The organism is Streptomyces sp. NPDC054783 (genome assembly GCF_053611725.1).
Genome location: NZ_JBSHAY010000015.1, coordinates 1 through 57,245, shown reverse-complemented (window position 1 = coordinate 57,245; position 57,245 = coordinate 1). Strand labels below are relative to the sequence as shown.

Here is a 57,245-nt window from a genome sequence, read left to right as displayed (position 1 = left end):
GGAGGCGGCGAGGGAGCCGTAGATCGTGGCGCCCTCGATGGTGTGCACGAGGTAGATCCGCAGCAGGAAGCTGCCGAGGACCCACATGGCCAGGGCCACGAGGGCGCCGGGGACGTCCTCGATCCACGGGGAGCGGACCGGCACGGACACGTGGTACAGGGTCGTCAGGAAGACGATGGACAGGACCATGACGACCGGCCAGTACAGGACCTGGACCACCGTCGCCGACCAGGGCACCACCCGCACCACCGCGTCGGGGCCCGCCACCATCAGCGGCAGGGCCACCGAGCCGATCAGCAGCGCCACGATGAACAGCAGGAACGACATCATCCGGGTCTTGACGATGCCCCGCACGCCGTCGAGGCCGTACATCACGGTGATGGTGTCGATGAAGACGTTCACCGCGCGCGATCCCGACCACAGGGCGAAGACGAAGCCGATGGAGATGACGTCGGGCCGGCCCCTCATCACGTCGTGCAGGATCGGTTGGGTGATCTCCTTCACGCCCTTGTCGGACAGGACCGTCCGGGAGGCCTCGAGGATGTTGGTCTCCAGGCTGCTGATGGTGTGGGCGCCGGTCCAGGTGTCGACGTAGGCGAGCAGCCCGATGAGGCAGAGCAGCAGCGGCGGCACGGACAGCAGCGTGAAGAACGCCGCCTCGGCCGCCAGGCCCAGGATGCGGTACTCCATGCAGGAGTTGACGGTGTCCTTGAGCAGCAGCCAGGCGGTCCTGCGCTTGGATACGTTCCGGTACAGGGCTCTGGCCCGGTGGAGGCGACCCGTGGTCCGCTCGGGGGGTTCACTTGCTGGCTGCACGACCCAAAGGTATCCGCAGCACCGGACCCGCCTCACCTTCCGGGGCAGGTGAGCACATCCTGCGCGCCCGGCGGGGGCACCTGTGCCACTCTGGAGGCCATCACCGCCGCTGTCCCGGGTAGGTTCGCAATCATGGCAGGCACCTCCACCCACACCGTGACGAACCAGCCGCCTCCCCTGGCCGGCTACGACGTCTTCGCCGCCGACCGGGCCCTCGTGGCGGCCGTCGAGCGGCACACCGGTCCGGACGTGCTCGACGAGGTGTGCTCGGAGCTGTCCGCGCTGGGCCGCGCCGCGGGCTCGGCGCAGCTGCAGGAGTGGGCGGTGCAGGCGAACGAGCACCCGCCCCGGCTGCGCACCCACGACCGCTACGGCCACCGGATCGACGAGGTCGACTTCCACCCGGCCTGGCACCGGCTGCTCGGCAAGGGTGTCTCGGCGGGGCTGACCGGCGCCTGGACCCGCCCGTCCGGTCACGTCCGCCGGGCCGCCGGCTTCCTGGTCTGGACCCAGGTCGAGGCGGGCAACTGCTGTCCGCTGTCGATGAGCCACGCTGCGGTGCCGGCGCTGCGCACCGACCCCGAGCTCGCCGCCGAGTGGGAGCCGCGGCTGACGTCCACGGTGTACGACCGTGAGCTGAGGCCCGCCGCGCACAAGCCCGGCGTACTCTTCGGCATGGGCATGACCGAGAAGCAGGGCGGCAGCGACGTCCGCGCGAACACCACCGAGGCCCGGCCGCTCGCGGAGGCGGGCGCCTACGAGCTGACCGGGCACAAGTGGTTCTGCTCCGCGCCGATGTCGGACGCCTTCCTGGTGCTGGCGCAGGCCCCGGAAGGCCTCACCTGTTTCCTGGTGCCGCGTGTCCTGCCCGACGGCAGCCGCAACGTCTTCCTCATCCAGCGCCTGAAGGACAAGCTCGGCAACCGGTCCAACGCCTCGGCCGAGGTGGAGTTCGCCGGCACCTGGGCGCGCCGGGTGGGCGAGGAGGGGCGCGGAGTGCGGACGATCATCGGGATGGTCGCGGCGACCCGGCTGGACTGCGCGCTGGGCTCGGCGGGCCTGATGCGGCAGGCGGTGGCACAGGCCGTGCACCACTGCGCCCACCGGGAGGCGTTCGGCGGGAAGCTGATCGACAAGCCGCTGATGCGCAACGTCCTCGCCGACCTCGCGCTGGAGTCGGAGGCGGCGACCGCGCTCACGCTCAGGCTGGCGGCCGCCTGCGACGACGGCGGCGAACAGGAGCGCGCCTTTCTGCGGCTGGCGGTGCCGGCCGCCAAGTACTGGATCACCAAGCGCTGTGCGCCCGTTGCGGTCGAGGCCGCGGAGTGCCTGGGCGGAAACGGTTACGTCGAGGAGTCGGGCCTGCCCCGGCTGGTACGGGAGTCACCGCTGAACTCCGTCTGGGAGGGCGCCGGAAACGTTCAGGCACTGGACGTGCTCCGGGCGCTGCAACGCGAGCCGGGGGCACTCGACGCCTGCCTGACCGAGATCGGCCGGACCCACGGCGCCGACAACCGCCTCGACCGCGCCGTGAAGGACCTCTTCACCGAACTCGCCGACCTGGACTCCGTCGAGGGCCGCGCACGACGGCTCGTGGAGCGCCTCGCACTGGTGCTCCAGGGTTCCATTCTGGTCCGGCATGCCCCACCGGAAGTGGCAGACGCCTTCTGCGCGTCCCGACTGGGCGGAGACCACGGAGCGTCGTTCGGCACGCTGCCAACGGGCCTGGACCTGGCGTCGATTGTGGAACGAGCCCGTCCGGCACTCTGAAGCGCCGGCCGCACCGAGCGCAGTCGGCCAGACCCCCGGTGGGGGTGGTGCTGCGCCGACACGGCACCACCCCCACCTCATGGGCCCGTTAAGCCCGCGGACGCGACACCGCGTCGGGTCAAGTCTCGGCCACCCTCCGACCGTCCACCAGGGTTGCAGGGGGTTGCAACTTATCGGTGCACATGCGCGGAGTGTGTGCCTCCGGCCTGCCCGGAGCGGCAGTATGAGAGGCACAGCCGGGCCGGAAACCGCCGCCCGGATTGCTTGACAAGTATGTTCGACGCCCTTTCCGGGAGGACCCCCGTGGTGAACCCGCCGATGAACGTGGCGCGCCTGGCCGTCATGGACGCGACCCTGGCGGCGCGGCTGCTGAACGAGGTACGCGACGCCACCCTCGCCGGTCAGCGGGCGAGGATCGCGCCCCGGCCGGTGATCGAGGAGTCCTGGGGACGGATGCTGCGCAGCGGTGTCGATCCCGACCACGACTTCAGATCCGGACTGCTGTCCTCCGACGAAGTGCGGCGCCGGCGCGAGGAGTCACCGCTCAGGCACGTCCTGCCGGTGCTGCGCCAGGGTCTGCTTTCGGTCGCCGACGTCGCCCAGCACATCATGGTCGTCGCCGACGCCGACGGGCGGGTGCTGTGGCGGGAGGGGTCCCCGCCGGTGCTGCGCAAGGCGGACGGGCTGGGCTTCGAACTCGGCGCGGACTGGCGGGAAGACGTCGTCGGCACCAATGGGGTGGGCACCCCGGCGGTCGTGCGGCGGCCCGTGCAGGTCTTCGCCGCCGAGCACTTCGTCCGCTCGCACGCCGCCTGGACCTGTACCGGCGCGCCGATCACCGACCCCAGGGACGGCCGGCTGATCGGTGTGGTGGACGTCAGCGGCCCGCTGGAGACCATGCATCCGGCAACCCTCGCCTGGGTGGACTCGGTGGCCAAGCTGGCCGAGGCGCGGCTGCGGGAGATGCACCTGGACTCGCTGGAGCGGCTGCGGTCGGTGGCGGCGCCGGTGCTCGCCCGGCTGGACGGGCGGGCGCTGGCGGTGGACCGGGACGGCTGGTCGGCGGCGGTGTCCGGGATGCCGTACGTACGGCGCGTCGCGCTGCCCAAGGCGCTGGCGCCGGGCCGCCGGTGGCTGCCGTCGCTGGGTTCGTGCGCGGTGGAGCCGCTGGCCGGGGGCTGGCTGCTGCGGGCGGCCGAGGAACCGGTCGGCACGGCCACGCGGATCGTGCTGGATCTGGGCAGGCCGGGCCGCAACACGCTGACGGTGTCCGGATCGGCGGGTTCCTGGTCGCGTGAACTCAGCCCCCGACACGCCGAGTTGCTGTATCTGCTCGCCGCGCATCGCGCGGGCCGGGGGGCGGCGGCCCTCGCCGAGGATCTGTTCGGGGATCCCTCGCGCACGGTGACGGTACGGGCTGAGATGTCCCGGATACGACGGTACTGCGGGGAACTTCTGCAGCATCGGCCGTATCGTTTCCGCGAAGACACGGAGATCGAGGTACTTCTCCCCGACAACCCCGGTGACCTGCTGCTCTCCTCGACGGCTCCGGCGATCACGCGGAGGCGGACGGCCGCGCAGTGCGGCGGACCCGCCGACCGGTGAGCGTGTCTTCAGCATATTTGCGGGGTCTTCGCCCTGCGCGGGCCGTTGCTGCCGTAGCATCCCATGAGGGTCTTCCCAGCCGCTTCACGCGTCAACGTACGGGCCGTCGGGCGCAGTTGGTCCGCCACCGGCCGGCGCGCCCCGGCGGCGAAGGAGCCCTGGAGAAGGGGACGAGATGAAGCATCGCGGCAGACACCGCCGGCGCAGGAGGGGCGCTGCACTGCGCGCGGTCCTGACCGGGACCGCGCTGGCGCTCACCGCGGCCGCCACCCTGATCAGCGCCTCCCAGGCGGACGTCACCGACAGCCCCGGCGCGCTCAAGCCGCTCTCCTCCCCCGCGGACACCGGCCGGCTGCGGCTCCAGGAGCAGCTGGTCCCCGCCCGCACACTGGACCGGCTCTCCGCCGCGATGGGCCACCCGGTCGGCGTGGACTCCGTCCTGGCGAGCGCCGACCGCGCGATGCGCACCTCCTCCGACTGTTCCTCCGCCGACCGCGCGTCCCTGCCCGTCACCCCGTCCGCCACCCGCGGCTACTGCTGGGACCCGGCCGACTCCGACGCCACCGGCTGGCGGCCGGCATCGGTGACGACGTCCGGGGACGCCGACGACGACGGCGTCTGGGGCACCCACCGGGTCCTGCTCGCCGGCTGGACCCACAGCACCTCCACCGGCCGGGCGGCCGAGCGGGGGCTGGCCAGGGTGGCCTTCGTGAACGCCGACGACCCGGCCCGCCTCTCCTACCGTTGGGTGCTGCTGGTGGTGCCGGTCGACGGCGGCCGCGACTACCGGGCGCTGGCCTCCGAGATCTCCGGGATGGTCTGGTACCAGGACAAGTTGCTGGTCACCGCGAGGACCGGCGGCGCCGACGCGCTGTATGTCTACGACCTCGACCGGATCCAGCGCGTGGGCGTCGACGGGCCCGCGATCGGCCGGGTGCCCGGCGGCTGGTCCGCCGACGGCTACCGCTATGTGATGCCCGCGATCGGCTCCTACCGCTTCACCGGGGGGCGCTGCGACCGCTCCGGCCCGCCCTGTCCCGGCGCGCTCGCCGTCGACCGGGGCACGGTGCCGGACAGTCTGGTCGCCGCGGAGTGGACCGCGCCGGACGGCGAGCGGAACGCCCGGCTGTGGCGGTACGCGTTGAGCACGGATCCGGCGCGTGGGGGGCTGCTCGCCACGGACGCCGCGGGGCGGGTCACGGCGGCGGAGGCGTACCGGACCCGGGCGGCGGGAATCCGGGGCGTGCTGTCGTACTGGCAGCCCGGCGCGGAGGACGCGTCCTGGTATGTGGGACGTCTGCCCGGCTCATGGGACGGACACGGCACGCTGTGGCGACAGGACGCCGGCGGGGCGAAGGCTGCGCGCTGCGGCGCGGACGGCTCCCACCGCTGCTGGGCCGAGGCGGCGGGTGCCCTGTCCTACTGGCAGGAGACGGGCGAGGTGTGGTCGCTGACGGACCGCATGCTCTTCGCCATGCCCCTGGCCGAGCTGGACCGCTCCCTGCACTGACCACACCGTTCGACCCACGCCCTGGGACGAAGATCCACTGAAGCGACCCTGGGTGACTCGCCCGCGGGACCGGCTCGTGCTGCCCACTCGCCCCCCTGGGCCGGGCTCCCCCGCCGGACCATCCGCTGAGGTAACCCACTCCCCGGAGCAGCCTCGGCACTGGCTTGCTCACCGCCCCCGGCCCCGAATGACCCACCCCCGCCGGCCCAACCCCCGAGCCAGGCCCGCAATCAGAGGGCCCCTGAGGCCACCCACTCCCCCGCCCAATCCCTGACCCGCCCCCGCCACCGGACCAGCCGCTGAAGCGACCCACCCCCCGGACCGGCCCCAGGACCGCCCCACTCACCGATCCAGCTGTGGGTGGCCCACCCGCCGAGCCAACCCCTGGGCCAGGCCCGGCACCAGACCGACCCCTGAGGCCACCCGCTCCCCCGACCAACCCCTGACCGGCCCGAACGGCCCGAACGGCCCGAACGGCCCCTGGCCTGACCTGCCTGCCTGCCTGCCTGCCTGCCGCCGGAACAACCCCCTGAGCCGACCCTGCCACCGGAACAGCCGCTGAAGCGACCCGATCCCCCGTCCAGCCCCTGAGCCGGTCCTGCCGCGGAGCCGGACCCGAGATACCCCCGCCCCGTCACTTGACCAGGTCGATCGACAGACCGGGGGACGGAATGATTCCCTGGCCCGCATGAGCAGCGTCCCCGTCACCACCTGGTCCCTGGAGCAGACCTCGCCGGCCGACCTTCTGCCCGCCGCCGCGCCCGAGGGCGATGTCCGGATCGTCCGCGCCGAGGTTCCCTCCCCCGAGTTCAGCCGCTTCCTGTACGCCTCGGTCGGCGGCGACATCCGCTGGACCGACCGGCTGGGCTGGGCGTACGCCCGGTGGCAGGAGCACCTGGACCGGCCCGGGGTGGAGACCTGGGTGGCCTACGACCGGGGCACCCCGGCCGGCTATGTGGAGCTGGAGTCGCAGGACGAGGGCGTGGTCGAGATCGTCTACTTCGGGCTGATCCCCGCCTTCCGCGGACGGCGCATCGGCGGCCATCTGCTGTCGCACGGTACGGCGCGTGCCTGGGACCTGGCCGAGCGGTGGCCGCAGCTGACGCCGACGAAGCGGGTGTGGCTGCACACCTGCAGCAAGGACGGCGAGTTCGCCATGGACAACTACCAGCGGCGCGGCTTCACACTGTTCGACACCAAGGTCGAGCTGGAGCCGGATGCGCCGGCGCCCGGGCCCTGGCCCGGCGCACACCCGGCCTGATACCCCGTCCGACCTGCCGGGACAAGCTTTCCCGCAGGTCATGTGAGCGACGACACCCTTGTCCCATATTCCGGGACAAGGGTGTCCGCATGATGGATAAAGCTGGACTGTGTCCAGATCACCATGACACGCTTCCGTCATGTCTGGAACTGGAATTGCCTTGGTGAGTCGGCGGCACGTCGACCTCGGCCGCATGTCCAGCGCCATCTGTCCGGCGAGCTGAGCGCCCCAGCACCGCCGCGAACCCTCTGCCTGATTTTTCCCTGCGCAACGACGCGCACGCCTGCCCGCGTGCGCGCGCATGTGCAGGTGAGAGCCGCTTCCCACCGGTCCCGAAGGACGTAGAACCATGGCCGCCACTCCGTCGAACCCCGCCGCCTCCGCGCCCCGCCGCAGGGTGAGCCGTCACCGTGGTGAGGGTCAGTGGGCGGTGGGTCACTTCACCCCGCTCAACGGCAACGAGCAGGTCAAGAAGGATGACGACGGTCTCAATGTGCGGACACGCATTGAGACGATCTACTCCAAGCGCGGTTTCGACTCGATCGACCCCAGCGACCTGCGCGGCCGGATGCGCTGGTGGGGGCTGTACACCCAGCGCAAGCCCGGTATCGACGGCGGCAAGACGGCGGTGCTGGAGCCGGAGGAGCTGGACGACCGCTACTTCATGATGCGGGTGCGCATCGACGGCGGCGCGCTGACCACCCAGCAGCTGCGGGTCATCGGTGAGATCTCCCAGGAGTTCGCGCGCGGCACCGCGGACATCACCGACCGGCAGAACGTGCAGTACCACTGGATCCGGATCGAGGACGTGCCCGAGATCTGGGAGCGGCTGGAGGGCGTGGGCCTGTCCACCGTCACCGCCTGCGGTGACACCCCGCGTGTGATGATCGGCTCGCCGGTCGCCGGTATCGCCGAGGACGAGATCATCGACGCCACCCCCGCGCTGGAGGAGATGAAGCGCCGCGTCCTGAACAACAAGGCGTACTCGAACCTCCCCCGGAAGTTCAAGACGGCCATCTCGGGTTCGCCGCTGCTGGACGTCGTGCACGAGATCAACGACGTGGCCTTCGTCGGCGTACGGCACCCCGAGCACGGCCCGGGCTTCGACGTCTGGGTGGGCGGCGGTCTGTCCACCAACCCCAAGCTGGGCGTGCGGCTCGGCGCCTGGGTGCCGCTGGAGGAGGTCGCGGACGTCTACGAGGGCGTCATCTCGATCTTCCGTGACTACGGCTACCGCCGGCTGCGCAACCGGGCCCGGCTGAAGTTCCTCGTCGCCGACTGGGGCGCGGAGAAGTTCCGTCAGGTGCTGGAGGACGAGTACCTGGGAGGGCGCAGGCTGACCGACGGGCCCGCGCCCGAGCAGCCCGTGCAGCAGTGGCGCGACCACATCGGTGTGCACCGGCAGAAGGACGGCCGGTTCTACGTCGGTTTCGCCCCGCGGGTCGGCCGCGTCGACGGCGCCACGCTGACGAAGATCGCCGATCTCGCGGAGGCACACGGCTCGGGCCGGGTGCGCACCACCGTCGAGCAGAAGATGATCGTCCTCGATGTCGAGCAGGACAAGGTCGACTCGCTGGTCGAGGGCCTGGAGGCGCTGGACCTCACCGCCCGGCCGTCCTCCTTCCGGCGCGGCACCATGGCCTGCACCGGCATCGAGTTCTGCAAGCTCGCCATCGTCGAGACCAAGCAGCGCGGCTCGACGCTGATCGACGAACTGGAGCGCCGCCTGCCGGACTTCGACGAGCCGATCACCATCAACCTCAACGGCTGCCCGAACGCCTGCGCCCGTATCCAGGTCGCGGACATCGGCCTCAAGGGCCAGCTCATGCTCAACGACAAGGGCGAGCAGGTCGAGGGCTACCAGGTGCACCTCGGCGGCGCCCTCGGCCTGGAGCCGGGCTTCGGCCGCAAGGTGCGCGGGCTGAAGGTCACCGCGGATGAGCTGCCCGACTACGTCGAGCGGGTGCTGAAGCGGTTCCAGGCCGAGCGCGAGGACGGCGAGCGGTTCGCCGCCTGGGCCGCGCGGGCCGGCGAGGAGGCTCTGTCGTGACGGAGCGCGCCGCGCCCTTCTACTGCCCCTACTGCGGCGACGAGGACCTGCGTCCGGGCGAGCAGGGCCACGGCGCCTGGGAATGCGGGGCGTGCAACCGCGCATTCCAGCTGAAGTTCCTCGGGCTGCTGGCCCGGGGCCTTCAGCAAGCCGACAACGGAGGGGACCCACAGACATGACGACGGCTCAGGAAGACCGTACGAGCGAGGAGTTGAAGGCGCTCGCCGAGCAGGCGGGCCGCGACCTGGAGAACGCCTCCGCCCTGGAGATCCTGCAGTGGGCGGTCGACACCTTCGGCACGAAGTTCTGCGTCACCTCGTCCATGGAGGACGCCGTCGTCGCCCATCTCGCCTCCCGGGTGTCGAAGGGCGAGGCCCCCGTGGATGTGGTCTTCCTCGACACCGGTTACCACTTCCCGGAGACCATCGGCACCCGCGACGCCGTCGAGGCCGTGATGGACGTCAACGTCATCACCCTGACGCCGAAGCAGACGGTCGCCGAGCAGGACGCGGAGTACGGTCCGAGGCTGCACGACCGCGACCCCGACCTGTGCTGCAAGCTGCGCAAGGTGCAGCCGCTGGAGGAGGGGCTGAAGGGCTACCAGGCGTGGGCGACCGGCCTGCGCCGCGACGAGTCCCCGACCCGGGCGAACACCCCGGTCGTCGGCTGGGACGAGAAGCGGCAGAAGGTCAAGGTCTCCCCGATCGCCCGCTGGACCCAGGACGACGTGGACGCCTACGTCACCGAGCACGGCGTGCTCACCAACCCGTTGCTGATGGACGGCTACGCCTCCATCGGCTGCGCCCCCTGCACCCGCCGGGTCCTGGAAGGCGAGGACGCGCGCGCCGGCCGCTGGGCGGGCCGCGCCAAGACCGAGTGCGGGCTGCACGGATGACGAACCATCACACTCTTCAGGAGAACGACGTGACCACCGGAGCCACCGTCTGGCTCACGGGTCTGCCGAGCGCCGGCAAGACCACCATCGCCCACGAGCTGGCCGGCCGGCTGCGTGCCGACGGCCACCGCGTCGAGGTGCTCGACGGCGACGAGATCCGCGAGTTCATCTCGGCGGGCCTCGGCTTTTCCCGCGAGGACCGGCACACCAACGTCCAGCGCATCGGTTTCCTCGCCGAACTGCTCGCCCGCAACGGCGTCAAGGCTCTGGTGCCGGTGATCGCGCCGTACGCCGACAGCCGGGAGGCGGTACGGGGGCGGCACGCGGAGAACGGGACGCCGTACCTGGAGATCCATGTGGCCACCCCCGTCGAGGTGTGCAGCGTGCGCGATGTGAAGGGGCTGTACGCCAAGCAGGCCGCGGGCGAGCTGTCCGGGCTGACGGGTGTCGACGACCCCTACGAGGAACCGAAGGCGCCGGATCTGCGGATCGAGTCGCAGTACCAGACCGTGCAGGAGTCCGCGGCGTCCGTGTACGCCCTGCTGAGCGAGAGGGGACTGGCATGACGACCGTGGCCAAGGTCGAGGACGGTACGGACAGCCCGTACGCCCTGTCGCACCTGGACGCGCTGGAGTCCGAGGGGGTGCACATCTTCCGCGAGGTGGCGGGCGAGTTCGAGAACCCGGTGATTCTCTTCTCCGGTGGCAAGGACTCGATCGTCATGCTGCACCTGGCGCTGAAGGCGTTCGCCCCGGCGGCGGTGCCGTTCTCGCTGCTGCATGTGGACACGGGACACAACTTCCCCGAGGTCCTTGAGTACCGGGACCGTGTGGTGGCCGCACATGGGCTGCGTCTCCATGTGGCCTCCGTACAGGACTACATCGACCGGGGTGTACTCAAGGAGCGTCCCGACGGCACCCGCAACCCGCTGCAGACGCTTCCGCTGACGGAGAAGATCCAGAGCGAGAAGTTCGACGCGGTGTTCGGCGGCGGACGCCGCGACGAGGAGAAGGCGCGCGCCAAGGAGCGGGTGTTCTCGCTGCGCGACGAGTTCTCCCAGTGGGACCCGCGCCGCCAGCGGCCGGAGCTGTGGAACCTGTACAACGGCCGGCACGCCCCCGGCGAGCACGTGCGGGTGTTCCCGCTGTCCAACTGGACCGAGCTGGACGTGTGGCAGTACATCGAACGTGAGGGCATCGAGCTGCCGCAGATCTACTTCGCGCACGAGCGCGAGGTGTTCCAGCGGGGCGGCATGTGGCTGACGGCCGGCGAGTGGGGCGGCCCGAAGGACGGCGAGACCGTGGAGAAGCGGCAGGTGCGCTACCGCACCGTCGGTGACATGTCCTGCACCGGCGCCGTGGACTCCGACGCCACCACGCTGGACGCCGTGATCGCCGAGATCGCCGCGTCCCGGCTCACCGAGCGGGGCGCGACCCGCGCCGACGACAAGCTGTCCGAGGCCGCGATGGAAGACCGCAAGCGCGAGGGGTACTTCTAGCCATGAGCACGATCACGACCGAGGCGCTCTCGGCCACCACGCTGCTGCGGTTCGCCACCGCGGGTTCCGTCGACGACGGCAAGTCCACGCTCGTCGGACGGCTGCTGCACGACTCCAAGTCGGTTCTCACCGACCAGCTGGAGGCCGTGGAGCGGGCCTCCGCGAGCCGTGGCCAGGACGGCCCGGACCTCGCGCTGCTCACCGACGGCCTGCGCGCCGAGCGGGAGCAGGGCATCACCATCGACGTCGCCTACCGCTACTTCGCCACCCCGCGCCGCCGGTTCATCCTGGCCGACACGCCCGGGCACGTGCAGTACACCCGCAACATGGTCACCGGTGCCTCCACCGCCGAGCTGACCGTGATCCTCGTCGACGCCCGCAACGGCGTGGTCGAGCAGACCCGCCGGCACGCGGCGATCGCGGCTCTGCTGCGCGTGCCGCACGTCGTCCTCGCGGTCAACAAGATGGACCTCGTCGCGTACCAGGAGTCCGTGTTCGCCGCGATCGCCGAGGAGTTCACGGCGTACGCGACCGAGCTGGGCGTGCCGGAGGTAACCGCGATCCCGATCTCGGCGCTGGCCGGTGACAACGTGGTGGAGCCGTCCGCGAACATGGACTGGTACGGCGGCCCGACCGTCCTGGAACACCTCGAAACCGTTCCCGTGAGCCACGATCTGGCGCACTGCCACGCCCGGCTGCCCGTGCAGTACGTGATCCGGCCGCAGACCGCCGAGCACCCGGACTACCGGGGCTACGCGGGGCAGATCGCGGCGGGCACCTTCCGCGTCGGCGAGGAGGTCACCGTCCTGCCGTCGGGGCGGACGACGAGGATCTCCGGGATCGACCTGCTGGGCGAGCCGGTGGACGTGGCGTGGACGACGCAGTCGGTGACGATCCTGCTCCAGGACGACATCGACGTCTCGCGCGGCGACCTGATCGTGCCCACGAAGGACGCGCCGGCCACCACCCAGGACGTGGAGGCGACCGTCTGCCACGTGGCCGACGCCCCGCTGACCGTCGGCCACCGCGTGCTGCTCAAGCACGGCACCCGCACGGTCAAGGCGATCGTGAAGGACATCCCGTCCCGGCTCACGCTCGACGACCTGTCCCTGCATCCGCACCCGGGACAGCTCGTCGCCAACGACATCGGCCGGGTGAAGATCCGTACCGCCGAGCCGCTGCCGCTCGACTCCTACGCCGACTCCCGCCGCACGGGCTCCTTCATCCTGATCGACCCCGGCGACGGCACCACGCTCACCGCGGGCATGGTCGGCGAGTCGTTCGCCACCCCCGAGCCGGTCAAGGACAAGTCCGAAGACGACGGCTGGGACTTCTGACCATGACGACGACCGACGTCTACTCGACGTTCGCGAAGGAGGGCGGCCGCGTCGGCAGCGGCGCCCTCGGCAGCGGGCAGGGCGGGGTAGCGCGATGTGTGCTGTGACGTACGCGCACCGCTTGCGCGCCCTCACCCCCCACCGCCGTAGACGAAGACCTGCCGACTTCCCGGCCACGACCTGAGAGACGTGACCGCCGGGCCAACGAGAGGAACCCCTCCCGTGCCTGCCAACCGCTCGAAGCTGTTCCGTCGCAGCATATCCGCGCTCGCCGCGCTCCCCCTCCTCACTCTGGCCGCCTGCGGATACGGCTCCCAGGCCAAGAACGACGACACCGCCAAGGTCGCCGCCGGGGCCAAGAAGATCGACGGCCTCGACTCCGTCAAGATCGGGTACTTCGGAAACCTGACCCACGCGACCGCGCTGGTCGGCGTGCAGAAGGGCTTCTTCCAGAAGGAACTGGGCGCCACCAAGGCCGACTACGCCACCTTCAACGCCGGGCCGTCCGAGATCGAGGCCCTCAACTCCGGCTCCATCGACATCGGCTGGATCGGCCCGTCCCCGGCGATCAACGGCTACACCAAGTCCGACGGCAAGAACCTGAAGATCATCGGCGGTTCGGCCTCCGGCGGCGTCAAGCTGGTCGTGAACCCCAAGAGGATCACGTCCCTCAAGGACGTCAAGGGCAAGAAGATCGCGACCCCGCAGCTCGGCAACACGCAGGACGTGGCATTCCTCAACTGGGCCGCCGAGCAGGGCTGGAAGGTCGACGCGCAGAGCGGCAAGGGTGACGTCACGGTCGTCCGCACCGACAACAAGATCACCCCGGACGCCTACAGGTCCGGTTCCGTCGACGGCGCCTGGGTCCCGGAGCCGACCGCGTCGAAGCTGGTCGCCGAGGGCGGCAAGGTGCTGCTGGACGAGTCGTCGCTGTGGCCGGACAAGAAGTTCGTGATCACGAACATCATCGTGCGGCAGGCCTTCCTCAAGGAGCACCCGAAGGCCGTCGAGGCGGTGCTGAAGGCCTCGGTCGCGGCCAACAAGTGGATCAACGCCAACCCGGACCAGGCGAAGGCGGCCGCGAACGAGCAGCTGGCGGCGGACTCCGGCAAGGCGCTCCCGGCCAACGTGCTCGACCCGGCCTGGAAGTCCATCCGGTTCACCGACGACCCGCTGGCCTCCACCCTCGGCACCGAGGCGGCGCACGCGGTCAAGGCCGGCCTGCTGGACAAGCCGAACCTCAAGGGGATCTACGACCTGACGATCCTCAACAAGGTCCTCAGGGCCTCAGGCGAGAGCACGGTCGGCGACGCCGGTCTCGGCAGCAGCTGACGCAAGAGCCCGACGAGTTCCCAGGAGGTGACGACCATGGCCACAACCCTTGCCAAGGCCGCTGAGTCGGTCGATTACGCCGCACGCCTCGAGCATGTCTCGAAGTCCTTCGCGACGCCCGGCGGGCAACAGCTCGTCCTGGACGACATCACCCTCGATGTCGCGCCCGGCGAGTTCGTCACCCTCCTGGGGGCCTCGGGCTGCGGCAAGTCCACGCTGCTGAACCTGGTGGCGGGCCTGGACCGGCCCACCGCCGGGTCCATCACGACCGACGGCCGCCCGGCCCTGATGTTCCAGGAACACGCCCTGTTCCCGTGGCTGACCGCGGGCAAGAACATCGAACTCGCCCTGAAACTGCGGGGCGTGGCGAAGTCCGAGCGGCGCGGCAGGGCCGAGGAACTGCTCGAACTCGTCCGGCTGAAGGGCGCGTACGGCAAGCGCGTGCACGAGCTGTCCGGCGGTATGCGCCAGCGGGTGGCGTTGGCCCGCGCGCTCGCGCAGGAAAGCAACCTGCTGCTGATGGACGAGCCGTTCGCGGCGCTGGACGCCATCACCCGGGACGTGCTGCACGACGAGCTGACCCGCATCTGGTCGGAGACCGGGCTGTCCGTGCTGTTCGTGACGCACAACGTGCGCGAGGCGGTGCGGCTCGCGCAGCGTGTCGTGCTGCTGTCCTCCCGTCCGGGCCGGGTGGCCCGGGAGTGGGAGGTCGACATTCGGCAGCCGCGCCGCATCGAGGACGCGCCCGTGGCGGAACTGTCGCTGGAGATCACCGAAGTCCTGCGTGGGGAGATCCGCCGCCATGGCCAGCACTGAGACGACGACCTCCCCGGAGTCGGGGAGCGTGGAGGCGGGCCTCGACGCGCTGGAGACCGCGCAGCCGGGCCGTACGCCGCTGAGCAGGACCTTCGTCGACAAGGTCGTACCGCCGGTCACCGCGATCGTCGTGGTCCTGGTGGTCTGGCAGGGCCTGATCACGCTGAAGATCGTCGCCGATCCGACCAAGCTGCCCACGCCGGGCGCGGTCTGGCACGCCTTCCGCAACGACTGGCTGCAGGGCAAGCTGCTCGGCTACATCTGGACCAGCGTCTCGCGCGGTCTGCTCGGCTTCTGCCTCGCGCTGCTGATCGGCACCCCGCTGGGCCTGCTGGTGGCGCGGGTGAGGTTCGTGCGTGCGGCCATCGGCCCGATCCTGTCCGGTCTGCAGTCGCTGCCGTCGGTGGCATGGGTGCCGCCCGCGGTGATCTGGCTGGGCCTGAACAACTCGATGATGTACGCGGTGATCCTGCTCGGCGCCGTGCCGTCCATCGCCAACGGTCTGGTGTCCGGCGTGGACCAGGTGCCGCCGCTGTTCCTGCGCGCGGGCCGCACGATGGGCGCCACGGGTCTGAAGGGCACCTGGCACGTCACTCTGCCGGCCGCCCTGCCGGGGTATGTGGCGGGCATGAAGCAGGGCTGGGCCTTCTCCTGGCGCTCCCTGATGGCCGCGGAGATCATCGCCAACTTCCCCGACCTGGGCACGGGCCTCGGCCAGCTGCTGGAGAACGCCCGCACCGCCAGCGACATGGCCATGGTGTTCGAGGCCATCCTGCTCATCCTGTTCGTCGGCATCGCCATCGACCTGCTGGTCTTCAGCCCGCTGGAGCGGTGGGTGCTGCGCAGCCGCGGCCTGCTGGTGAAGGGCTGAGGCACGGCATGCGCGAACCGGTCCTTCTCGTCATCGCCCACGGCAGCCGCGATCCACGGCACGCCGCGACCGTGCACGCCCTCGTGGAGCGGGTGCGGTCGCAGCGGCCGGGGCTGCGCGTGGAGACCGGTTTCCTGGACTTCAACGTGCCGTCCGTGCACGGGGTGCTGGAGTCCCTGGCCGCGGACGGCGTCCAGGACGTCGTCGCCCTGCCCCTGCTGCTGACCCGCGCGTTCCACGCCAAGGCCGACATCCCCGCCGTGCTGCGGGAGGCGCCGACGCGGCTGCGGATCCGGCAGGCGGACGTGCTGGGTCCGTCGCCGCTCCTGTTGTCGGCACTGGAACGACGGCTGTACGAGGCGGGGTTGACGCCCGCCGACAAGTCCTCGACCGGGGTCGTGCTGGCCTCGGCGGGGTCCACCGACCCGGAGGCGATCGCAGTGATCGCAGAAATCGCGCGGGAGTGGCGGCACACCGGCTGGTGCGCCGTGCGACCTGCGTTCGCCTCCGCATCCCTTCCGCGCACCGAGGACGCGGTGGCCGAACTGCGCGCCCTCGGCTGCGAGCGGGTCGCCGTCGCACCGTACGTCCTGGCCCCCGGCTTTCTGCCGGACCGCATCGCGCGGGGCGCGGCCGGGGCGGACGTACTGGCGGACGTGCTGGGTCCCGCGCCGGAGGTGGCGCGGGTGCTGCTGGAACGCTACGACGCGGCCCGCCGGCCGGCGCTTGCGGCCCTGGGCGCCTGACCGTTCCCCGGCTTCCGCGGCATGACCGGCTCTCCTGGGGTCACAGGCCGAGCGCGTGCAGGAGGTGCTGGGTGAAGGTGAGGCTGGCGGTGCCCGCGCCCGCCGTGATGGCGACGTTCTCCAGTGCGGTGCGGATCCGGCCCCGGTTGGGCGGCAGGCCGTCCTCCGCCGACAGCGCCAGCTCCGCCTGGATGACCTCCCCGTTTCCGGCGATCCCGGGGTACTCGGCCCGCAGTGCCTCGGTGAGCCGGTCCGCGACGTCCATGAGGGTTTCGATGTCGGGTGTGCCGTTCCTGGGGTCGATGCGGGCGAAGTAGGCCGGGGTGATCCCGAAGTCGTAGGTGCTCATGTCCTGTCCTCGCTTGTGGTCCGAAGGAGCCTTCGGGGGATTGGGGGTGGCTACGGCTTCGGCGCGGGCGACCGGGCTCTGGCTACCGAAGGTGCTGGGGCGGCTGACGTTACCGATGTTGCGGAGAAGAACACCGCGCGTGCAGTGCGGTGGGCCAGGGCCCGGCCAGCCGCGATGGCGCCTACTAGGCCGAAAATCGCCACCCATCCGGGTGACCGGCGTCCGTTGACCGGGTTGCGGGGAGCACGGGGGCGTCCCGCCTCCGGGGTCGCCCCCGTCGCAGTGGTACCGCGGCAGGGCCCGTAACGGCCTGCCCGTCGCGCTCATCGGTCCCCTCGCCCCTTCCGGTCGCCCTTCCGGCCGCCTGCGCGCTTCACCCTAGGGACAACGGGATGAGTTTGTCGCGAGGTTCTGCGAGGGCTGGCCCTGGAGGACGGGCGCGTGATAGAGGGGACGCCGCGGTCCGGCGCTCCCCTGTGACGTCGGACCGCGGCGGCACTTCGTTCTGCGCCGCTCACGATTCGTGTGTCACAGGAGCGGCGAACCCGAGGCGTTCGAGGGACGTTTATCGGCCACCCTCTCTTTCCTGGTCGGTTGGTTCCTCGTTCAGTCGAAGCGGAGGGCTCCGGTGCGGGTGCGCTTGAGTTCGAAGAGGTCGGGGTGACGGGCCAGCGCCCGGAAGCTGTCGAAGAGTTCGGCCGCCTCCTCGCCACGCGGAACGGCGCGGAGCACGGGGCCGAACCACACCGTGCCGTCGATGTGCAGGGTGGGCGTGCCCACGTAGCCGCCCGTCTCCGGCTCGGCGCCGGCCTCGTGACTGCGGCGCACCGCGTCGTCGTACGACGGATCGTGGGCAGCGGCCGACAGGTCGGCGGGCAGCCCGAGTTCGGCCAGCGACTCGGCGACCACCCGGTCGAAGTCCTCGATCCGGGCTTCGTGGATCCGGGTGCCGAACGCGGTGTACAGGTCGCGCAGCACCTTGTCGCCGTGCCGTTCGGCGGCGGCCACGGCAACCCGCACCGGACCGATCGACCTGTCCACCAAGTCCCGGTACCAGTCGGGCAGTTCGTTGCCGATGTTGTGCAGGTACAGGCTCATCACCCGGAACCGCAGGTCGAGGGGGCGCAGGCGCTCGACCTCCAGCAGCCAGCGGGAGGTGATCCAGGCGAAGGGGCAGGCGGGGTCGAAGAAGAAGTCGACCCGGGTCGGGGCGGGCTCGGTGGCGGTGTCGCGGTAGGTCATGGCAGCGACGCTACCGCCGGATTGGTGCAGCGTCCCGACCCAATCCGCTCTCACTTCACCGGTCCAATTCCTCCAGGCCGCCGCCTGCCCCGGTCCGCACCGGGTCCACCACCGCGATCTCCGTCCCGCGCAGGCGTTCCGCTTCCGCCACGACGTCGATCCCGGTGATCCGGCCGTCCGCGCCGAAGGCGAACGCCAGGACCAGGCGCGCCCGCCCGTGCTCCGCCATGACCAGGCCGAACTCGCCGTCCAGCAGGGCGAGTCCGGTGAGCCGGGCGCGCGCCATGGCGGCCATCGCTCCCTGGGCGACGGGCACGGCGCCCCGCACGGTGATCGGTTCTGGCGTGGGTACCACCAGCGCGTCGGCGTGCAGCACCACGTCCGGGTCGAGCAGCGCGACCAGGGCCGTGAAGTCGCCGCCGCGGGTGGCGGCCAGGAACGCCTCGACGGCCCGCCGACGGCGTACGGCGTCGGCGGCGGGCGCGGCAGGCCGGCCCTGGACCCGGCGGCGGGCCCGGACGGCGAGCTGCCGGGTGGCGGCCGGTGTCTTCTCGATGAGCGGGGCGATCTCCTCGAAGGGCACGGCGAACATGTCGTGCAGCACGAAGGCGACCCGCTCGGCCGGGCGGAGGGTGTCCAGGACGACCAGCAGCGCGACGCCGACCTGGTCGGCCAGCAGCGCCTCCCGGACGGGGTCGCCGGCCCCGGCCCCGGTGGAGACCGCCGGGGTGTCATGGTCGTGGTCGTAGGCCCCGAGGAACTCCTCGCGCCGGTTGCGGCGGGCCCGCAGCAGGTTGAGGCAGACCCGGGTCACCACGGTGGTCAGCCAGCCGGTGAGGTTGTGCACCGTGTCGAGGTCGGCCTGCCGGGACCGCAGCCAGGCCTCCTGCAGCGCGTCGTCGGCCTCGGCGGCCGAGCCCAGCAGCCGGTATGCCACGGCCGTGAGGTGCGGCCGGTCCGCCTCGAACCGCTCCGCGAGCCGCCGCCCGGCGTCCTCGGTGACGTCGTCCACCGTTCGCCCGCCCCCTGCTACGAATGGGTAGGTGTGGTCCGGGTCCTGACGGGACGCCGAACCGATCGGAAGGTCAACTGCCGTGCGGTGCAGCGGACTCGGACGGCACCGTGCCCTCGGCAGCGTCGGCCATCCGCACCAGTTCCGCGACCGGCATCGACCCGGCGGCCCGGTGCTCCCGTGCGAACAGGTTGGCGAGCCGCTGCAGCAGTTCGTTCAGCGGGGTCGCCACGCCGTGCAGCCGGCCGAGCAGCACGATCTCCCCGTTGAGGTAGTCGGCCTCGATGGTGCCGGTGCCCCGGGCGAGGGACTGCCAGGAGGAACCGCCGCCGCGCGGAGCCCCGTCCAGCGGGACCAGGGTGACCTTGTCGCCACGGGCCGCGCGCTGCTCCCCGGCGTCGGCGCGCGCGATGCCGGCCGCGTCGAGCACGGCCGCCCCTTCGGCCCGTACGCGGCCGAGCAGGGCATGCGCGCCCTCGTCGGAGGCGGGCCCGCACAAGGCTTCGAATGCGGTGCCGAGGTTCCAGAGCAGCTTGGCGTACTGCCAGCGGGCCACGTCGGGCACCACCGGCGCCTCGAAGTGGGAGGCCTCCAGGTCGGCGGCGATCCGGCGGGCGGTGTCGTCGGTGCCGTGCGGGAGGCGACCGAGGTGGAGGATGCCGGTGAGCGGGGTGCCCGCGGCGGAGACGACACCGGGCTCCACGAAGGTCGAGGGCAGCCAGACACAGACGCCGTACACGTGCCGGAAGCGGCGCAGCGCGAACCGCCCGCTCTCGACTCCGTTCTGCAGCAGGAGGAGCGGCAGCCGCTCAGCCGCCGTGCCCCCGCCGGCCACGGGCGCGTCGGCCCAGGTCTCCAGGGCGGCCACGGTGTCCTGGGTCTTCGCGGCGAGCACGAGGACGTCGTCGGCCCGCAGCTCACCGAGCGGGCCCGGCCCGTCGACGGCCGGCAGCCGGTACGTCAACTCGCCTTCAGGCACCCGCAGTCGGAGTCCCTGCTCCGCCAGCGTCGCCAGATGCCCGCCCCGTGCCACGAGGACGACGTCACGCCCCGCCTGGGCCAGCCGCCCGCCGACGGTCCCGCCGACCGCTCCGGCCCCGATGATGATGTAGCGCATGGGCAGAGCCTCGCACACGCGTACGTGGCCCTGCCCGACAAGGTCCGGCCGGCGCCCGTGCTTGACCTTGCCTCTGGGACAAGGCGAAGTGTGCGCGGGCAAAGACGACTTCACCTGCGGCAGACGCCGTGCATCGATCCGGGCGACCCGCTGGACCCTGCGGACCGTCACGCTCCCGGAGCGGTCAGCTCGACCAGTTTGACGACGGTGTTCCAGTTGCGGCTGGTGGCGATCAGGTCCTTGGTGCGCCGCGTCCGGGACAGTGCCTCGGCGAGCTTGGAGCGGCCGAGGCCCTCGGGGGCGTACAGGTACAGGCAGCGGTCGCCGAGGCGGAACTCCTCGGGAAGGTGGGCGGCGGGGTCGATGTCCGCGTAGCGGTCCGGGGTGACCGGTGCGGAGAAGTACGTGACGTGGAGCTGCTTGGGCTCCAGGTCGGCGGCCGGGAACGGGCAGCCCTCGGCGACCGCCTTCAGATAGGTGTGGTCACGCACGATCACGTCGACCGGGAAGCCGAACCGCTCCTCGATCGCCCGGCTCAACTCCGCCGCCAGCGACTCCTCGTCACCGTGATCGGCGGTGAACACGGCCTGGCCGCTCTGCAGATGCGTCCGTACGCCGGTGTGGCCGAGGCCGGTCAGCAGCGTACGGAGGTCGGCCATCGGCAGCTTCCTGCTGCCGCCGACGTTGATTCCGCGCAACAGCGCCGCATAGGTCGTCATCCGGCCACCCTAAGCGGCCGTCGTGCCCCGTGGGGGTGGGCACGACGGCCGGGCCCGCTCCGGGCGGGGCTGCGCGAAACTCTCGCCGATCGGCGGGCACCGGATCAACCTCTTCACGCAGCTGTGACTTGTTCAACAAAGTTTCGTAATCACAAACCGGCGCGCCGGCGGCAGAACGGACAACCCATGTCCGACCGGCGGCGGAACAGGCTGCCGAACCCCGAGACACGCCCCCGAGAAGTGCGGATAGGTGTAAGGGGCCGCCGTCCTCCCCAGTGCTGACCGGCCGCTCGCCGAGTTCACCGGGCAGCACGACGAGACGCGTTTATCCAGCTCATACGGTCATACCGGAGCAAGCGCAGACGTGGCGGCAGGGAGCCGCCACCGCACACGAGGGGGTAGGACCCGCGATGGGGAACAGGGACGTGCCGGTGCGGGGGCTGGCCGCCCGCGCCGGCGGCTGGAGCGCCCGGCACCGCTGGGCGGCCGTCGGCATATGGGTGCTGTTCGTAGTGCTGGCCATGGGGCTCGGCTCGGCGGCGGGCCGGGTCGACGTCGACGAGAACAACCAGCTCAAGGGCGAGACGCACACCGCCGCCCAGATCATCGACGACGCGGGGATCAAGGAGCCGGCCGGCGAGACGGTCCTGATCCAGTCCAAGGATGCCGAAGTCACGGCGACCGGCACCGAGTTCCGCGCCGCCGTCGCCGACGTGGTGAAGGCCGTCGAAGGCACCGGGAAGGTCGCGGCCGTGACCTCGCCGTACGACACGCACACCATCTCCCGGGACGGCCGCAGCGCGCTGGTGCAGTTCGACATGCGCGGTGACGCCAAGACGGCCGTCGACCGGGTCGAGCCGGTGCTGAACGCGGTCTCCGGGGTGCGGAAGGCGCACGGCTCGCTGCGGATCGAGGAGATCGGCGGCGCCAGCATGCAGAAGCAGTACAAGGACGCCTTCGGGGACGACTTCAAGCAGGCCGAGTACTCGGCGGTGCCGGTGGCCCTCGGCATCCTGCTGATCGCCTTCGGGGCGCTGGTCGCGGCACTGCTGCCGGTGGCCCTGGCGATCACCGCGATCATGGCGACGATGGGTCTGATGGGCATCGTCAGCCATCTGCAGCCGATGAGCGACACCGCCAACTCCGTGATGCTGCTGGTCGGTATGGCCGTCGGCGTCGACTACTGCCTGTTCTATCTCCGCCGCGAGCGCGAGGAACGGCAGGCCGGGCGGGACCCGGGCACCGCCCTGCGGATCGCCGCCGCCACCAGCGGCCGGGCGGTCATCGTCTCCGGTGTCACGGTGTGCGTGGCGATGGCGGGCATGCTCTTCACCGGGCTCGCCCAGTTCGAGGCGATGGGCCTGGCCTCGCTGATGGTGGTCGCGGTCGCCATGGTCGGGTCGGTGACGGTCCTCCCGGCGCTGTTGTCGCTGCTCGGCGAGCGGGTCGAGAAGGGCCGGATCCCGTTCCTGAACCGCCGGAACCGCGACCGGAAGCAGGCCGCGGGCGAGGGCAGCCGGGTCTGGACCGCCGTACTGCGCGCGGTGCTGGCCAGGCCGCTGGTCTCCGTCGTCGTGGCGGCCGGTGCGCTGCTGGCCGTCGCCGCGCCCGCGCTCGGCATGAACACCCAGCAGCTCACCCTGGACCAGGAGTTCGGGAAGTCGCTGCCGATCGTGCAGACCTACAACCGCGTCAACGACGCCTTCCCTGGCGGCAGTGAACCGGCCCAGGTCGTCGTCAAGGCCACGGACATCAACGCGCCCGAGGTGCGGCAGGCGCTGGCCGACTTCAAGAGGGAGGCGATCGCCTCCGGTGCCTCGCGCGGCCCGGTCGACATCCGCGTGCACGACGCGCAGAACGTCGCCCTGGTCTCCGTGCCGCTGGTCGGCGGCTCCGACATGGACCGGGCGGTCAAGAGCCTGGACAAGCTGCGCGACGAGGTGCGGCCCGCCACGCTCGGCAAGGTGGACGGCGTGCAGGCGCCGATCACCGGGCAGGTGGCCGGCAACCACGACTTCAACGACCAGCTGCTCGGCTCCGTCGTCCCGGTCTTCGCGTTCGTGATCGTCTTCGCCTTCCTGCTGATGCTGCTGTCGTTCCGCTCGCTGACCGTGGCGATCACGTCGATCGTGCTCAACCTGCTGTCGGTGGGCGCCGCGTACGGGATCCTCGTCGCGGTCTTCCAGCACGGCTGGGGTGCCTCGCTGGTGGGCGCGGAGGGGGTCGGCGCGATCGTGACCTGGCTGCCGCTGTTCCTGTTCGTGATCCTGTTCGGGCTGTCGATGGACTACCACGTGTTCGTGGTGTCCCGGATCCGCGAGGCCCGCATGAACGGCCGTACGACGAAGGACGCGATCCGGCACGGCGTGGTGACCACGGCCGGTGTCGTCACCAGCGCCGCGGTCATCATGGTCGCCGTGTTCGCGATCTTCGGCACGCTGTCGATGCAGTCCATGAAGCAGATGGGCGTGGGCCTCGCCGCGGCGGTCCTCATCGACGCGACGGTCATCCGCGGTGTGCTGCTGCCGGCCGTGATGGCCCTGCTCGGCGAGCGCAACTGGTACCTGCCGAAGTGGCTCCACTGGCTGCCCGACCTGACCCACGACGAGACGCCGGCCGTGGTCGCCGCCCGTCCGGTGCGGGAGGAGGCGGAGCGGTTGCCGGTCTGATTCGGCGGGCCGGATGGGCGCCTGCCCGCCGGGCGGTTGAGAACGTGCGCGGGTGCGGGGCGTGGGGGCTGATGGCACAGTTCCCCGCGCCCCCTTCGGGCGCTCGTAGCTGCGGGCAGTCGTGCCGCTGGGGCGGCACGGGTGGGCGCTGGAGGTACCCCCTGCGGGGGAGGCACTCCGCAAGCGCGGGCAAGCGACCCAACACCAGCCCAGCCCCGGCCCCAGGGGGCTGGAGAAACGCGGGGCCAGGTGTCCTACTTCGCTACGCGGCCCCGCAATTCCGCCTCGATCAGGTCCGCCGCCCGCCGCGTGCCGCCCTCCTTCGCCATCTCCGCCTGGATGTCCTTCAGTCGCCGCGCCACCTCCGGGTCGGCCCCCAGGGCGAGCGCGGCCTCGCGGAGGCGGTCGGCGGTGGCCTCCTCGGTGTCCAGTCGGCGGGCGACGCCGAGGGACTGGAGCATGTCGGCGTTGCCGAACTGGTCGACGGCCTGTGGTACGGCGATCATCGGCGTGGCGGTGGCCAGCCCCTCCTGGCTGCCGCCGGCACCCGCGTGCGTGACGAACAGGTCGGCCTGCCGCAGGACCGCCAACTGCGGTATCCAGCCGTGCACTTCGACGCCCTTTGGTACGTCGCCCAGTTCGGCGGGGTCCACATGCCGGCCGATCTGAAGGACCAGGTGCCGGCCGGGCAGGCCGGCGAAGGCACGGACGCACTCGCGGTAGAGGCCCGGCTGGTTGGTGAAGGCCGAGCCCAGCGACACCAGCACGACCTTCTCGGCGCCGGCGGGCCGCTGCCAGTCGCCCTGTTCGGCGCGGTCGCCCTGGCAGGCGCCGACGAAGGTGTGGATGCGTTCGTCGACCCGGTCGGCGTGCGGCTGCAGCGCCTTCGGTATGAGGACGAGCGAGCGGGCCGGGCGGCCGACGAAGGAATCCGGGTGCTGGGTGATCCCGTTCTCCGCCAGCCACGCCTCGAACCGGGCGTAGTACGCCTGCCCGCGCGGGGTCTTCCGCGGCTCCGCCCACATCGGCTCGGCCACCTCCTCCTCGTACCCCTCCCAGGCGACGAGGTTCGGGGAGAGGGAGATCGCCGGGACGCCCCAGCGGTGGGCGAGGACGCGGGCCGGGTAGGAGGCGATGTCGTGCAGCACGAGGCCGGGCTCATCGCCGGCGTAGGCCGCCGCGAGCTGCGGGAGTGCCTGGATCGCGTCCGCGAGGAACGGCTCCACGTTGTCCAGCAGCGTGCTCCCCCAGGCCGCCGGGTCGGCGCCGGGTCCGGGGAGTGTGGAGCTGTACGGCACGGGCCGGGCCCCGGTGGCGGCCACCTTCTCGGCGAACACCGGCGGAATGGCGTACGTGACCCGGTGGCCCCGGGCGACCAGTTCGCGGATCACCTCCAGACTGGGGTTCACATGGCCGTGCGCGGCGATGGAGAACATGGCGACATGTGCGGGCGTGGTCATGACACCGAGGGTAGACGAGACGAGACGTCTCGTTCAAAGTTGTTTTCCGTTGGCCGGCGGGGGGACCCATGGCGCCCAGTGCCTGCCGCACAGGGAGGCCCGGGGCTGGCGGCGCCGCATCCTCGTCAAGGGCCCGCGCACCCCGCCCGACCTGTGCGAATGCGAGACTGGCCGGAGAGACGGCACGGGACGACAGCGCGGCACGGAGGCACGATGGACGAGGCACGGGCACGGGACGTACTGGCCGCGGCGGGCGTGCTGCCGGGCCCGGCCCGGGACGCGGCCCTCCTCGCCCTCGGCGAGAACGCGGTGTTCGCCGCCGGTGATCTGGTGGTGAAGGTGGGCCGGGACGCCGAGCTGCTCCAACGGGCCCGGAGCGAGCTGGACATCGCCGGCTGGCTGGCCGGGGCGGGCGTGCCGGCGGTACGGGCGGCGGAGCCGGAGCCGCGGCTGGTCGAGGGCCACCCGGTGACCGTGTGGCACCGGCTGCCCGACCCCGTACGGCCCGCCGAGCCGCGGGATCTGGCGCGGCTGCTGCGGCTGGTGCACGCACTCCCCTCTCCTCCCTTCGCTCTGCCGCCCCGCGAGCTGCTGGGCGGTGTGGAACGGTGGCTGCGGCTCGCGGGCGACGCGATCGAGCCCGAGGACGCGGCCTACCTCCGCGCGCGCCGGGACGGGTTCGCGGCGGCCGCGGCGGCGCTGACGCCCCGTCTGCCGCCGGGCCCGATCCACGGCGACGCGCTGCCCCGCAACGTGCACATCGGGCCGGACGGGCCGGTCCTGGTCGACCTGGAGACCTTCTCCACCGACCTGCGCGAGCACGACCTGGTGGTCATGGCCCTCTCCCGCGACCGGTACGGGCTGCCCGCCGAGGCGTACGGCTCCTTCACCGAGGCGTACGGGTGGGACGTGCGGGAGTGGGAGGGGTGCAGCGTGCTGCGCGGGGCCCGGGAGACGGCGAGCTGCGCCTGGGTGGCTCAGCACGCGCCGAGCAGTCCGAAGGCGCTGGCCGAGTTTCGGCGGCGGGTGGCGTCGCTGCGGGACGGGGACGAGACGGTGCGCTGGTACCCGTTCTGAGGCTGTTTCGCGCCCCTGAGGGGTGCGGGGCGGTGTCGATGTGCGGCTCCGCCGCGTGGGCGCGACCGGCCACCCACTCACCCGCAGCCGAAGACGGCCGCCGGACTAGACGGGCTGGCTCTCCGCCAACTCCCGCAGCGGCCACGCCCCGTCCACCACCGCTCCCGCATCCCCCTTGCGCCGCAGGAACGCCTGGAAGTCCGCCGCCCACTCCGCGTACCACTCGATCTGCCGCCGGTGGAGTTCGACCGGGCTCAGGGACGCGATCTTCGGGTGGCGGCCGGCTATCGCGGAGGCGAGTCGCGCGGCGGCGAGGGCGTCGGCCGGGGCCGTGTGGGCCGCGTCGAGGACTATCCCGTACTCGGCGCAGACCGCTTCCAGGTTCCGTTTGCCCCGGCGGTAGCGGTCGACCCAGCGGTCGATGGTGTAGGGGTCGACGACCGGGGCGGGGGCGGCGCCGCCCAGGCGGTCGGCGAGGGACGGCAGCGCGTGGCGGCGCAGTTCGGCGGAGAGCAGGGTGAGGTCGAACGCGGCGTTGTAGGCGACGACCGGGACGCCCGCCTGCCAGTAGGAGACCAGGACGTCGGCGATGGAGTCGGCGACCCGGTCGGCCGGATGACCCTCGGTCGTCGCCCGCTCGTTGCTGATCCCGTGTACCGCCACCGCGTCCGCCGGGATCTCCACGCCCGGATCGGCCAGCCATTCCCGGCGTCCCATGGGCTCACCGGCCCTGACCTCGATCACCGCGCCGGTGACGATGCGCGCCTCGCGCGGATCGGTCCCGGTCGTCTCCAGGTCGAAGCCGATCAGCAACTCCTGGTGCCAGCCCATGGGCGGCCCCCCCTTCTTGGTGGTGCTTTCCCCCAGTGGCCTCCACCCTCGCACGCGGCACTGACAATCAGAGGAGCGCGTTCCGCTTGCACCGGCGGACAGTTCAGGACACAGGGCGCGAATCCGCCCAGGCGAGCTCGAATTCCTCGCGGTATGTCGGGAAGAGCCCCGCTTCCCCAACAACGTCCGACTTGACCAGCTTGCTGCCGTTGCGCAGTACCAGCACCGGCGACTCCATCCCGCGCGCCCCGCGCAGATAGGACTGCACCACGGCGATGCCGTCCGCGCCGTCGCCGTCCACCAGGTAGGCGGTGAAGCGCGGTGTCTCGTCGTAGACCTGGATCTCGAAGGCGCCCGGGTCGCGCAGCCGGGAACGGACCCGGCGCATGTGCAGGATGTTCATCTCGACGGAGCGGCTCAGTTCGCCCCGTTTCATCCCGAGTTCGCGCTCGCGGCGCTTGACCGAGCTGGAGGCCGGGTTGAGGAAGAGCAGCCGTACCCGGCAGCCGGTCTCGGCGAGCCGGACCAGACGGCGGCCGGAGAAGTTCTGCACGAGCAGGTTGAGGCCGATGCCGATGGCGTCGAGACGGCGGGCGCCGCCGAAGAGGTCCTCGGCGGGGAACTGGCGCATCAGCCGCACCCTGTCGGGGTGGACGGCGACGACGTCGGCGTACCGGTCGCCGACCAGGTCCTCGACCGCGTCCACGGGCAGCCGGCGCGCCGAGGGGACGTCACCGCCGGCACCGAGCATCTCCAGCAGCCGGGCGGAGGCGCGCTCGGCCTGGCTGAGGACCGCCCCTGACAGCGCCCGGTTGCGGGAGACGACGTTGCGGGTCACCTCCAGCTCGTCCAGGGCGAGTTCGAGGTCGCGGCGCTCGTCGAAGTACGGTTCGAAGCACGGCCAGTGCTGCACCATCAGTTCGCGCAGCTGGGGAAGGGTGAGGAAGCTGAGCACGTTGTCGTCGGCCGGATCGAGCAAGTAGCCCTTGCGGCGGCTGACTTCGCGGACGGCGACGGCCCGCTGCACCCACTCCTGACCGGCCGGACCGGCCGCGGCGACCACCCAGTCGTCCCCGTGGACGGGTTCGTAGATGGGCCGCAGTACGGCGGCCACGACCGCGCGCAGCCGCTGCTCGACGAGGTTCAGCCAGATGTAGGCCCGGCCGGCCCGCTGGGCGCGGGTGCGCACCTCGCGCCAGGCGTCGGCGTCCCAGTCCAGCTCCGGCCCGATGGACCCCGCGTCCATCGGGCGGGCCAGGGACACCGCGCCGGGCGGGACGTCTTTGGAGTTCCCCTCGTGACCCTCGTCACCAGGGGGCAGCTCCAGGCCTCCCGAGCCCACCCGTGCACCGCCTTCCGATCCCCCGGGCCTTTCCCGTCTCAACGATCAAGGAAGGGTACTCCGCGAGAGGTGGGCGGTGCAGCCGGATGGACAGGTCGGTTTCCCGACTGTTCCGCTCAACTACGGGGCTCCCAATGGCCGTTCTGCCATGCGAGGTCACTCGGAGTGAGCGGATTCATGGCGGTCACGTCCCGGGGCACGATGGCGAAGCCCTGCCAGTGCACCGGCATGGGCTGCTGGTCCTCGTCCCGCGCGATGTGGTGGAAACCGACGTTCATCCAGATCACCGGGTGGGTCAGGGTCTGTCCGCCGACCCATCGGTCCACGGATGCGGGGTGTCCCCGGTCGCACTTCGGGTTGTCGCTGGCGAACAGTTCGCACGGGTTGTACTCGGTGACGTAGAGGTCGTGCCGGGTGAAGTCGCGGCCGAGGTACTTGGTGGTGGGTCCGGGGACCATCTCGTACGAACGTGCGTGTCCGTCCTTGTTCTTTCCGGTCGCGCTGACCACCCGCCACCAGCGGTAGTCCTTCAGGTCGCCGGCGAGTTCCCTGGTGACCTTCGTTCGGGTGGTCCGGGTGGTCGGCCCCTGCTGTCCGCCGGTGCGCGGGCTCACGACCGAGTCGTACTGCTCGACCTTCGTCTTCGACGAGCCGTCGAGACCGAAGTCCAGCCGCCAGAAGACGTTGTGGCTGTGGCTGGTGGCGTAGGCCCTGGCGCCCTTGCCGATGGGCCAGCCGCGTCCGTCGCCGGAGTCGTAGTCGTCGAAGGAGAGGCTGCCGGTCGCGCCGATGTTCATGGAGATCAGGCCGTCGTCCTGGAAGCGCCACTCGGTGATGTACTCGTACCAGCCGACCTGGTTGACGGTGTAGACGAGGAAGTCCTTGCCCTGCGCCTGGTAGACCTTGTCCGTGCCCACGTCGTGCATGCGGTAGGCGTGGCCGCGGGCCCGGGTGGTCGTGCACAGTCCGTTGACGTTCGGGTGCTGCGGGTCGACGGCGTCGGGGACCCTGACGGTCTTGATGGTGCCGCCGGGGCATTCGGCGGGCGAGAGGTTCATCAGCGCCTGGGCGAAGTCCTGCCCCGTCAGGTCGCTGTACTCGTTCTTTCCGTCGTCGTAGGGGACGTGGATCTGGGCGAGTCTGGCGCTGTTCAGCACCTTGATCGGCTTGGGCTCGCCCTTGGGCTGGTAGCTGACGTCCTCCAGGACGAGACCGGCCTTGCTGTCGTAGTGCCAGCACATGCGCCAGGTCGTGCCGCCGGAGAGCTTCTGCTCGATGCGGTAGGAGGCGCTGCAGTCGGCGGCGGGCGCGGCGGCGGCCGTTCTCGGCCGGGCGGCGGCGGGTCCGGCGGCGGTCGTCGCGCCGGCGGCCAGCGCGGCCACGGTCAGGCCGACGGCCGCTGCCCTGCGGGCACGGCGGATTCCGTACTCGGGCATGACGATATGGCTCCCTTTCAGGAGGTGCAGGTCTGGGGAAACGTTCGGTCAGCCGTGGTCGAGGGCGGCGGCCTTGCGGGCACTCAGGTCGACCACCAGGGACCTGGTGTCGATCCAGGGCCCGTTCCTGACCTTGGTGAACAGCCGGACGCACCGGTGCGTGCCGCACTGGTCGAGGACCGCCGGCTGCGCGCCCGGAGCGGCCCGGTAGACGCCGCCGCTCAGCAGCAGCTGGTCCGGGGAGGTGAGCTCCTTGCCGGTGGCGTCCTTGTAGTCCGCCTTCAGGCCCGCGCCGAGCGGGGAGGCGATCAGGAGCCTGGCGGCCTCGGCGTTCTCGTCCCGGCTCGGCGGCGGCTGGACGCCGCGCTGGGTGCCGGTCCGTTCGACCTTGCCGGTGTCCAGGTCGACGGTCCTGGTGACGAGGGTGTCGTTCTTGTAGTCGTAGAAGGTGATGTCGGCCCGGCGCGGCGGGGCCGGGTCGTCCGCCTCGCCGGGTTCGGGTTCGGCGAGGTCGACGCTCAGGCGCTGCGGTCCGCGGCCGCCGTCGACGTTCTCGCCCGTGGTCGGCAGCTGCCCGTTCAGGGCGATCTTCTCGGCCCGCCGGATCTCGTCGTCGGTGAGCGGATCCCGGCCGGTGCCCCTGCCGCGCTCGGCGGGCGCCTGCTCGACGACACCGGGCCGGACCGCGTCCGGGCCCTGCCCGGCCCGCGTACCGCCTCTCGCCCCCGCCGAGGTGTCCGCCCCCGCCGTGCCCGGCAGGGTGATCGCGACCATCGCGGCGGTCCCCACCGCCGCGAGGGCCACTGCTGCCACTAACTTGCCCAGATGGCGGTGCACTGTCTCACGCACATTGCCCCCTGCTCCCTGTGGTCGTCCGGGAGTACGTGTCGCCCCACTGGTTCGGCACACGGCGGGTACGAGAGCCACCGTGTGCCGCGGTCGGTGGGTAAGAGGGACACAGGACACGTGAGGTTCCGCCAATTCGGGGCGACTCGGGGGCCAACGCGGCCCCGGGACGGCGGCACACCTGGGAGAGTCGTAGCCATGCAGGTCTGGCCTGGACAGGCGTATCCGCTCGGCGCCACCTACGACGGCGCCGGAACCAACTTCGCGGTCTTCACGGAGGCCGCGGACCGAGTAGAGCTGTGTCTGCTGCACGACGACGGCTCGGAGACGGCGGTGGAACTCCGCGAGAGCGACGCGTTCGTGCGGCACGCGTACGTGCCGGGCGTGATGCCCGGACAGCGGTACGGGCTCCGGGTGCACGGCCCGTACGAGCCCGGGCGCGGACTGCGCTGCAACTCCGCGAAGCTGCTCCTCGACCCGTACGCGAAGGCGGTCAGCGGCACGGTCCGGTGGGGCGAGGAGGTGTACGGCTACCACTTCGGCGCCCCGGACAGCCGTAACGACCTGGACTCGGCCCCGCACACCATGGCCTCGGTGGTGATCAACCCCTACTTCGACTGGGGCGACGACCGGCCGCCGCGCACCGAGTACCACCACACGGTGATCTACGAGGCCCACGTCAAGGGCCTGACCATGCATCATCCGGGGCTGCCGGAGGAGCTGCGCGGCACCTACGCGGCGCTCGCGCACCCGGCGGTGATCGAACACCTGACCAAGCTCGGGGTGACGGCCCTGGAGCTGATGCCCGTCCACCAGTTCGTGCACGACCACCGGCTCGTCGACATGGGCCTGAGCAACTACTGGGGCTACAACACGATCGGCTTCTTCGCCCCGCACAACGCGTACGCCTCCTGGGGCGACCGCGGCCAGCAGGTGCTGGAGTTCAAGTCGGCGGTCCGGGCGCTGCACGAGGCCGGGATCGAGGTCATCCTGGACGTCGTCTACAACCACACCGCCGAGGGCAACCATCTGGGCCCGACGCTGTCCTTCAAGGGCATCGACAACCGGCAGTACTACCGCCTCACCGACGACTCCCGCTACTACATGGACACCACGGGCACCGGGAACTCGCTGCTCATGCGGTCCCCGCACGTGCTCCAGCTGATCATGGACTCGCTGCGGTACTGGGTCACCGAGATGCATGTCGACGGATTCCGCTTCGACCTCGCGGCCACCCTGGCCCGGCAGTTCCACGAGGTGGACCGGCTGTCGTCGTTCTTCGACCTGGTGCAGCAGGACCCGGTGGTCTCCCAGGTGAAGCTGATCGCCGAGCCCTGGGACGTGGGCGAGGGCGGCTACCAGGTGGGCAACTTCCCGCCGCTGTGGACCGAGTGGAACGGCAAGTACCGGGACACGGTACGGGACCTGTGGCGGGGCGAGCCGCGGGCGCTCGCGGAGTTCGCCTCCCGGCTGACCGGCTCCTCGGACCTCTACCAGGACGACGGCCGCCGCCCGCTGGCCTCGATCAACTTCGTCACCTGCCACGACGGCTTCACCCTGCACGACCTCGTCTCGTACAACGACAAGCGCAACGCGGCCAACGGCGAGGACAACCGGGACGGCGAGAGCCACAACCGGTCCTGGAACTGCGGGGCGGAGGGCGAGACCGACGACCCGGACGTGCTCGCGCTGCGCACCCGGCAGATGCGGAACTTCATCGCCACGCTGATGCTGTCCCAGGGCGTGCCGATGATCAGCCACGGCGACGAGTTCGCCCGCACCCAGCGCGGCAACAACAACGCCTACTGCCAGGACAGCGAACTGTCCTGGCTGGACTGGCCGGAGTCCCTGGAAAGCGACCTGCTGGAGTTCACGCGCGCGATGGTGTGGCTGCGCCGGGACCATCCGGTCTTCCGTCGGCGCCGCTTCTTCCACGGCCGTCCGGTGGAGGGCACCCACGACGATCTGTCCGACATCGCCTGGTTCACCCCGGAGGGCGGCGAGATGACCCAGCGGGACTGGCACTCGGCGCGGACGTCCGCGCTGACGGTGTTCCTGAACGGCAACGCGATCTCCGAGCCCGGCGCGCGCGGGGAGCGCATCACCGACGACTCGTTCCTGCTGATGTTCAACGCCTCCCCGGGGCCGCTGGACTTCCTGGTGCCGGTCAACCACGGCAGGCAGTGGCAGGTGGTCGTCGACACCGCCTGCCCGGGCGGGGTACCGCCAGGATCCGGGCCCAAGGTCGCGGCGGGCGACCGGATCACCCTGCCCGACCGCAGCATGACGGTGCTGCAGCGGCCGGCGTGACCGGGGTCCGCGCGGCGGCGGCCCACACCGGCGAGACTGCCTGTCCGGTACGCGCGCGTGGAGGACGTTTTCGCCGCATGGGCCGGATGGGCGAGTATGGGTCCGTTCAGGGGCCGGTGACACGAAAGGCGGCGGGCTGGGTACGTAGCTTTCCATGACTTCTGCGCGACCCGGACCGGAGGTGCCCACGGCCACCTACCGGCTGCAGCTCCAGCCCGCGTTCCCGTTCGCCGCCGCCGCGGCGGCCGTACCGTACCTGGCGTCGCTCGGCGTCTCGCATCTGCACCTGTCCCCCGTCCTGGAGGCCGTGCCCGGCTCTTTGCACGGTTACGACGTCGTGGACCACGCGCGCGTGCGCGGGGAACTGGGCGGCGAGGAGGGTCTGCGGTCGCTGGCGCGGACCGCACGGGAGCACGGTCTGGGCCTGGTGGCCGACATCGTGCCGAACCACATGGCCATGGCGCCCCGGCACAATCACGCCCTGTGGGAGGTGCTGCGCGAGGGGCCCGACTCGCCGTACGCGCGCTGGTTCGACATCGACTGGGAGGCACAGGACGGGCGGCTGCTGCTGCCGGTGCTCGGCGGTCCGGTCGGCTCGCAGCTGGAGCACCTCGTGGTCGACGGCGACGTGCTGCGCTACCACGAGCACGCCTTCCCGCTCCGCGCGGGCACCCACGACCTGCCGCTGCCTGAGCTGCTGGACGCCCAGTGGTACCGCCCGGTGTGGTGGCGGCTGGCCCGCACCGAGGTGAACTACCGGCGGTTCTTCAGCATCTCGGAGCTGATCGGGGTACGCGTGGAGGACCCGGAGGTGTTCGACGCCACCCACGCCAAGATCCTCCAGCTGCTGCACGAGGGCGTGTTCGACGGGCTGCGCGTCGACCACCCCGACGGCCTCGCCGACCCCGACGGCTACCTCGCGCGGCTGCACGAGGCGACCGGCGGCCGCTGGACGGTGGTGGAGAAGATCCTCGCCGACGGCGAACGGCTCCCGGCGTCCTGGCCCGTCGCGGGAACCACCGGCTACGACGCCCTGCGCCAGGTGGACGGCCTGTTCACCGACCAGACGGGAGCGTACGAACTGCTGGGCCGCTACCGGGCGTTCGCGGCGCCGCAGACGGACCGGGGCGGCAACTGGGACGCGACGGTACGGCGGGCCGCCTACAAGGTGCTCACGCACGAGCTGGCCGCCGAGACCGACCGGCTCACCCGGGTGGCCACCCGGGTGTGTGCCGCCTCGCCGGACCTCGGCCTGCGCGACCGGGCGCCCTGGGCGCTGCGCACGGCCGTGGAGGAGCTGCTGGTGCGAATGCGGGTGTACCGGCCGTACGCCTCCACCGACGCCTCCGCCGTCGTCACCGAGGAGGCCGCCGAGGAGGCCCGGCTCGCCTTCGTGGTGCCCGAGGAGGCGGAAGCCGTCGGCATCGTGCGCCGACTGCTGGTCGAGCCGCCCGGTGAGCCGTCGGCACCGGACCGCGCCGACCGGGTGGAGTTCCGCACCCGGTTCGCGCAGACCGCGTCGGCGCTGCGCGCCAAGTCGGTGGAGGACACCGCGTTCTACCGCTACGTGCCGCTGCTGTCGGCGAGCGAGGTGGGCGGCGATCCGGGCCGGCCGGGAGTGTCCCCGGAGGACTTCCACGCGTACTGCGCGCGCGTGCAGCGCGACTGGCCGGGCACCGGCACGGTGGTCTCCACGCACGACACCAAGCGCAGCGCCGACGTACGCGCCGCGCTGGCCGTGCTCACCGAGTGCCCCGACCGGTGGACGGAGTTGCTGGCCGAGGTGAACCGGCCCGAGGAGGGCGTGGGCGCGCCGGACGGGCAGTTGGCCTGGGCGGCCTGGCAGACGGTGTTCGGGCTGGGGCCGGCCGAGGAGAAGCGGGTGCGGCAGGCGCTGCTGAAGCATGTGCGCGAGGCGGGCATGTACACCAGCTGGACGGAGCAGGAGCCACCGTACGAGGAGGCGGTGGCCGCGTTCGTCGCCGCAGGGCCGTGCGGGCCGCCCGGTGAGCGCGTGGCGGCCTTCCGCAAGGCACTGGAGCCGCACATCCGGGCCAACGTGCTCGGTACCACCCTGGTCCATCTGACGATGCCGGGCGTGCCGGACGTGTACCAGGGCACGGAGGGCGAGTACCGGGCGCTGGTGGACCCGGACAACCGGCGTGCGGTGGCGTTCCCGCCCGAGGTACCCGGTGAGAAGGACGCGCTGACGGCGGCGGCGCTGCGGCTGCGCGCCCGGCGTCCCGACGCGTTCGGCACGGCCGCGTCGTACGACCCGTTGACCGCCGAGGGCCCGGCCGCCGGCCACTGTGTGGCGTTCGCGCGCTCCGGTGCGGCGGTGACGGCGGTGACCCGGCTGTCGCTGCGGCTCGCGGAGGCGGGCGGCTGGCGCGACACCCGCCTGGAACTGCCGCCGGGGCGGTGGGCGGATGCGCTCACGCCGGCACGGGAGTTCACCGGCGACACGCGCGTGGCGGACCTTTTCGACCGGTTGCCGGTCGTACTGCTGGAGCGGGTCGCCGAGGGCTGACCGGCACCCGGGAACCGCTTGAGACGCCTCAGCGGACCGGGGAGGCTGAGGAGCCCCAGCGAGCCGGGGAGGCCACGGGGGCGGGCCACGTGCCGCGGAACGGTCCACGAAGGCCTCGGCTGCGCCGGGAGACCGCTCGACGAGCCCCAGCGAGCCGGGCAGGCTGTGGGCGGGGCTACCTGACGGAGCGAGTCCCCGAGGGCTGAGCGGCACACGGGAACCACCCGAGGAGCCCCTCAGCGGGCCCACGAGTCCGCCGGGGGGCCACGTGCCGCGGAGCGGTCCGCGAAGCCTCGGCTGCGCCGGGAGACCGCTCGACGAGCCCCAGCGAGCCGGTGAGGCGGCCGGGGCGGGCCATGTCGCGCGGAGCAGGTCGCCGGGGGCTGAGCAGCACAGGGGATTCGCTTGACGAGCCTTGACGGGCAGGGGAGGCGGTCGGGGCGGGCTACCTGGCGCGGAGCGCGTCGCCGAGGACTGGGCTGCGCACGGGAACCGCTCGAGAAGCCTCAGCGGGCCCGTGAGTCCGCCGGGGCGGGCCACGTGGCGCGGAGCAGGTCCACGAAGGCCTCGACGGCGCCGGTGGGCGGCACGCGCGCGTAGACAGCCAGAGGGCGCCTCCAGGCCGGGTCGGGCGTGAGGATCACACAGTCCTCGCCCACCGCGCCGCGCACGACGTCGGCCGACGCGGTGCACACACCGACCCCGGCGGCGGCCATGCGCACGGCCGTCGAGGTGTGCTCGGTCCACACGGCGGTCCGCGGCCGGAATCCGGCCTTCCCGCAGGCCCAGTCGAGGAAGCGCTCGCCGTGCACGACGGGTTCCAGCGCGCAGCGGACCCAGGCGCGGTCGGCGAGTTCGGGCAGCGTCACCGTCGTACGGCCCGCGAGGCGGTCGTCGAACGGGACCACCAGGACGAGCTCCTCCTCGCCGACCGGTACGACGGTGCCCGGCGGGTCGTCGGGCACCGGGCCGAAGGCGAGGTCGGCGGTGCCGCGCTGGACGGCCTCCTCCAGGGCCTCGGCGGTGGCGTACTCGTGCAGCCGCAGCAGAACCCGGGGATGGGCCTTGCACCAGCGGGCGAGGACATCGGGCAGGGCGCCCACGGCGAGGGAGTGCAGGGTGGCGACGTGCAGTTCGCCGCCCTCGGCGCCGGCGGTGGCACGGGCGGCGCGGCGGGCCTGTGCGGCGCTGCGGACGGCGAGTTCGGCGTGCGGCAGGAAGGCCCGCCCCATCGGGGTGAGGCGCACGCCGCGGGCCATGCGCTCCAGCAGGGCGCCGCCGACCGACTTCTCCAGGGCCTTGATCTGGTGCGAGAGCGCGGGCTGGGTGACGTGCAGGGCGTCCGCCGCGCGGGTGAAGGACGCCTCCTGGACGACCGTCACGAAGTACTCCATCTGCCGCAGGCTCAACTCCGCGCCCTCCCCTTCGAGTCATGAGCATCGACTCATAAGCACCCTGCATGGATCCCACAAGAACATTGCCTTGGACTCATGGCAAGGGGCCGGCGGAGGGTGGGGACATGACCACACAGGCCACGAACACAGCGGACGTCATCGTCATCGGCGGCGGCACGGGCGGTTACAGCACCGCCCTGCGCGCCGCCGCCCTCGGTCTTGACGTCGTCCTCGTCGAACGCGACAAGGTCGGCGGAACCTGTCTGCACCGGGGCTGCATTCCGAGCAAGGCGATGCTGCACGCCGCCGAACTGGTCGACGGCATCGCCGAGGCGCGCGAGCGATGGGGCGTGAAGGCCACGCTGGACTCGGTCGACTGGGCGGCGCTGGTGGCCACGCGGGACGACATCGTGGCCCGCAACCACAAGGGGGTCGAGGCGCATCTTGCGCACGCCGGCGTGCGGGTGGTGCGCGGCAGCGCACGGCTGACGGGGGCGCGCACGGTGCGCGTGGAGGGCGTGGAGGGCGTGGACGGTGTGGAGGGCTCGGAGAGCATGGAGGGCGTGGGGACGGATTCCACGTCGGGCGCGCCGCATGGACACGCGCCGGGCGCGCACACCCCTGCCGCACACCCGCGCGCCAATCCCGCGTTGGGCGCACGCACCAGCTCCACGCCCGGCGAGCACTCCCTGCCCACGCCCGGCGCCGCGCAGAACGAACCCGTGCCCGGCGGCGCACTGTACGAACCCACGCCCGGCACACAGCCGCGATCCACTCCCGCCGTGCACGACTTCACCGCGCGCCGGGGGATCGTGCTCGCGACCGGCTCACGCCCGCGCACGCTCCCGGGGCTCGAACCGGACGGGCGGCGCTTGGTGACCAGCGACGACGCCCTGTACGCGCCGGGGCTGCCGACATCGGTCCTGGTGCTGGGCGGGGGCGCGATCGGCGTGGAGTACGCCTCCTTCCACCGGTCCATGGGCGCGGAGGTCACCGTGGTCGAGGCCGCGGACCGGATCGTTCCGCTGGAGGACGCCGACGTGAGCCGGCATCTGACGCGCGGGCTGAAGAAGCGCGGGATCGACGTACAGGCGGGCGCGCGGCTGCTGGACGCGGAGATCGTGGAGAACGGCGTACGCGCGCGTGTGCGCACCGCGCGGGGCGAGACGCGCACGGTGGAGGCGGAGCGGCTGCTGGTGGCCGTCGGCCGGGCGCCGGTCACCGAGGGCCTGGACCTGGCCGCGGCCGGCCTGGCGACGGACGAGCGGGGGTTCGTCGTACCGGCGGACTGGAACCGGCTGGAGACGGCCGTGCCGGGCATCCATGTCGTCGGGGACCTGCTGCCGCCGCCCTCGCTCGGTCTCGCCCACGCCTCGTTCGCGGAAGGCCTGCTGGTCGCCGAGACGCTGGCCGGGCTGCGGCCGGCCCCGGTGGACTACGCGGCCGTGCCCCGGGTGACGTACTCCTCGCCCCAGACCGCCTCGGTGGGGCTGAGCGAGACGGAGGCACGCGTGCGTGGGCGCGAGGTCGAGGTGAACACGATGCCGCTGACCGCCGTGGCCAAGGGCATGGTGCACGGCCGGGGCGGCATGGTGAAGGTCGTCGCCGAGGCCGGCGGGCAGGTGCTGGGCGTGCACCTGGTCGGCCCGAACGTGTCGGAGATGATCGCCGAGAGCCAGCTGATCGTCGGCTGGGACGCCGAGCCGTCGGACGTGGCCCGGCACGTGCACGCGCATCCGACGCTGTCGGAGGCGGTGGGCGAGGTGTTCCTGACGCTCGCGGGACGCGGCCTGCACCAGCAGTGAGCGCACGGCACGCACCGGGCTCGCCGCGCCCCCTCGCTTCCGTCCGGGCGCCCCCGGTAGCCTCCCCCGCCGCATGCTTGACAGTTCACCTTTCGCGTGCGGGACTTGGAGGGCGAGGCCGGGCGGGAACAAGTCGGGGGTGAGTCTTCTGCCGGAGCTGCGCTATCCCAGCGTTCCCGAACTGGTGGCCTCCGCACAGGCGCTGGCCGCTCAGGAACCCGGGCTGTGCTCGCTCAGGCAGGTGGGCCTCTCGCGCGCGGGAAGACCCCTGCACCTGCTGACGGTGGGACACGCCCGGCGGGCGGTGCTGGTGGTCGCCGGCGCCCACGCCAACGAGCCGACCGGGGGTTCCACCCTGCGGGTGCTGGCCGAACGCGTCCTGGCCGAGCGGGAGTTGCGGACGGACACGTCCTGGCACTTCCTGCTGTGCGCGGACCCGGACGGCGCGAGCCTGCATGTGACGCCCGCTCCGCGCAGCCTGCTCGACTACCACCTCGGCTTCTACCGGCCGACGGGCGCCGAGCAGCCGGAGTGGTCGCCGTCCGTGCTGCCGCCGGACCGGCTCCCGCCCGAGACCAGGGCGCTGACCGGGGTGATCGACGAGCTGCGGCCCTACCTCCAGGTGACCCTGCACGGCACCGATCTGGGCGGCAGCTGGGTGCAGTTGACCAGGGACGTGCCAGGGCTCGCGGAGCCGTTCGCCAAGTCGGCGGCGCAGCTGCACATCCCGGTGGAGACGGGCGCCTCGGACGCCGCCGGCTGGCCGGCCTCCGGCCCCGGGGTGCATGTCATGCCCGGCCCGGAGACGGGCGCCGCCTACCCGAGCATGCCGGACGACGCCCGGCACAGCACCTGGTACCACGCACACCGCTACGGCGGTCTGACGGCCGTGGTGGAGGTGCCGATGTGGGCGAGCGACCTGGTGGACGACCCGGCGCCGCACCCGGCTCCGGCGGCGGCGATGCGGCGCCTGGCACAGCGGCTGCTGCGGGACTCGCTGGAGGTGGAGGGGATCCTCGCCGAGGCGCTGCCCCGCCTCGACGGCGCGGACGGGCCCCTGTTGCGGGCGGCGCGCTGGGCGCTGGAGCTGATCCCGGGTCTGGCCGAGGACTGGATCCACACCCCGCCCGCCGCTACGACGATGGCGTACGTCGGCAGTGTGGACGCCTTCGGGCGACGGCTGCCGCTGCGGGCGGCGGCGATGCTGCTGCGGGTGCTGCGGGAGACGGACGACCGGGCGGCGCCGCGGCTGGAACAGCTCGTCGCCGACTGGTGCGATGCCTTCGCGGCGCGGTTCCGGGCCCGCTGGGTGCCGTTGGAGCACCAGGTGGAGCACCAGTCCCGGACGGTGCTGGTGGCGGCGCAGCAGGCCCGGGAACGGGCGGCGTGAGACCTCCACGCCGCCCGTGTCGCGTCTCCCGCGTCGCGCCGCCCGGCAGCCGGGATCAGTGGTCCACGGCGAACACCGCTCCCGTCCGCGTTTCCATGGCGCACTTGCTGGAGTAGGTCTCCTGGTAGTCGACCGGCCGTCCGTTCCACTGCCCGCTCGCGTGGACGGTCACGGGGGCGAAGATCATCGGACAGAAGACCCCCTTCTTCTGCGGGATGCGCGCGATGTCACCGTCGGCCTCTGCGAGTTCGGCACAGGCCTCGGCCGCGCGCGCGTACCCCAGGGGCAGCGGGTCGCACAGCAGCAGCGTGCCGTGCTTGTCACCGGACTGGGCCTTCTCGCCGGGGACGACGGTGACGTAGAGCCAGTTGTCGCTGAGCGGGAACGTGGTGCGGGGGGCCGCCTGGGCCGGGGCCGCAGCGAGGAGGCCGGCACAGGTGAGCAGGGCGCCGGCGGCTGCGGTGACTCGGGTGATGTACGTCATGACCGATGCATCGGCACACTGGCCCGCGTTCCACAGCCCGGCTCACCCGATCGGTTCGTCACCCGCCCGTGAGGGTGAGCCGGTTCGCACGCCTTCGGACGGCGCCGCTCAGCTCGTGGCGAGCCGGAACGCCATCCTGCCGAAGGCGATCTGGTCGCCCTCGCGGACGACGACCGAGCCGATCACCCGGCGGCCGTTGACGGTGGTGCCGTTGGTGGAGCCGAGGTCCCTGAGGACCCACATGCCGCCCTGGCGGCTGAGCTCGGCGTGCACACGGGAGACGGTCTCGTGGTTCAGGCGCAGCCCGTTGGCCGGGTCGCGGCCGATGCGCAGCGGATGGGTGCGCGCGGGGTGCGGCAGCAGCAGCTTGGGCAGCCGCTCGGCCTGCCAGGCCCGGCGCAGCCGTACGGTGAACCCCGAGACGGCCTCGACGCTGCCGAGGAGGGCGCGGGAGAAGCGGTTCTCCCGGGGCAGGTCGGCGACGAGGGCGGCCAGTTCGTCGGCGCGGCGGGCGGCCAGTGCCAGTTCCATCCGGCGCACGAACGTGTCGTGCGAGAGCCGGCCCATGGCGACGCCGTCCCGCAGCACCTGCAGCGCTTTGTCGCGCTGTGCGTCGGACAGCCGCGCGGGGTACGTGGAGAACTCGAAGGACGACGTCACGCAGGTGATTGTCGGGCAGTGAACCCCGGGTGTCCAGAAAACGGGGAATCGGCGCCGATCTGCGGGTACTTCCACGACACCCACCGGGAAAGGGCGAATTCGAAAGCGGATTGATCGTTGCGGCGGGCACGATGGGGGCGCGGGACATCACGGTGAGCAGGCGAGAGATCACAGACGAAGGGGAACCGTCCGTGCAGTTCGAGGTGTGGGCACCGCAGGCAGACCGAGTGACCCTCCATTGCGAGGGCGGCACGCGCGCGTTGGCGCGCGATCCCGAGCGGGCGGGCTGGTGGACGGGGGAGGCGGACGCCCGGGACGGCACCCGGTACGGCTTCGCGCTGGACGACGGGCCCGTACGGCCCGACCCGCGCTCGCGCCGCCAGCCGGACGGCCCGGAGGGGCTCAGCACGGTCGTGGACCACGGGCGGTACGCGTGGCGTGCGCAGTGGGCGGGGCGCGGGCTGCCGGGTGCGGTGCTCTACGAGCTGCACGTGGGCACGTACACCCGCGAGGGCACCCTGGACGCGGCCGCGGCCCGGCTCGAGCATCTGGTGGAACTGGGCGTCACGCACGTGGAATTGATGCCGGTGTGCCCGTTCCCGGGGCGGCACGGCTGGGGCTACGAGGGCGTGTCTCTGTGGGCGGTGCACGAGCCGTACGGCGGCCCCGAGGCGCTGAAACGGTTCGTGGACCGGGCGCACGAACTCGGCCTGGGGGTCGTCCTGGACGTCGTGCACAACCACTTGGGCCCGTCCGGGAACTGTCTGCCGCTCTTCGGGCCGTACTTCACCGACGCGCACCACACGCCGTGGGGCTCGGCGGTGAACCTGGACGGCCCCGGCTCGGACGAGGTGCGCGCGTTTCTCGTCGGCAGCACGCTGGCGTGGCTGCGGGACTACCGGATCGACGGGCTGCGGCTGGACGCGGTACACGCCCTGTACGACACGCGCGCGTGCCACTTCCTGGAGGAGCTGTCGGCGGCCGTGGACGCTCTCGCCGAGGAAGTGGGCCGGCCGCTGTTCCTGATCGCCGAGTCGGACCTGAACGACCCGCGGGTCATCACCCCGCGCGCGCAGCACGGCCTCGGGCTGCACGCGCAGTGGAACGACGACTTCCACCACGCGCTGCACACCGCGCTGACCGGGGAGTCGCAGGGCTACTACGCGGACTTCGCGCGCGCCCCGTTCGCCGCGCTCGCCAAGACGCTCACCGGTGGCTACTTCCACGACGGCACGTACTCCAGTTTCCGGGGACGGCACCACGGCCGGCCGCTGGACCGCGCCCGGGTGGCCGCGCACCGGCTGCTGGGCTACAGCCAGACCCACGACCAGGTCGGCAACCGCGCCCAGGGCGACCGTCTCTCCGCCCGCCTCTCCCCCGGTGTGCTGGCCTGCGCGGCGACACTGACGCTGACCTCGCCGTTCACGCCGATGCTGTTCATGGGCGAGGAGTGGGCGGCGGGCACGCCCTGGCAGTTCTTCACCGACCACACCGATCCGGAGCTGGCCGAGGCGGTACGGCGGGGCCGGCGACGGGAGTTCGCGGCGCACGGCTGGGCCGAGGAGGACGTACCGGACCCGCAGGACCCGGCGACCCGCGAGCGGTCCTGTCTGGACTGGTCGGAACCGGAACGCGAGCCCCACGCGCGCGTGCTCGCCTGGTACCGCCGGCTGATCGCTCTCCGGCACGAACAGCCGGACCTCACCGACCCCGACCTGGCCGACACCAAGGTGGCGTACGACGAGGACGCCCGCTGGCTGGCCTTCCGGCGCGGTGACGTGTGCGTGGCGGTGAACCTGGGCAAGGCTCCGGCGTCCATCCCCCTGGGCACCCGCCCCGCGGTGGTCCTGGCGGCCTGGGAGCAGATGGAGCCCCCTGGCGCAGACGGCCTGCTCCAGGTCCCCGGGGAGTCGTGCGTGGTGCTGGCCCAGCCCTGAAGCGAGCCGGCCGGCCGGGGCCGCGAGAGGGCCGGTGCCGAGCCGGGGCCGGCGGCGGGCTCGCGGGGTGCCGGGCCGCGGCCCCTGGGGCACCTGCGCGGCCGCTGGACGGTGCCTCCGCGCGCGGCCGCGCCGACCCGCGGTCCGACGGCCCGCAGCGACGGCCGCACGCCACCCGGCCGTCCCGCCGGACCATCGGCTGCGGGCACGGGAGGCCCCTGGTCAGCAGGGCCGGCGCCCGCATCAGGCGGCCGGTGCGCGCCCGCACCCCGCTGTCTACGGCCCCGGCTCGTCCTCCTTGAAGTCCGACAACCGCTCCAGGAGGATCGGCTCCCACGCGCGCCGCAGCTGGGTCCGGAGCAGCACCGGGGAACCGCCCGCGCGGCCTTCCAGGTGGGCGGCGAGCCGGATGACCGTGTCGCAGCGGGCGAGCCACAGACCGCGCAGGCAGGGCCGGGCGCCGTAGCCGGCGAGGGTGGCGGCGCGTACGGCCGCCGGGGAGCCGACGGCGACGGCCAGGCCGGCGATGTCCTCGGCGGGGTCGCCCAGGGCGGCCCGGGTCCAGTCCAGGATGCCGCGCACCCGGCCGTCGGCGCTGACCACCACGTGTTCGCCGGTCAGGCCGTGGTGGGTGAGGACGGCGGTGCCGGGCTGCGCGGCGAGCTGGGCCGCGCCGGGCGGGGTCAGCTGGTGCAGCCGGGCGGCGTCGAACTCGTCGGCGGCGGCGAGCCGTTCGGCCGCGTGCACGGCCATGCGGCGCAGCGCCTCCAGGGAACGCGGGGCGGTGCGCGGTGCGCCGAGTGCCTCGGCCTGCCGTGCGGGCACCGCGCGCAGCCCGGTGAGCAGCCCGGCGAGGTCGGCCTCACCGACGGCGGAGACCTCGTGTTCGTCGGCCGTGCCGCCGGGCACCTTGGTGTCCAGGGTGTAGGCGAGGCCGGGCGCCCAGTCGCCGTGCGCGACGCTGGTGGGGACGGCCACGGGCACGTGCGGCCGGACCAGGTCGCGCAGGCGCAGTTCGCGGCGGCGCAGTACCGAGGCCTCGCGGTCGGGCTCCAGGCGCAGGACATGGCGGGTGCCGACCCACCACGTGTACTCGAGGCCCTCCGTCACGGGCCGCACATCGGGGCCCGCGGTGTCGTCGCCGCCCTCCTTGAGCAGCGAACGGACCAGTCGGCGGACGGTGTCCGCGGTAGGTGTCGGTGCCTGGGTCATGGGTTCGCGCGTCGCCGTTCCGGGATGTCGTCGGAAAGTGTGTCTCCTGGGTCTCCGTGTGGTCTCTCAGCCCACTATGACCAGGTCACGTGTGGTGTTGTTGAGGCGGCGGCAGCCGTCCCCGGTCACCGTGACGATGTCCTCGATGCGCACCCCGAAGCGGCCGGGCAGATAGATGCCGGGCTCGACGGAGAAGCACATGCCGGGCACGAGGGGCTGTTCCTCGCCCTCGATCATGTACGGCGGCTCGTGCGTGGTGACTCCGATGCCGTGTCCGGTGCGGTGGATGAAGTACTCGCCGTACCCGGCATCGCTGATCACGGCGCGGGCGGCGCGGTCGACTTCCTGGCAGGCCGCCCCGGGCCGTACGGCCTGGTAGCCCGCCTCCTGGGCCTCGCGGACGATGTCGTACACCCGGCGCTCCTCCTCGGTGGGCTCGCCCACGTGGACCGTACGGGTGGTGTCGGAGCCGTAGCCGTCCTTCAGACCGCCGAAGTCCAGGACGACCATGTCGCCGCGCCGGATGACGCGGTCGCCGACCTCGTGGTGCGGGTTGGCGCCGTTGGGGCCGGAGCCGACGATGGTGAAGTCGACCTGCTCGTGGCCGAAGCGGCGCAGCAGGCCGGCGAGGTCGTGGCCGACGTCGGACTCGCGGCGGCCGGCGAAGGGAACTTTGCGGATCTCCTCGAACGTTGCATCGGCAGCCGCTCCGGCGGCGGCGAGGAGTTCCAGTTCCGCGGCGTCCTTGGCGGCACGCAGCATGGGGAGGGCGTCGGTGAGAGAGGCGTAGGAGGTGTCCGGCAGGGCGCGCTGGAGGCCCAGCAGGTGCATGGCCCAGGTGTTGTCGCTGATGCCGAACCGGCCGTGGCCGTCGAGGAGGGCGGCCGTGACGGCGTAGGGGTCCTTGCCGTCGGTCCAGTCGCGCAGGGTGAGGCTGGAGGAGCCGACGGCGTGCTCGGCGTCCGGGGCCTCCAGGGTCGGTACGACGAGCACGGGGTCCTGACCGGGCGTGAGCACCAGCACGGTGAGCCGCTCGGTGACGGCGGTGGGCGTGTAGCCGGTGAGCCAGACCATGTCCGGTCCGGGGGCCACGAGCAGTCCCGCGAGGCCGGCGTCGGCCGCGGAGCGCGCGGCACGCTCCATGCGGGCCCTGTAGTCGGCGGCGGTGAAGAGCGCGGGCGTACTACCGGTCATCCGGGCCTCCGGGCACGGGTGGGAAAGCGGGCGACGGCGTCTCGGGCAGCATCCTGCCCGGCCGGACAGGGTCACGCGAGCCGATCGCCGGTGTTCCCCGCTGGGCGCGGTCGGCTCGGAAGGGACTCCGCATGGGGCCATCATGGCGCGTGGGGCGGACGGTGACCAGCGGGTTTCCCGGGGTGACCGAGAAGTCGTGGGGCAGGGGCCCGCGCCGGCAGGCTCAGATCACCACGCCGGGTACGACCGTCAACTGCTGGTAGCCCCCGCCACTGTGACGCACGGTGAGGATGACCTGTTTCCCCGGGCGGGCCCGGGCGACGGCCCGGGCGAGGTCGGCGGTGCTGTCGACGCGGACGGAGCCGAACTGCAGCAGCAGGTCCCCGCGGACCAGGCCGGCCGCATAGCCCGGGCCGGGCACGTGCACGCCCACGACCAGTGCGCCCGCCTTCTCGGCGTCGACGGCCTCGATGCCCAGGGTCGCCCCGGGCGCGGCGTCAGGAGCGGGGCTCGGGGTGGCGGCGGGGGCGGTGGATGCGGCCCTGGCCGGGGGTGTGGCCGGCGGGGCCTGGCGTTGCAGCTCGGCGAGCCGGCTCATGCCGATCACCGTGGCCCCGACCGTGCCCATGCCGACGCCGGACAGCACCAGCAGGATGCCGGTGCACAGGGCGAACAGCAGGGTCCGCAGCCGCCGTCCGCGCCGCGGCACGGCGTGCGGGCGGTGGGGCGGACCGGGGGTGCCGCCCTCCCGCCGGTCCTGACCGGGCATCGGCTTGGGACGCAACGCAGTGTGTTCCATGGTTCGCTCGCCTCCGGCTGATGCTCTACCCGGGGCGCCGGGCCGCGACGAGACACGAACGGGTGAGACTGGCCGGAGCGTGGCGGAGGGTAGCCATGACCTCCAGGGGCGAGCGCAGGGACGCGCCCGGCTCCCGGGGGCACCGGCGGTCGCGGCGGGTGATCACACCGTTCCCACCAGCCTCCGGACCACCTCCCGTGCCGCTCCCCCGGGACTTCCGCCGTGGAGGAGTTCCGTGCGGTGGACGACCCGGGGCGCGGTGAGCGGGACGGCGACCGTGCGGGGTACGGCGGTGGCGGCCGAGCGGGGCAGCAGGGCGAGGCCGTGTCCTGCGGCCGCGAGGGCGGTGAGGGTGCGCAGGTCGCGCCCGGCGTCGGCCGGCCGAGCGCCCTCGCGACGGCCGGACCCGCGGACCGCCGAGCCGCGGGCACCAGGCCGCAGGGCTCCGGGCCTCCGCGCGCCGGACCGCGAGCATCGGGAGAACGGCGCCCGGACCGCTGAGCCTCGGAGCCGCGGAGCCGCCCGAGACTCGGCACAGCCATCCCTCGGACCACCGGACCGCACAGCCACGAGACAGCCACCCTGCACACCGCCCGGGCCGACGAACCGCCCGCCCATCGGCAGCCGGCCGCACCCCATTCGCCCGCCTCGCGCCCGCCCGGTCGTCGGTCCTGCGGGCCGGGCCGCGCTGGGTCAGCCCGTGTGGCCCCCTCCGTGGCCGCCGTGGGTGGCGCCGTGGTCGAACTTCAGGGTCTCGGGCGGCATGACGACGAAGGGCCTCATCATGCCCATGTCCTCGTGTTCCAGCAGATGGCAGTGGTACATGAACCGGCCGTACGCCCCGTCGAAACGGCCCATCACCCGCAGCATCTGGCTGCCCGGCACCCGGAAGACGTCCTTGTTGCCCCGCTCGTTGGGTGCGAGCGGGATCACCCGGCCGGCGTCGTACCGGATCGGCGTGCGGGTGCCGCCGACGGCCGGGTCGAAGCCCGAGACGTCGTAGGCGTCCCGGCCGAGCAGCTGGAAGTCGGCCAGATGGATGTGCATGGGGTGGACGATGGGCGCGAGGTTGAGGAAGCCCCACTGCTCGTAGCCGCCCTCGGCGATGGTGAAGCCGAGGCCGTCGTTGAACGTCCGGGACGTGCGCCGGTAGGTCTTCGTGGTGCCGTCGGGCCCGGCGACCTGCACGATGCCGTCGGCAGGGAGCTGCAGGCCGCTCGGGTCCTCGACCTCGGTCAGCTCCCAGATCTCCGGATGGCCGCCGGCGCCCTTGGTGGCGGGCGGGGTGAGCAGGACCAGGCGGTGGTTGTGCGGCAGGTCGTGGGTCAGGCGGCGGAAGGACCCGGAGAGCACGTCGGGCAGTTCGAAGGTGTCCTCCTCGCACGTCTCGCGGACCCGGAACTCCAGAACGTGCGGGTAGCGCACGTCGCCCGCCGGGTCGGACACGCCCGCCGGCTGGTTGCGGCCCTTGTTCACCAGCCGCAGGGTACGGCCCGCGAGGGCGCGGAAGTCGACCAGCAGGTCGAAGCGCTCGGCCGGCGCGGCGGTCAGCGTGGGCAGGTCGCCGTCGAAGTCGACCGGCACGGGGCGCGGCAGCAACCCGCCGTCGCTGCCGGTCTGGTGCACGACGCCCGGCACCGGGTTGCCGTCCTCGTCGATCAGCACGAGCTCGAAGATGCGCGCGTTCGAGGCGTTGACCAGCCGGAAGCGGTACCAGGCGGCATCCACCTCGGCGTACGGCCAGATGCGGCCGTTGACCGTGGTGTACGGACCGGTGAACGGGAGGGAGACCGGCTTTCCGGTCTCCGGGTTGCTCTGCTGGACGATCACCGTCTTGTGCAGCAGCCGGCCGTTGAGGCGGCCGTCCTCGTCTGTGTCGAGGTTCCGGTCGGCGAGGAGCAGCGGTATCTCCCGCTTCCCGGACGGCAGGCGAAGGGCGTCCTCCTCGTCGTCACGGACGAGGTAGGTGCCGTACAGGCCCGTCATCAGGTTCCACCGGGTGATGTTCATGGCGTGGTCGTGGTACCACCACTGCACCGCCTGGTGGTCGTTGGGGTACTCCGACAGCTGGGCGTCGCCGTACCCGACGGCGTTGTCCGCCCAGCCGTCGTTGCCGCCGCCGGTCTGGGCGCCGTGCAGATGGGTCACCGTCCAGGCGGGCAGGGCGGCGACGTCCTTGTCCGGTTCGACGCCCTCGCGGCCCGGCTCGGTGCTGGGCGGCGGGGTGCCGGGCGCGCGGGCGGGCACCTCGAGGGAGGTGACCGGGAACTCGCTGTCCTTCGGTATGCGGTTGGTCCAGGCGATGCGGACGCGCTGTCCGCGCCGCACCTCGATGGTCGGGCCCGGCACATGGCCGTCGTACCCCCACATCAGGGTCGGCGGCAGTTGCGGGTGGAGGCGCACCCAGGTCGGGCGCAGGGCGATCTCGGTCTCGTGCAGGACATCCGCGGAGGCCGGGCGCAGGACGGGCGGGACGGTCAACGGCGCGGTGTAGGGCGTCAGCTCGGCGGTTGCCGGTAACCGGTCGGACTCCTTCTGCGCCTGCTGCCCGGCCGCGCGGTCGGTCCGCTCGATGATGTCGGTCAAAGTGAACACCCCCGTGTGTTCTGTTCGTTCCCTTTACCCAGCAAGACTCCCGAGACCGCCCCGAAGTTCCCTGAATGTCCCCTTCCGCACGCGAAGGTTCGGAAACGGCGGTGCACGGGCCGGGCCCGAGGGCGGGGCGGCGTTGTCAGTGGCCGCTGTTACGTTCTGTGACATGACCGAACACGCCCTGCGGTTGCTGCGGCGGCGCGGACCTCCGTCAGGAGGCCCGCGCGGTCCTGGCGGGCGGCGAGCGATGCGCGGCGAACTGCGCGGGGCGGCCGGCACGGGGCTGGACGGGGCCGCGGCAGAGGTGGCGAAGCGGCTCGTCGAGGTCAGCTGACGAGCTGGACGGACAGCGCCGGGGCCCGGTCGGGCAGGAAGCCGTGTGCACGGCGGCCCAGCCACTCGGCCTTGTACCGGTCGACGCGGCGGTGCCAGTTCAGGATCCCTGCCATCCAGTTCTGCAGGTCGAGGACATAGCCGTCCAGGGCGGCCCGGCCCGCCTCCGACAGTGCGAAGTCGTCGCGGAGCACGGGCAGTTCATGCTCCACGACGTGCTCGAACTGCTGCATGCGCTGGGTCGTCAGGTCGTGGACGACTCCCAGCGCGGCCGGATAGTCCACGCCGAAGAAGTTCTGTACGACGAGAACGGCGTTGTGGAGCTCGCCCTCGTACTCGATCTCCTTCTGGTACGAGAAGATGTCGTTGAGCAGACAGGCGTAGTCGATGGCGGCGTTCTCCAGGGAGCGCACCGGACCGCTGCGGTAGACCTCCGGCGGGACGGCGGGGCCGTGGCCCATCCGGCACAGGCTCAGGGTGAGGTCGGAGCCGAAGGTGGCGCGCCGCATCTCCAGGTAGTCGACCGGGTCGGGGACGCGGTTCTGGAGCTGGTTGGACAGCTCCCACACCCAGCTCTCGGTCATCGTGTCCACGGCGGCCTTCAGGGTGCGCCGCTGGTCGGCGGTCATGCCGGCGGTCGTCCGCGCCCACAGGTCGACCAGCCCCCGTTCCATCGCGTTGGCCGGAACGAGGGCCGGCTCTCCCTCCACGGGCATGCACTGCGACAGCCGGGCCGTGGTCAGGCGGGCGGCGGCGAGGTCCCGGCGGCGGCCGTGGACCAGCGGGTAGTAGTCGTCGCCGTACGTCCCCCAGACGAGCCACTGGGCGCTGAGGTCGAGCGCCTCGGGGCTGGCGTCCGGGTCCATGCCCGCGGAGCACAGCGCGAGGTCGGAGGCGGCGAGTCTGTCCTCGTCCCAGACTCCCTCCTCCAGGATGCCCATGCGGTGCGACCAGGCGACGAGGCGCAGCCGGGCGTCGTCGAGGTGCGGGCTCAGTTCGAGCCGGTACGGCATGCGGAACTCGGGCAGGATGGACGGGCCGACCTTCTGGAAGGGCACGTGGGTGTAGGCGCGCAGGCGTTCCTGCGCGGCCGAGGCGAGGAGCGCGCCGATGTCGGCGGCCGAGATGCCGGGGCCGCTCTGCAGCTGCCAGGGCGCGCTCGGCCGGGCTCCCTTGTTCATGTAACGGCTGGAGCGCAGGTGCCACTCGTGGCCGCCGGACTGCCAGTCCTGAAGTCCCTTGGCATACGCGGCGATCGCGGCGGCCTCGGCCGGGGTGAGCCCCTTCTCCAGGGCGACGCCGGGGACTTCGGTGAGGGCCGTGTGCTCGAACTGGTGCAGGCGCGAGGTGAGGATGTCGTTGACGGTCTCGGCGGCCTCCTGGGTCGTGCAGCCGAAGAAGGTCTCCAGGACGAGCACGCCGTTGCTGTTCTCGCCCTCGTCCTCGACCTCGCGCTGGTAGGAGAACAGGTCGTTGCGCAGGTGGACGGCGTCGGCGAAGGTCTCCATCAGCACGCGCAGCGGGCGGGTGCCGGCGACGGCGGCGGGCACCTCGGCCGTCGCGTACTCCACGAGCCCGGCCGACCAGGGGGCGCCGCCCACCTTGCGGCGCATCTCGATGTACTCGACGGGGTTGGCGATCCGCCCCTCGTTGATGTTCGACAGCTCCCACATCGACTCGTTCAGCAGGTGCTCGGTGGCCACGGAGAAGCGGCGGCGCCAGTCCACGGACATCGACGGCACCGTGCGCGCCCACAGGTCCTTGAGTCCCGCCTCGACGGGGTTCTCCGGCTCCGGCACGGGGGTTGCCAGGTCGAGCGGCATGAACAGGGGCAGGCGGTCCAGATGGGCCTTTCCGGCGGCGCGGTCCGGGGTGCGCTTGTACATGTCGAGGAAGTGGTCGTCGAAGAAGAACACCCACACGTACCAGTCGGTGATGAGGGAGAGAGCGGTTCCGTCACAGTCGGGGTGGGTGTAGGCGCACAGGAGTCCGTAGTCGTGCGCCTCCAGATCGGCCTGCTCCCAGATCCCGGACCCTTCCAGCATGCCCATCTCGCGTGCCCACTCGGTCGAGTGGGCACGGGCCTCGTCGAGGTGCGGGTTGAGCCGCGCGGGATACGGCATGTAGAAGTGCGGGAGTTCGAACGGCTGCGTCATGGCCGGGGCCCTACCCGCGGCCCCGGACGGCCATCCACCGCGCGGAACATGATCACACCATCGCGTGAACTGCCCCCGGAGCGGGGAACCTACGCCGTCCCGCCGTGGACGATCAGCGCTCACGGCAGACGGGTCAGGAGTTCCGCCGCGGACCGGTCCACGGCGTCCGGCAGCGCGGGCGCGGCGACGGGCAGCCCCAAAGCGAGGGACGACAGCCCGGCCTCCGCCAGGCGCCCCGGTTCCTCCCGCACATGCTCCGCACCCGACCCCGCACCGCCCAGCGGCCGCCCCGGCAGCTCACCGGCGGCCCGGAGAACCCCGGGGCGGCGGAAACGCCCCGGCGGTCAACCGAACCGCGCCCGGGCCCCGTCCGGTGAAGGGGACGCCGACGGCCGCGAACCCCGCGCGGTTCCAGCCGGTGCCGGCCCCGAGGGCGACGCGGCCGTGGGTCGAGGCTGGCGGTCCGGTGGGCGAGGACGACCGGGTCTGCGGCGGCAGCACCAGGACGTTGGTGCCCCAGGCGGGTCCGCCGGGTCGCGCCCGCCACCACTGCCGGCAGGACCAGTGGATCCGGGGTCACTTACGTCTCCGGCCGGCGGGTGGCCGCTGCCGATGACGTGGTCGAAGCCCGGTTCCTCGGCCGTGCGGGCGGTCTCGACGGCGTCGTCGGTCTCGTGCTCCGACCGGGGCCGGGACCGGTGCGGTGCCACTCCGATGCGCCCCGGGCAACGGTGCGAGAGCCGCCGGTATGCCGCGTCCGCTCCCTTGCCGTGCCCCTACGGGCAGGCCACGGTAGGCGCATGACCTCCTTTGTGCTGCCCCATGAGGTGCACGGCGACGGCGCCCACAAGGTGTTCGCCGTGCACGGCTGGTTCGCCGACCGGTCCGCCTACGCCGCCGTCCTGCCGGATCTCGACCGCACCTCGTTCAGTTACGCGCTGGTCGACCTGCGCGGCTACGGCGAGGCCCGGGACACGGCGGGCGCGTACACGACGGCCGAGGCGGCCGGGGACCTGGTGGAGCTGGCCGACCGGCTGCGCTGGGAGCGGTTCTCGGTCATCGGGCACTCGATGGGCGGCGCGGTGGCTCAGCGGCTCGCGGCCGCCGTACCGGACCGGCTGCGCCGGATGGTCGGTGTCTCCCCGGTGCCGGCCTCGGGGGTGCCGCTGGCCGGTGCGCAGTCCGCGCTGTTCACGGACGCCGCGCACAGGCCGGAGAACCGGCGGGCGATCATCGACTTCACCACCGGGGGCCGGCGTCCCGCCGCCTGGCTGGAGCGGATGGTCGCCCGGTCGCTGGAGCGCAGCGACGCGAGGGCGTTCCGGGCCTGGCTGGACTCGTGGGCGGGCGAGGACTTCCACGCCGACGTCGAGGGCAGCGAGGTGCCCGCCCTGGCCGTGGCCGGGGAGCTGGACCCGGCCCTGTCGCCCGAGGTCATGCGGCAGACCTGGATGTCCTGGTATCCGCGTGCCGAACTCGTGGCGCTGCCGTTCGCCGGGCACTACGCCATGGACGAGGCCCCGCTGGACCTGATCCGCGCGGTCGAGGACTTCCTGCGCGCGGACGCCGAAGATCCTGCGGTCGCCGTGGCCTCTGCCGACGAGAGCGAGCCGGCGTGAGCGTGCGCGAGAGCCGGCCGGTGCCCGACGTGTTCGACCCGCGCCGGTACGCCGTCGGTGTGCCGTACGACGACTACCGCCTGCTGCGCGACCGGCACCCGGTCGCCTGGCAGGAGGAGCCGGAGGTGCTGGGCTGGCCGGCCGGGCCGGGGTTCTGGGCGGTGACCCGGCACGCGGACGTCGTCCGGGTGCTGAAGGACGCCACGACGTACTCCTCTCATCTCGGCGCGACCCAGATCCGCGACCCGGATCCGGCCGACCTGCCGTTCATCCGCCGCATGATGCTCAATCAGGATCCACCGGATCACGGGCGGTTGCGGCGGCTGGTGAGCCGGGCGTTCACACCGGGCCGTATCGACCGGTTCGCGGACGTCGCCCGGGTGCGTGCGCGCACCCTGCTGGCCGGGGCGCTTCAGCAGGCGCGGGAAGGGGACGGGACGGTCGATCTGGTGGCCGCCGTCACCGACGAGTACGCCCTGCTCAACCTGGCGGACCTGCTGGGCGTGCCGGAGAGCGACCGGCGGCTGCTGCTGCACTGGACGCAGCGGGTCATCGGCTACCAGGACCCGGACGAGGCCGGTCCCCCGGTGCTGGACGCGACGGGCAAGCCGGTCAATCCGCGGTCCCCGGCGATGCTGAAGGACATGTTCGCCTATGCGCGGCAGCTGGCCGTCCACAAGCGGGACCATCCGGCGGACGACGTCATGACGGCCCTCGCAGGTGACACCGAACTCGCGGACGGCGAGCTGGAGATGTTCTTCTTCCTGCTCACCGTCGCGGGCAACGACACCGTGCGCAGTGCGGCCCCCGGCGGACTGCTGGCCCTGGCGGAACATCCGGAGGCCTACGAGTCGTTGCGCGCCGGAAAGGTGGAACCTGCCACTGCCGTCGATGAGTTGCTGCGCTGGCATCCGCCGGTGCTGACCTTCCGGCGGACCGCCGCGCGGGACACCGAGCTGGCGGGGCAGCGGATCCGGGCCGGTGACAAGGTCGTGGTCTTCCACGCCTCGGCCAACCGGGACGAGCGGGTCTTCACCGATCCGGACCGGCTCGACCTCGCCCGCTCCCCCAACCCGCACGTGTCCTTCGGCGACGGCCCGCACGTGTGCCTGGGCGCCCACTTCGCACGGCTGCAACTGCGGCTGCTCTACGAGGAGGCGCTGCGGGTGCTTCCCGAGCCGCGGCTCGCCGCACCGGCCGGGCGTCTGGTGTCGAACTTCATCAACGGCGTCAAGTCACTGCGGCTGCGGGTCACTTGACGTCGGTCCCGGAGACCTGGATCAGGGCGTGGGTGCCGCTGGTGCGCCAGCGGTCGCCCTCGGCCGCCACCAGTGCGGCCTCGGTCGCCGCGGACAGGCCGGTGATCACGTCCGATTTCAGGGTGCGCAGCGCGGCGACCGGGCCGGGGAAGTAGGCGGTCGTCTCCTGGAAGGGCGTGGTCGGCGGCCAGAGCCGGTCGCCCACCAGACGGCGGTAGTTGAGGTCGCCCTTGAAGACGGTCAGCGTGGCCGCGGCGAACTCCGCACGCAGGTCGTCCGGCATCTGCGCATACGGCAGCGGGGCGCAGGAGAAGGGATGGGCGCGCACGGTGAGGCGGCCGTCGGCCATCGCCGACCAGAGCACGCGCGCGTACTCGTTGGCCGCGCCGGAGGCGGCGCGCAGCCGGTGCAGCGCGTCGACGACGTCGGCGGTGGTGGCGTCGGAGACGTAGTACGGGTACGGCTTGACGTGCACCACCGCCCGTGCGGCCCTGCCCTCGGCGAGGAGATGGGCGATCAGCAGCAGGTCCGGGACGAGTTCGCGGCCGGCGTTGTCCGCGACCAGGACGAGTGTGGCCGCGTTGCCGGGCGGCAGCAGCGACCACAGGGACGCGCTGTCGTCGGCGACCAGCGCGGGTGCCGGTTCCCGGGTCTCGGCGCCCTCGGCGGAGAGCCGGAAGCCGAGGTCGGCGCGGTTGCCCCACAGCGAGCCGTGCAGCAGGGCACGCGCCCGCTCCTCCTGCGGCAGGCCGGGCAGGGCGTCCAGCGCGGCCAGTTCCTCGTCCGTCTCCGGTGCGTCGAGTTCGGCGCGTTTGAACGGCCGGAACGGGTCGATGCCCTGCCAGGCGCCGGGGCCGAACCAGCCGACGGCGGCCAGCAGCCGGCGGTAGAAGTAGCTCTCGGACCACAGCCACGGCACGTCGTACCAGGAGCGCCCGGCGCAGTCGGCCAGGCCCCACTCCTGCCACCGCTCCCGGTCCGGGGCATCGGCGGGCAGCGGCTCGACCGTCCCCTCGGTGCAGCTCTTCAGCAGTTCGTCCAGCGCCCGGTGCTGCCCGGGGCCGTAGGGGAAGGCGTCCCGTACCCTGCCGATGATCGCGGGGTGCCGCTCGGCCAGCACGCTGTGCGGGAACGAGCCGGGTTCGTTGCCGAGGATCACGGGTGCGAAGGGGGTGGAGGGCATGTCCGTCACCGTATCGCGGGCCTCAAGCGGTTCTGATCTCCCGCTCCAGCTGCGTGGCGAGCGTGGCGTAGCGCGGACGGCGGTGCACCGGGACCAGGCTCCGGACCAGGAGGTGCCACATCTCGGCGACCCGGCGCGGAAGCCGTCCCGTCGGTTCGAGCGAGCGGCCGGCGACCCGGGTGCCGACGAAGAAGGAGACCAGGGAGTGCGCGACGATTCCGACGTCGAGATCGCTGTGCACGTCGGACTCCCTGACGGCTCCTGCGAACTTCCGGGTGGCGAACTCCAGCCATTCGTTGAACGGGTGTCTGAGGGGCGGCCGTACGGCGACGTCGGCGGTGGCGAGGCGGAGCGCGGCGCGCGGCACCGGGTCCTCCACGGCGAGTCTGGCGACCCCGAACGTGGTCCGCATCAGGGCCTCCAGCGAGGAGCAGCCGCGGCTGTCGATCTCGGCGACGAGCGCTCTGGCGGCCTTGGCGTTGAGTTCGAGGATGGCCTGGGCGAGATCCTCTTTCGCGGCGAAGTGGAAGTACAGCGCACCCTTGGTGACCTTTGCGTGTGCGACGATGTCACTCAGACTCGTGGACTCGTAGCCTTGCCGGTCGAACAGATCGGCGGCGGCCGTGATGATCGTTGCCCGGGTCTGTTCGGCGCGTAACTGCCTCGCCATCCTGGGACCCCTCCTCGCGACGTACGAACGGGACATGCGGTTTGTTCTTAACCCCCTGCACACGATAACTCACCGAGTGGCAGCGGCAGTCCGGGACCCGGGCGGCGGGCACCCCGACACGTGTCACGGCGGATCCGGCGTCGAACGGGCCCTCGGGGCTTCGGGAACCACGAGACCAGAACGGTTTCCCCCTTCCTTGCCCGGCCACGATCGGCAGCCGCGGGGCGGTGGGTGCCGGACCCGTGATCGCCACGATACGAGCATGACCGGCGGCTCCTCAACGGGGCCTCGAATCAGGCGCGAAACGTCCGAACCAGTCGGTGCTTTTGCGCCCCCCGAGCACCGATACGCCGGTCGGGCTGAACACCCTCAACGCCGCCGCCGTACTGGACCGCGCAGACCCCGTTCCCACGCCCGCCGAGGAGAGATCCCGGATGACCCGGATGACCGCCCGCCCGAGCGTCATGGCGGCCGCCGCCGCGGCCCCGCTCCTGCTCCTGTCGTGGGCGGCGGGGCCTGCCCGGGCGCACGGGGCCCCCACTGATCCGGTCAGCCGGGTCTACGCCTGCTCCCCCGAGGGTGGCGACGCCGGCCGCTCGGCGGCCTGCCGGGCGGCTGTCGCGGCGAACGGCGCCCCCTTCACCGCGTGGGACAACCTGCGCGTGGCAGGGGTGAACGGCCGTGACCGGCAGGTGATTCCGGACGGCAGACTGTGCAGCGGGAACCTTCCGGCGTACCGGGGCCTGGACCTGGCGCGGCGTGACTGGCCGGCGACCCGGCTGACGCCCGGGGCCGCACTGACAATGACGTACGCCTCGACGATCGCGCACACGGGCACGTTCCGGCTGTATCTGACCAGGCCCGGCTACGACCCGACGAAACCGCTCGCCTGGTCGGATTTGCCGGAGCGGCCCTTCGCGCAGGTCACCGATCCGCCACTACGCGACGGGGCGTACCACATCGCCGCCAGGCTGCCGCGAGACCGGACGGGGCGTCAGATCCTCTACACGGTATGGCAGAACAGCAGCACGTCGGACACCTACTACTCGTGTTCCGACGTGGTCTTCCCGGAGAAGGGTGCGGGGAAGACGGATGCCGGACCTGCCGTGTC

The 57,245-nt window shown here is 72.3% G+C and carries 48 protein-coding genes and 1 pseudogene (1 of these 49 running past the window's edge); 27 read left to right on the top strand and 22 right to left on the bottom strand.

The genetic code is table 11. The annotated features are described in order from the left end of the window. Positions 1-816, bottom strand: the 5' portion of a protein-coding gene (locus ACWGJ5_RS25265) for a YhjD/YihY/BrkB family envelope integrity protein (RefSeq protein WP_453311952.1). Its footprint begins 438 nt before the window's first position; 816 of the gene's 1,254 nt are visible here — the first part of the coding sequence; it begins with the start codon at positions 814-816; the stop codon falls past the left edge of the window. Between the two features lie 132 nt (positions 817-948). Here ACWGJ5_RS25265 and ACWGJ5_RS25260 point away from each other — a divergent pair, with 132 nt between their 5' ends. The 15 genes from ACWGJ5_RS25260 (at position 949) to ACWGJ5_RS25190 (ending at position 16,507) form a co-directional block, all read left to right on the top strand. Further along, positions 949-2,586 (top strand): acyl-CoA dehydrogenase family protein, encoded by a 1,638-nt coding sequence (locus tag ACWGJ5_RS25260; protein ID WP_453311951.1) that lies wholly within the window; start codon positions 949-951, stop codon positions 2,584-2,586. A 318-nt stretch (positions 2,587-2,904) separates the two neighbouring features. Continuing rightward, positions 2,905-4,191, top strand: coding sequence for a GAF domain-containing protein (locus ACWGJ5_RS25255; RefSeq protein ID WP_453312059.1), 1,287 nt, complete (start codon positions 2,905-2,907; stop codon positions 4,189-4,191). 175 nt (positions 4,192-4,366) lie between these two features. Next, positions 4,367-5,701 carry a hypothetical protein gene (locus tag ACWGJ5_RS25250; protein ID WP_453311950.1) on the top strand — a complete coding sequence of 445 codons (1,335 nt, stop codon included), beginning with the start codon at positions 4,367-4,369 and terminating at the stop codon, positions 5,699-5,701. Between the two features lie 688 nt (positions 5,702-6,389). Further along, entirely contained in the window at positions 6,390-6,962 is a 573-nt protein-coding gene (locus tag ACWGJ5_RS25245) for a GNAT family N-acetyltransferase (RefSeq protein WP_453311949.1), read from the top strand. Between the two features lie 139 nt (positions 6,963-7,101). Beyond that, a complete protein-coding gene (locus tag ACWGJ5_RS25240; protein WP_309486338.1) occupies positions 7,102-7,185 on the top strand; it encodes a putative leader peptide in 84 nt (27 codons plus the stop codon). A 126-nt stretch (positions 7,186-7,311) separates the two neighbouring features. After that, complete coding sequence (locus ACWGJ5_RS25235) at positions 7,312-9,012, top strand: nitrite/sulfite reductase (RefSeq protein ID WP_453311948.1); 1,701 nt, start codon at positions 7,312-7,314, stop codon at positions 9,010-9,012. After that, a complete protein-coding gene (locus tag ACWGJ5_RS25230; RefSeq protein WP_453311947.1) occupies positions 9,009-9,191 on the top strand; it encodes a hypothetical protein in 183 nt (60 codons plus the stop codon). The genes ACWGJ5_RS25235 and ACWGJ5_RS25230 overlap by 4 nt, the downstream gene beginning before the upstream one ends. Then, on the top strand, positions 9,188-9,907 hold the full coding sequence (locus ACWGJ5_RS25225) for a phosphoadenylyl-sulfate reductase (protein WP_453311946.1): 720 nt from the start codon (positions 9,188-9,190) through the stop codon (positions 9,905-9,907). The genes ACWGJ5_RS25230 and ACWGJ5_RS25225 overlap by 4 nt, the downstream gene beginning before the upstream one ends. 29 nt (positions 9,908-9,936) lie before the next feature. Next, the gene (cysC, locus tag ACWGJ5_RS25220; protein WP_453311945.1) at positions 9,937-10,473 is read left to right on the top strand and encodes an adenylyl-sulfate kinase; all 537 of its coding nucleotides are present in this window, start codon (positions 9,937-9,939) and stop codon (positions 10,471-10,473) included. Further along, a complete protein-coding gene (gene cysD, locus ACWGJ5_RS25215) occupies positions 10,470-11,405 on the top strand; it encodes a sulfate adenylyltransferase subunit CysD (protein WP_453311944.1) in 936 nt (311 codons plus the stop codon). The genes cysC and cysD overlap by 4 nt, the downstream gene beginning before the upstream one ends. Before the next feature lie 2 nt (positions 11,406-11,407). Continuing rightward, positions 11,408-12,742, top strand: coding sequence for a sulfate adenylyltransferase subunit 1 (locus tag ACWGJ5_RS25210; protein ID WP_453311943.1), 1,335 nt, complete (start codon positions 11,408-11,410; stop codon positions 12,740-12,742). A 222-nt stretch (positions 12,743-12,964) separates the two neighbouring features. Next, positions 12,965-14,074, top strand: a complete 1,110-nt coding sequence (locus tag ACWGJ5_RS25205) for an aliphatic sulfonate ABC transporter substrate-binding protein (RefSeq protein ID WP_453311942.1) — start codon at positions 12,965-12,967, stop codon at positions 14,072-14,074. Positions 14,075-14,110: 36 nt separating this feature from the next. Beyond that, on the top strand, positions 14,111-14,890 hold the full coding sequence (locus tag ACWGJ5_RS25200; protein ID WP_453311941.1) for an ABC transporter ATP-binding protein: 780 nt from the start codon (positions 14,111-14,113) through the stop codon (positions 14,888-14,890). Beyond that, a complete protein-coding gene (locus ACWGJ5_RS25195; protein ID WP_453311940.1) occupies positions 14,877-15,761 on the top strand; it encodes an ABC transporter permease in 885 nt (294 codons plus the stop codon). Before ACWGJ5_RS25200 ends, ACWGJ5_RS25195 begins: the two co-directional genes overlap by 14 nt. An 8-nt stretch (positions 15,762-15,769) precedes the next feature. Next, the gene (locus tag ACWGJ5_RS25190; RefSeq protein ID WP_453311939.1) at positions 15,770-16,507 is read left to right on the top strand and encodes a sirohydrochlorin chelatase; all 738 of its coding nucleotides are present in this window, start codon (positions 15,770-15,772) and stop codon (positions 16,505-16,507) included. A 40-nt stretch (positions 16,508-16,547) separates the two neighbouring features. On the opposite strand, the gene ACWGJ5_RS25185 is transcribed toward ACWGJ5_RS25190, so the two are convergent. From ACWGJ5_RS25185 to ACWGJ5_RS25165, 5 genes are all read right to left on the bottom strand, one after another. Further along, positions 16,548-16,856 carry a hypothetical protein gene (locus ACWGJ5_RS25185; RefSeq protein ID WP_453311938.1) on the bottom strand — a complete coding sequence of 103 codons (309 nt, stop codon included), beginning with the start codon at positions 16,854-16,856 and terminating at the stop codon, positions 16,548-16,550. 606 nt (positions 16,857-17,462) lie between these two features. Beyond that, entirely contained in the window at positions 17,463-18,098 is a 636-nt protein-coding gene (locus ACWGJ5_RS25180) for a mycothiol-dependent nitroreductase Rv2466c family protein (protein ID WP_453311937.1), read from the bottom strand. Between the two features lie 55 nt (positions 18,099-18,153). Next, the gene (locus tag ACWGJ5_RS25175; RefSeq protein WP_453311936.1) at positions 18,154-19,110 is read right to left on the bottom strand and encodes a sigma-70 family RNA polymerase sigma factor; all 957 of its coding nucleotides are present in this window, start codon (positions 19,108-19,110) and stop codon (positions 18,154-18,156) included. A 73-nt stretch (positions 19,111-19,183) separates the two neighbouring features. Continuing rightward, a complete protein-coding gene (locus ACWGJ5_RS25170; RefSeq protein WP_453311935.1) occupies positions 19,184-20,227 on the bottom strand; it encodes a ketopantoate reductase family protein in 1,044 nt (347 codons plus the stop codon). A 167-nt stretch (positions 20,228-20,394) separates the two neighbouring features. Further along, positions 20,395-20,946 carry a DUF1697 domain-containing protein gene (locus ACWGJ5_RS25165; protein WP_453311934.1) on the bottom strand — a complete coding sequence of 184 codons (552 nt, stop codon included), beginning with the start codon at positions 20,944-20,946 and terminating at the stop codon, positions 20,395-20,397. A gap of 410 nt (positions 20,947-21,356) precedes the next feature. Here ACWGJ5_RS25165 and ACWGJ5_RS25160 point away from each other — a divergent pair, with 410 nt between their 5' ends. After that, on the top strand, positions 21,357-23,615 hold the full coding sequence (locus ACWGJ5_RS25160) for an MMPL family transporter (protein ID WP_453311933.1): 2,259 nt from the start codon (positions 21,357-21,359) through the stop codon (positions 23,613-23,615). Between the two features lie 254 nt (positions 23,616-23,869). Here ACWGJ5_RS25160 and mgt read toward each other — a convergent pair. Then, positions 23,870-25,145 (bottom strand): annotated as a pseudogene (gene mgt, locus ACWGJ5_RS25155) (macrolide-inactivating glycosyltransferase). Between the two features lie 143 nt (positions 25,146-25,288). Between mgt and ACWGJ5_RS25150 the strand changes: the two are divergent. Beyond that, positions 25,289-26,152, top strand: coding sequence for a phosphotransferase enzyme family protein (locus ACWGJ5_RS25150; protein WP_453311932.1), 864 nt, complete (start codon positions 25,289-25,291; stop codon positions 26,150-26,152). A gap of 105 nt (positions 26,153-26,257) precedes the next feature. Here ACWGJ5_RS25150 and ACWGJ5_RS25145 read toward each other — a convergent pair whose 3' ends face one another. From ACWGJ5_RS25145 to ACWGJ5_RS25130, 4 genes are all read right to left on the bottom strand, one after another. Further along, positions 26,258-26,983, bottom strand: a complete 726-nt coding sequence (locus ACWGJ5_RS25145) for an exonuclease domain-containing protein (protein WP_453311931.1) — start codon at positions 26,981-26,983, stop codon at positions 26,258-26,260. Between the two features lie 103 nt (positions 26,984-27,086). Then, entirely contained in the window at positions 27,087-28,325 is a 1,239-nt protein-coding gene (locus ACWGJ5_RS25140; protein ID WP_453311930.1) for an SAV2148 family HEPN domain-containing protein, read from the bottom strand. Positions 28,326-28,441: 116 nt separating this feature from the next. Then, the gene (locus ACWGJ5_RS25135) at positions 28,442-29,761 is read right to left on the bottom strand and encodes a copper amine oxidase (protein WP_453311929.1); all 1,320 of its coding nucleotides are present in this window, start codon (positions 29,759-29,761) and stop codon (positions 28,442-28,444) included. 48 nt (positions 29,762-29,809) lie between these two features. After that, the gene (locus tag ACWGJ5_RS25130) at positions 29,810-30,610 is read right to left on the bottom strand and encodes a Tat pathway signal sequence domain protein (protein ID WP_453311928.1); all 801 of its coding nucleotides are present in this window, start codon (positions 30,608-30,610) and stop codon (positions 29,810-29,812) included. 195 nt (positions 30,611-30,805) lie between these two features. Here ACWGJ5_RS25130 and glgX point away from each other — a divergent pair, with 195 nt between their 5' ends. Beyond that, positions 30,806-32,917 (top strand): glycogen debranching protein GlgX, encoded by a 2,112-nt coding sequence (gene glgX, locus ACWGJ5_RS25125; protein WP_453311927.1) that lies wholly within the window; start codon positions 30,806-30,808, stop codon positions 32,915-32,917. Positions 32,918-33,071: 154 nt separating this feature from the next. Next, entirely contained in the window at positions 33,072-35,447 is a 2,376-nt protein-coding gene (treY, locus tag ACWGJ5_RS25120; RefSeq protein ID WP_453311926.1) for a malto-oligosyltrehalose synthase, read from the top strand. 506 nt (positions 35,448-35,953) lie between these two features. Here the strand turns inward: treY and ACWGJ5_RS25115 are convergent. Beyond that, positions 35,954-36,856, bottom strand: a complete 903-nt coding sequence (locus ACWGJ5_RS25115) for a LysR family transcriptional regulator (RefSeq protein WP_453311925.1) — start codon at positions 36,854-36,856, stop codon at positions 35,954-35,956. Positions 36,857-36,966: 110 nt separating this feature from the next. Between ACWGJ5_RS25115 and ACWGJ5_RS25110 the strand changes: the two genes are divergently transcribed. Continuing rightward, a complete protein-coding gene (locus ACWGJ5_RS25110; RefSeq protein ID WP_453311924.1) occupies positions 36,967-38,646 on the top strand; it encodes an FAD-dependent oxidoreductase in 1,680 nt (559 codons plus the stop codon). Positions 38,647-38,785: 139 nt separating this feature from the next. Beyond that, positions 38,786-40,036, top strand: coding sequence for a M14 family zinc carboxypeptidase (locus ACWGJ5_RS25105; RefSeq protein WP_453311923.1), 1,251 nt, complete (start codon positions 38,786-38,788; stop codon positions 40,034-40,036). Positions 40,037-40,091: 55 nt separating this feature from the next. On the opposite strand, the gene ACWGJ5_RS25100 is transcribed toward ACWGJ5_RS25105, so the two are convergent. Beyond that, positions 40,092-40,520 (bottom strand): SSI family serine proteinase inhibitor, encoded by a 429-nt coding sequence (locus ACWGJ5_RS25100; RefSeq protein ID WP_453311922.1) that lies wholly within the window; start codon positions 40,518-40,520, stop codon positions 40,092-40,094. Positions 40,521-40,628: 108 nt separating this feature from the next. Continuing rightward, on the bottom strand, positions 40,629-41,180 hold the full coding sequence (locus ACWGJ5_RS25095) for an FHA domain-containing protein (protein WP_453311921.1): 552 nt from the start codon (positions 41,178-41,180) through the stop codon (positions 40,629-40,631). Positions 41,181-41,371: 191 nt separating this feature from the next. Between ACWGJ5_RS25095 and treZ the strand changes: the two genes are divergently transcribed. Further along, positions 41,372-43,117: a malto-oligosyltrehalose trehalohydrolase gene (treZ, locus tag ACWGJ5_RS25090; protein ID WP_453311920.1), complete on the top strand. Its 1,746-nt coding sequence runs from the start codon at positions 41,372-41,374 to the stop codon at positions 43,115-43,117. Positions 43,118-43,393: 276 nt separating this feature from the next. On the opposite strand, the gene ACWGJ5_RS25085 is transcribed toward treZ, so the two are convergent. The 3 genes from ACWGJ5_RS25085 to ACWGJ5_RS25075 all read right to left on the bottom strand — a co-directional run bounded on the left by ACWGJ5_RS25085 (position 43,394) and on the right by ACWGJ5_RS25075 (position 46,322). Then, positions 43,394-44,329 carry a phosphotransferase family protein gene (locus ACWGJ5_RS25085; RefSeq protein WP_453311919.1) on the bottom strand — a complete coding sequence of 312 codons (936 nt, stop codon included), beginning with the start codon at positions 44,327-44,329 and terminating at the stop codon, positions 43,394-43,396. Between the two features lie 66 nt (positions 44,330-44,395). Then, the gene (locus tag ACWGJ5_RS25080; protein WP_453311918.1) at positions 44,396-45,523 is read right to left on the bottom strand and encodes an aminopeptidase P family protein; all 1,128 of its coding nucleotides are present in this window, start codon (positions 45,521-45,523) and stop codon (positions 44,396-44,398) included. Positions 45,524-45,746: 223 nt separating this feature from the next. Continuing rightward, complete coding sequence (locus ACWGJ5_RS25075; RefSeq protein WP_453311917.1) at positions 45,747-46,322, bottom strand: PDZ domain-containing protein; 576 nt, start codon at positions 46,320-46,322, stop codon at positions 45,747-45,749. Positions 46,323-46,544: 222 nt separating this feature from the next. On the opposite strand from ACWGJ5_RS25075, the gene ACWGJ5_RS25070 reads away from it, so the two are divergent. Continuing rightward, the gene (locus ACWGJ5_RS25070; RefSeq protein ID WP_453311916.1) at positions 46,545-46,823 is read left to right on the top strand and encodes a hypothetical protein; all 279 of its coding nucleotides are present in this window, start codon (positions 46,545-46,547) and stop codon (positions 46,821-46,823) included. A 192-nt stretch (positions 46,824-47,015) separates the two neighbouring features. On the opposite strand, the gene phsA is transcribed toward ACWGJ5_RS25070, so the two are convergent. Further along, positions 47,016-48,908 (bottom strand): O-aminophenol oxidase PhsA, encoded by a 1,893-nt coding sequence (gene phsA / locus ACWGJ5_RS25065; RefSeq protein WP_453311915.1) that lies wholly within the window; start codon positions 48,906-48,908, stop codon positions 47,016-47,018. A gap of 172 nt (positions 48,909-49,080) precedes the next feature. Between phsA and ACWGJ5_RS25060 the strand changes: the two genes are divergently transcribed. Further along, the gene (locus tag ACWGJ5_RS25060; protein WP_453311914.1) at positions 49,081-49,248 is read left to right on the top strand and encodes a hypothetical protein; all 168 of its coding nucleotides are present in this window, start codon (positions 49,081-49,083) and stop codon (positions 49,246-49,248) included. On the opposite strand, the gene cyc2 is transcribed toward ACWGJ5_RS25060, so the two are convergent. Together cyc2 and ACWGJ5_RS25050 are read right to left on the bottom strand one after the other, a co-directional pair. Beyond that, positions 49,241-51,403, bottom strand: coding sequence for a germacradienol/geosmin synthase Cyc2 (gene cyc2 / locus ACWGJ5_RS25055; protein ID WP_453311913.1), 2,163 nt, complete (start codon positions 51,401-51,403; stop codon positions 49,241-49,243). The two genes, ACWGJ5_RS25060 and cyc2, sit on opposite strands and share 8 nt — an antisense overlap. A gap of 119 nt (positions 51,404-51,522) precedes the next feature. Beyond that, positions 51,523-51,654 (bottom strand): hypothetical protein, encoded by a 132-nt coding sequence (locus ACWGJ5_RS25050; protein WP_453311912.1) that lies wholly within the window; start codon positions 51,652-51,654, stop codon positions 51,523-51,525. Between the two features lie 549 nt (positions 51,655-52,203). On the opposite strand from ACWGJ5_RS25050, the gene ACWGJ5_RS25045 reads away from it, so the two are divergent. Then, entirely contained in the window at positions 52,204-53,022 is an 819-nt protein-coding gene (locus ACWGJ5_RS25045) for an alpha/beta fold hydrolase (protein WP_453311911.1), read from the top strand. Further along, entirely contained in the window at positions 53,019-54,281 is a 1,263-nt protein-coding gene (locus ACWGJ5_RS25040; protein ID WP_453311910.1) for a cytochrome P450, read from the top strand. The genes ACWGJ5_RS25045 and ACWGJ5_RS25040 overlap by 4 nt, the downstream gene beginning before the upstream one ends. Here the strand turns inward: ACWGJ5_RS25040 and ACWGJ5_RS25035 are convergent. Together ACWGJ5_RS25035 and ACWGJ5_RS25030 are read right to left on the bottom strand one after the other, a co-directional pair. Next, a complete protein-coding gene (locus tag ACWGJ5_RS25035) occupies positions 54,274-55,464 on the bottom strand; it encodes a damage-control phosphatase ARMT1 family protein (RefSeq protein ID WP_453311909.1) in 1,191 nt (396 codons plus the stop codon). The two genes, ACWGJ5_RS25040 and ACWGJ5_RS25035, sit on opposite strands and share 8 nt — an antisense overlap. 22 nt (positions 55,465-55,486) lie before the next feature. Then, on the bottom strand, positions 55,487-56,134 hold the full coding sequence (locus tag ACWGJ5_RS25030) for a ScbR family autoregulator-binding transcription factor (protein ID WP_453311908.1): 648 nt from the start codon (positions 56,132-56,134) through the stop codon (positions 55,487-55,489). Between the two features lie 434 nt (positions 56,135-56,568). Between ACWGJ5_RS25030 and ACWGJ5_RS25025 the strand changes: the two genes are divergently transcribed. Then, positions 56,569-57,245: lytic polysaccharide monooxygenase auxiliary activity family 9 protein (locus ACWGJ5_RS25025; protein ID WP_453311907.1), on the top strand; the 677-nt coding region annotated here is incomplete at its 3' end.

Bases quoted from the DNA above. Each gene is read 5' to 3' on its own strand.
- ACWGJ5_RS25250 (WP_453311950.1), top strand. From the start codon at position 4,367: ATGAAGCATCGCGGCAGACACCGCCGGCGCAGGAGGGGCGCTGCACTG.
- ACWGJ5_RS25060 (WP_453311914.1), top strand. From the start codon at position 49,081: ATGACCGAACACGCCCTGCGGTTGCTGCGGCGGCGCGGACCTCCGTCA.
- ACWGJ5_RS25255 (WP_453312059.1), top strand. From the start codon at position 2,905: ATGAACGTGGCGCGCCTGGCCGTCATGGACGCGACCCTGGCGGCGCGG.
- cysD (WP_453311944.1), top strand. From the start codon at position 10,470: ATGACGACCGTGGCCAAGGTCGAGGACGGTACGGACAGCCCGTACGCC.
- glgX (WP_453311927.1), top strand. From the start codon at position 30,806: ATGCAGGTCTGGCCTGGACAGGCGTATCCGCTCGGCGCCACCTACGAC.
- ACWGJ5_RS25240 (WP_309486338.1), top strand. From the start codon at position 7,102: ATGTCTGGAACTGGAATTGCCTTGGTGAGTCGGCGGCACGTCGACCTC.
- ACWGJ5_RS25080 (WP_453311918.1), bottom strand. From the start codon at position 45,523: ATGACCGGTAGTACGCCCGCGCTCTTCACCGCCGCCGACTACAGGGCC.
- ACWGJ5_RS25190 (WP_453311939.1), top strand. From the start codon at position 15,770: ATGCGCGAACCGGTCCTTCTCGTCATCGCCCACGGCAGCCGCGATCCA.
- ACWGJ5_RS25110 (WP_453311924.1), top strand. From the start codon at position 36,967: ATGACCACACAGGCCACGAACACAGCGGACGTCATCGTCATCGGCGGC.
- ACWGJ5_RS25195 (WP_453311940.1), top strand. From the start codon at position 14,877: ATGGCCAGCACTGAGACGACGACCTCCCCGGAGTCGGGGAGCGTGGAG.
- ACWGJ5_RS25170 (WP_453311935.1), bottom strand. From the start codon at position 20,227: ATGCGCTACATCATCATCGGGGCCGGAGCGGTCGGCGGGACCGTCGGC.
- ACWGJ5_RS25165 (WP_453311934.1), bottom strand. From the start codon at position 20,946: ATGACGACCTATGCGGCGCTGTTGCGCGGAATCAACGTCGGCGGCAGC.
- ACWGJ5_RS25030 (WP_453311908.1), bottom strand. From the start codon at position 56,134: ATGGCGAGGCAGTTACGCGCCGAACAGACCCGGGCAACGATCATCACG.
- ACWGJ5_RS25150 (WP_453311932.1), top strand. From the start codon at position 25,289: ATGGACGAGGCACGGGCACGGGACGTACTGGCCGCGGCGGGCGTGCTG.
- ACWGJ5_RS25085 (WP_453311919.1), bottom strand. From the start codon at position 44,329: ATGACCCAGGCACCGACACCTACCGCGGACACCGTCCGCCGACTGGTC.
- ACWGJ5_RS25100 (WP_453311922.1), bottom strand. From the start codon at position 40,520: ATGACGTACATCACCCGAGTCACCGCAGCCGCCGGCGCCCTGCTCACC.
- ACWGJ5_RS25045 (WP_453311911.1), top strand. From the start codon at position 52,204: ATGACCTCCTTTGTGCTGCCCCATGAGGTGCACGGCGACGGCGCCCAC.
- ACWGJ5_RS25185 (WP_453311938.1), bottom strand. From the start codon at position 16,856: ATGAGCACCTACGACTTCGGGATCACCCCGGCCTACTTCGCCCGCATC.
- cyc2 (WP_453311913.1), bottom strand. From the start codon at position 51,403: ATGACGCAGCCGTTCGAACTCCCGCACTTCTACATGCCGTATCCCGCG.
- ACWGJ5_RS25235 (WP_453311948.1), top strand. From the start codon at position 7,312: ATGGCCGCCACTCCGTCGAACCCCGCCGCCTCCGCGCCCCGCCGCAGG.
- ACWGJ5_RS25075 (WP_453311917.1), bottom strand. From the start codon at position 46,322: ATGGAACACACTGCGTTGCGTCCCAAGCCGATGCCCGGTCAGGACCGG.
- ACWGJ5_RS25135 (WP_453311929.1), bottom strand. From the start codon at position 29,761: ATGCCCGAGTACGGAATCCGCCGTGCCCGCAGGGCAGCGGCCGTCGGC.
- ACWGJ5_RS25200 (WP_453311941.1), top strand. From the start codon at position 14,111: ATGGCCACAACCCTTGCCAAGGCCGCTGAGTCGGTCGATTACGCCGCA.
- ACWGJ5_RS25145 (WP_453311931.1), bottom strand. From the start codon at position 26,983: ATGGGCTGGCACCAGGAGTTGCTGATCGGCTTCGACCTGGAGACGACC.
- ACWGJ5_RS25180 (WP_453311937.1), bottom strand. From the start codon at position 18,098: ATGACCTACCGCGACACCGCCACCGAGCCCGCCCCGACCCGGGTCGAC.
- treY (WP_453311926.1), top strand. From the start codon at position 33,072: ATGACTTCTGCGCGACCCGGACCGGAGGTGCCCACGGCCACCTACCGG.
- ACWGJ5_RS25160 (WP_453311933.1), top strand. From the start codon at position 21,357: ATGGGGAACAGGGACGTGCCGGTGCGGGGGCTGGCCGCCCGCGCCGGC.
- ACWGJ5_RS25035 (WP_453311909.1), bottom strand. From the start codon at position 55,464: ATGCCCTCCACCCCCTTCGCACCCGTGATCCTCGGCAACGAACCCGGC.
- ACWGJ5_RS25245 (WP_453311949.1), top strand. From the start codon at position 6,390: ATGAGCAGCGTCCCCGTCACCACCTGGTCCCTGGAGCAGACCTCGCCG.
- ACWGJ5_RS25260 (WP_453311951.1), top strand. From the start codon at position 949: ATGGCAGGCACCTCCACCCACACCGTGACGAACCAGCCGCCTCCCCTG.
- ACWGJ5_RS25210 (WP_453311943.1), top strand. From the start codon at position 11,408: ATGAGCACGATCACGACCGAGGCGCTCTCGGCCACCACGCTGCTGCGG.
- ACWGJ5_RS25225 (WP_453311946.1), top strand. From the start codon at position 9,188: ATGACGACGGCTCAGGAAGACCGTACGAGCGAGGAGTTGAAGGCGCTC.